Origin of the sequence: Microbacterium sp. Leaf320 (assembly GCF_001423485.1) — a bacterium.
Classification (GTDB): domain Bacteria; phylum Actinomycetota; class Actinomycetes; order Actinomycetales; family Microbacteriaceae; genus Microbacterium.
In genome coordinates this window covers 277831-331855 of the sequence record NZ_LMOD01000003.1, presented here as the reverse complement: position 1 = coordinate 331855, position 54025 = coordinate 277831, and the positions used below count along the sequence as shown (strand labels likewise).

Below are 54025 nucleotides of genomic sequence, written 5' to 3'. Positions count from 1 at the left end.
TGATCAGCGCGCATTCGCGGAGCTCTACGACTCGCTCTCCTCGAGGGTGTTCGGTCTCATCCTCCGTGTGCTCGTCAACCGCTCGCAGAGCGAAGAGGTGCTTCAGGAAGTTTTTCTGGAGATCTGGCAATCCGCTTCCAAGTTCGCTCCGAACAAGGGGCAGGGAAGAACCTGGGTGATGACGATCGCGCACCGTCGTGCGGTCGACCGGGTACGGGCGTCCCAGTCCAGCGCGGACAGAGACGTACGGGCCGGGTTCAGGGATATCGGGGTCGCGCACGACAGTGTCGCGGAAACGGTCGAGCTGGGCATCGAGGGCGAGAAGGTCGTGAATGCTCTCTCGGGTCTTCCCGAGGCACAGCGCGAAGCTCTCGTCCTGGCCTATTACGGCGGATACAGTCAAAATGAAGTCGCGGTGCTCGTGGGGGCACCGCTGGGGACGATCAAGACACGGATGCGAGATGGGCTCTCGCGCCTGAGGACAGCCATGGGGGTGACAGCATGAACGAGCAGGAATTCGCGGAACTCGCGGCGGGAGCAGCACTCGATGCGCTGTCGCCCGATGATCAGCAGCGCTATCACGCGGCGCTCGCCGCGCACCCTGAGTGGCAGCGCATCGCCGATGAGGATGCCGACAGTGCGGCGTTCCTCTCCACCGGTGTCGCTCCGACAGTTCCCTCGCCCGACATCCGCGCAGCCCTCCTCGCACGCATCGCGGTGACGCCGCAGAGCGGCGATGTGATCGTGACGGGTTCGGCGCCGGACGCTCTGCCCGAGTCGGCGCCGGATGCGGAGTCAGCACCGGATGTCGCTCCTGTCATCTCCACGCAGCCCTCATCGATCCGCGGCGAGGCGAGCCCGAAGGCTCCGGCGCACCGCCTGCGGATCCTCTTCGCACTCGCAGCGTGCCTCGCACTGCTCGTCGGTGTCGGCGTCGGTGCTGTGGCCGTCAACGAGTACCTGAATCGTCCCGCGAGCGTGATCGCGCTGCAGGACATCCAGGCCTCCGGCGACGCGCAGCAAGCCAGTGTTCCGCTCGAGGGCGGGGGCACCGCCACCGCGCACTGGTCGGCGTCGCTCGGAAAATCCGTGCTCGTGACCGACGGCGTACCCGCGCTGTCCGAGGGTGAGACGTATGAGCTCTGGTACGTCCGAGGTGAGACTCCGATCCCGGCCGGCGTGTTCGCTGTCGATGACGGAGCGGCGACCGCGGTGCTCGACGGCGAGATGCATGCCGGCGACGTGATCGCCGTCACCGTGGAGAAGGCCGGGGGTTCGCCGTCCGGGCTGCCGACGACCGACCCGGTGGTCGTCATCCCCACCGCCTGACGTCGTCGATCACGCGTACCCTGGACTGATGCCCGAGCAGTTCTCGCGTCCTGTACGCCGACCCACCAGTGCTTTCGACAACATCGTCGGCACTCACGACCCTGCGGAAGAGACGCGAGTCGCACACGCGACAGCAACCGCCCTGCTCGCACGGGTGCGAGCGGATGAGAGCGGTGTGAGCGCGGACCGTCTCGTCGCCTTCACCGCCGAGCACGGTATCGACGAGATCGCCGAGTTGTGGTCCAAGGCGCCCGCGCGGACGCTGCCGGGCGCGCTGTGGCGCCTCTACCTGCTGCAGCTCGCCATCCACAGCGATCCGCAGACGGCGGCGCTGCTCTATGAGCGCGGTCGGGTCGAGTTGAGCTCCGTCGACTCGGTGGTCGCCGGAGCCCCGGTACCGGCGAATCCCGACGAGCTCGTCGCCCTCATCGACACGATCCTCCGTGGCGCGTTCCGTGGCGACTTCGCGGTCGCCCTCGACCGGGCCGCGGCGTTCTGCCGTGTGCAGGCATCGGGTGCCACGCACACCGCGGACGACTACGAGCCGACCGAGCCTTCGCGCGCCAGCGAACTCACGACCAGGGCGCTGCGGCTCAGCAGCTACGCGCAGGACCTGTCGGCGTCGGCGGTGCTGTGGCGAACGGATGCGCTCGCCTGAGCCGGACCGGCCGTGCGGATCCGTTCGCGGACATGAAAAGACCGGGCCGCAAGAACGCCTCTCGGCGGAAGGCCGCTCATAGCGGCAAATTTTGGAGCCCGGGGTTATGCGGCCCGGCCATTCCATTGTAACAAGATCGCACTGCGGCTATTCCCGGGAGTCTAGGCTCGGAGCATGACCCGGCGCTTTGCTCTGATGATCGATCCGGCTGCTGCGGATGCGGACCGCTCCGACTTCGCCGACACCTTCACGCTCGTCGACGCGGCAGCACCCGCACTGAGCGTGGGGGAGCTGAGTACCCAGCGCGGTGACGGCGTCTTCGAATCGATCGGCGTCGTCGACGGGCACGCGCAGGAGGTCATCCCTCATCTCGAGCGGCTGGCGCATTCTGCGCAGCTCTGCGACCTGCCGCTGCCGAACCAGGCCCAGTGGCGACAGGCCATCGAGCAGGCGGCCGGCCACTGCGAACAGGGCGAGTACGTCATCAAGCTCATCCTCAGCAGAGGCGTCGAGCACGGGCCCACCCCGACCGCGTGGGTCACCGCTGCACCGGCATCCGACTTCTCCGAGGTGCGGGAACGGGGGATCCGCGTCGTCACGCTCGACCGCGGATACGATCTCGACGTCGCCGAGAACGCGCCGTGGCTGCTGTTGGGAGCCAAGACCCTTTCGTACGCGGTGAACATGGCCGCGCTGCGCGAAGCACACCGGCGAGGCGCCGACGACGCGATCTTCCTCTCCCGCGACGGCTTCGTGCTCGAGGCGCCGACCGCCTCGCTGATCCTGCGCCTCGGCGACCGATTCGTCACGCCAGCACCGAACGGTGGCATCCTGCACGGCACGACCCAGCTCAGTGTCTACGAATACCTCGCCGGCCGCGGTCTCGAGGTCGAGTACGGGCAGGTCCCGGCATCCGATCTTCCTCGTGCGGATGCCGCCTGGCTGGTTTCGAGCGTCCGGCTCGCCGCTCCGATCACCGCCATCGACGGCGTCGAGCTGCCGGTCGATCACGCCCTCACGGCCGAGCTGAACCGATACCTGCTCTCGCCTCGCGACTGACCTTCGCCCCGCTCGCCCTCGGAAAACGCAGATCATCCGCGTCCTCAGCGGTGTGGCGCCGGACGACATGCCGGGGTGACGGCCATCGCTCTGGGATTCCCCTCTCATCAATGCCCGTCCTGGAGCAGCGCACCCTGGATCGCATCGACAACCGCCTGCCAATCGTGCACGATCATCCCGTAGGTGAAACGTAGGGTCTGATAACCCCGTGCGGCTGCGGCCGCGTCTCGCTGAAGATCCTTCGCCCTCAGATCCTCGCCGTCGTGGTTCGCGCGTCCATCGGCTTCGATGATCAGGCGCGCTCCGACGACGAAGTCCACCTCTCCCACGCCGGCGATCCACACCTGAGGCCGGGCTTCTATGCCGAGCCGGTGCAGCCCGAGACGGAGGAGCGACTCCAGTCCGCTGTCGGCATCCGCTCGTGCGAAGGCGACGAGCCACCTCATCGCGACCGGGAGATGCGCCACGAGCCACGTCAGATCCCCGACTCGAAGCAGCGACTGCCGAAGCGCCGACTCCAATGCCGCGAAGAACGTGTCCTCCGACGCGCACTGTGAGATCTGCAGAAGTACGTTCCGGACCGGCGGTGGCGCGCCGACGGCGACTTTTCCCTCGTCCCAATGGATGTGGCAGTCCTCGCAGGAAGAGCGCGGTGTTCCGGCCGTCCCCATCCAGACATGGCATTTCGGCGGTGTCTCGAGGATCCAGAGACCGTGCAGAAGTCCCGCGGTGCAGCATCCGACCGTGCCGCCGTGCGAGGCTGCGTGGACGATGCGGTCCTGAGTGCCAGCGAGCGCGTACACGCCTTGGCGGGGCCGGACAACCTCCCCCGATCTCACGGCCCTGGTGAGTTCGGACTCGGTCACCCCCAGACGTTTCAGCTCAGCGGTGCGCGCCATGCGGCCGAGTGTGCGGAGGGCGGACTCCGCTCGGGTGAACGTCATCCGAAGACGATGGGTGATCGCCGTCGTCGCCGACCTGAGAAATCCTGTGTTCTCCCATGTTCTGTGGATGGCGCATCCGGGCCTCCAGAAGTGCAGGCCCGGTCATCGACGGGAAAACCCAGACCGTCGGCCTACCGAGCCGCGCGTCGAGGAGTCGACACGCGGTCGTGGGACGCGATGGTCTGGGTTTTCCAGGGAGCAGAAGGAAGGAGGGGGGATGCTTATCCGAAGCGACCCGAGACGTAGTGCTCGGTGGCCTGCACGGACGGGGTGGTGAACATCGTGCGGGTGTCGTCGTACTCGATGAGCTTGCCCGGCTTGCCGGTGCCGGCGATGTTGAAGAACGCCGTCTTGTCGGAGACGCGGCTGGCCTGCTGCATGTTGTGCGTCACGATGACGACCGTGTACTGGGTCTTGATCTCGGCGATGAGCTCCTCGATCGCGAAGGTCGAGATCGGGTCAAGAGCCGAGCAGGGCTCGTCCATCAGGATCACGTCGGGTGAGACGGCGATCGCGCGGGCGATGCACAGACGCTGCTGCTGTCCGCCCGAAAGGCCGGAGCCGGGACGGTCGAGACGGTCCTTGACCTCGTTCCAGAGGTTGGCGCCGCGCAGCGACTTCTCGACCAGGGCGTCCTGATCGCTCTTCGCCATTCGCGTGTTGTTGAGCTTGACGCCCGCGAGCACGTTCTCCTTGATCGACATCGTGGGGAACGGGTTCGGACGCTGGAACACCATTCCGACCTGGCGGCGCACGAGCACGGGGTCGACGCCGGCGCCGTAGAGGTTCTTGCCGTCGATCAGCACCTCGCCCTCGACGCGAGCGCCGGGGATGACCTCGTGCATGCGGTTGAGGGTGCGCAGGAACGTGGACTTGCCGCAGCCGGACGGGCCGATGAATGCCGTGACGGTGTTGGGCTTGATGTCGATGCTGACGCCTTCGACGGCGAGGAAGTCGCTGTAGTAGACGTTGAGGTCGTTGACTTCGATGCTCTTGGACACGAGAGGGATCCTTTGGTTCAGTCGGGTATGACGGCTCAGCGGCCGTTGATCTTGGGGGCGAACACCTTGGCGATGATGCGTGCCACCAGGTTCAGCACCATCACGATGACGATCAGGGTGAGGGCGGCGGCCCATGCCCGGTCGAGGTAGGCATCGACCGGGATGCCGGGGTACTTCGCCTGCATGTACGAGAACACGGGTAGCGTCGCCATCTGGCCGCCGAACATGTTCAGGTTCATGCCCTGGACGACTCCGACGGTGAGCAGCAGCGGCGCGGTCTCGCCGATGACGCGCGAGATGGCCAGCATGATGCTGGTCAGGATTCCGGCGATCGCGGTGGGCAGCACGACCTTGAGGATCGTCAGCCACTTCGGCACACCGAGCGCGTAGGCCGCTTCGCGGAGCTCGTTCGGGACGATGCGCAGCAGCTCTTCGGATCCGCGCACGACGACCGGGATCATCAGCACCGAGAGCGCTAGGGAGCCCATGATGCCCATTCGCGTTCCCGGTCCGACGATGAGCGCGAACACCGAGTAGATGAACAGACCGGCGACGATCGAGGGGATGCCGGTCATGACGTCGACGAGGAACGTGATGCCCCGCGCGAGCTTGCGGCCCTCGCCGTACTCGACGAGATAGATCGAGGTCATCAGGCCGATCGGCACCGAGATGATGGTTGCGCCGAGAGTGATCAGCAGCGTTCCGTAGATGGCGTGGACGGCACCGCCGCCCTCGCCCACGATGTTGCGCATCGAGAAGCTGAAGAACTCGCCGTCGAACCGCATGAGGCCGTTGACGACCACCGTGTAGAGCAGCGAGATGAGGGGGAGGAGCGCGACCACGAAGGCGCCGGACACGAGCGCGGTCATGAGTCGGTCGATCGCGTGGCGGCGGCTCTCGACCACAGTGGAGATCACGAAGATGAGCACCATGTAGAACACGAGGCCGACCACGAGCGTGAGGGCGATGTTGAAGTCGGCCGGGTCGCCGCCGGCGTTCATGAAGGCGAAGATCGTCGCGGAGATGACGAACGCGACCAGCAGCAGCGCCCACGGTGCCCACTTGGGCAGATGGCCCGCCGAAGTGGTGTGCACAGGGGCGACGACCGACGAGGGCGACGGTGAGGGAGTGAGTGTGGCGGTCATGTCAGTTGGCTCCCGAGAACTCGGCGCGGCGCGAGACGATCCAGCGGGCCACGAAGTTGACCGCGAAGGTGACGATGAAGAGGATCAGACCCGCCGCGATGAGCGTGTTGACGCCTTCGTCGTGGGCCTCGGGGAACCGCAGCGCGATGATCGCCGGGATCGTCGTGGGGTTCTCCGGGTTGATCAGGTTGAACGTGATGATGCCGAGAGGCGAGAGCACGAGCGTCACGGCCATGGTCTCGCCGAGCGCGCGGCCGAGGCCGAGCATGGCGCCTGAGACCATTCCACTGCGTGCGAAGGGGAGCACGGCCATCCGCACCATCTCCCAGCGCGTCGCGCCGAGCGCGAGCGCGGCCTCCTCGTGCAGCTTCGGGGTCTGGAGGAACACCTCGCGGCAGATCGCGGTCATGATCGGGAGGATCATCACCGCGAGCACGAGGGATGCCGTGAGGATCGTCTTTCCGGTGCCCGAGGGCGTTCCGCCGAAGATCGGGATCCAGCCGAGGTTGGTGTTGAGCCACTTGTAGAAGGGCACGAGCATCGGTGCGAAGGTGAGGGCACCCCAGAGGCCGAAGACGACCGACGGCACGGCGGCCAGAAGGTCGATGATGTAGCCGAGGAATCCGGCGAGCCGGCGCGGGGCGTAGTGAGAGATGAAGAGCGCGATTCCGATCGCGATCGGTGCGGCGATGACGAGCGCGATGAGGCTCGACCACAGCGTTCCGAAGACGAAGGGCCAGACCCACGAGAGGAACGACTGGCCCTCGAGGATGTGGTTGTTCGAGGTGTCGGCCGACAGAGCCGGGATCGCCTGCACGATGAGGAAGACGGCGACCGCTGCGAGCGTGACGAGGATGATGATTCCCGCTGCCAGAGCGGTGCCCGAGAAGACGAGGTCACCCCGTCGGCGCAGCTTGGGGCGCGTCCCGGTGGAACGGGTGGTATCGGGACCCGTTGAGGTTGTGGTCATCGGAGCGACTCCAGGCTCTGAGGGACTTTCGGGGTTTTCATGCGGGTGCCCCCGGGTGTCGGTCTTGTCCTACGACCGACACCCGGGGGCGTCGGACCGGGGCTCAGCTATGGGCTGAGCCGTCGGTCACTCCGTGACGATCGCGTCGATCGCCGTGTTGATCTGGTCGCGCAGGGTGTCCGAGATCGGCGCGCTGCCGGCGGCCTCGGCTGCGGCATCCTGGCCCTCGGCCGATGCGACGTACTCGAAGTACGCCTTCACGAGGCCTGCGGTCTCGGCGTCGTCGTACTCGACGCAGCCGATGAGGTACGAGACGAGCGCGATCGGGTAAGAACCGGCGGGGGCTGCGGCCGGGTCGACGGCGAACGCGAGGTCGTGGTCCGAGCGACCCTCCTCGAGCGGCGACGCCTCGACGAGCGCTGCGGCGGCCTCGGCGGAGTACGCGACGTACTCGCCCTCGACCTCGACGGCGACCTGACCGAGGTCCGCGGTGCGCGACGCGTCGGCGAAGCCGATGTAGCCGACACCGTTGGTGATCGCGTCGACGACGCCCGAGGTGCCGTCTCCGGCCTCACCGGTCGACAGCGGCCACTCGTCGGCTGCCTCGTAGGTCCAGACGTCCGGAGCGACGGCGCTGAGGTACTTGGTGAAGGTCTCCTGCGTGCCCGACGCGTCCGCGCGGTGCACGGGCACGATCGCCTGGTCGGGCAGATCGACGCCCTCGTTCTGCGAGGCGATGGCGGCGTCGTTCCAGTTGGTGATGGCGCCCGAGAAGATCTTGGCGATGGTCTCGCCATCGAGGTTCAGCTCGTCGATGCCCTCGAGGTTGAAGGCGACGGCGACGGGCGAGATGTAGACGGGGATCTCGACGATCTCGTCGGAGGTGCAGGAGCCGAAGCCGCCGGCGGCGATCTCGTCGGCGTTGAACGCGCGGTCGGATCCGATGAAGTTGGAGGAGCCGGCGATGAAGTTCTCGCGGCCGGTGCCCGAACCCGTCGCGGTGTAGTTCACCGTGGTGTCGGGGTTGGCGGTCTGGAATGCGGCGACCCAGGACTGCTGCGCGGCCTCCTGCGAGGAGGCGCCGGTGGCCTCGATGGTGCCGGAGAGGGTCGACTCGCTCGGCGCGTCGGTGGAGCCCGTGCCGCCTTCGTTCGCGGCACAGCCGGCGAGTGCGAGAGCGGCGACGGCGCCGATGGCGCCGATTCGTGCGATTCGGGAGATCTWCACTGTGGATCCTTCGATCTTGGATGGGTGGGGCCCGGTGCAGGGCACACAGTGACGCTATGTGCGGCGGTTAACGAGACTCTCCCGCGCAGGTGAACGGAAGGTGAACGGCGCGCGTCTCTCTGGGGTGCACCCCAGGCGCGCACTCGTGTCCCGAGGCCGCTCGACGAGCGGTCAGATCTTGGGGACGTGCGTCTCGATCGCGATGATCCCGGAACCCGGGTTCGATGCCGAGACGTGCACGACCGAGAAGGCGGCCGGCTCGAGATCGGCCGCGCTGTTGACGTACGAGCCGCGGATCGTGCCGGTCGCGAGTGCGATCTCGGTGAGGAGGCCCGGCAGCACAGGGCCGTGGCTGCAGATGACGGCCGGCTTGACTGCCCGCACCCGGCGACCGATCACCGAACGCAGGTCGTCGTGTCCGTCCTCCCAGGCATCCTGACTGATCTTCTCGGTCATGACGACCTTGCGACCCAGAGCCTTCGCGAGCGGCTTGACCGTCTGCACGCAGCGCACGGCGTCGCTGGTGATGATCTTGCGTACTCCGAAAGCGCGCAGAGGGCCGACGATCGACTTCGCCTGGTCGCGCCCGCGATCGGTGAGCGGACGTGCGGCATCCGCGCCGTCCCAGTCCGAGCGGGAGAGTGCCTTGGCATGACGCAACGCGATGATCGGGAATGTGCGCAGCACGCCGTCATCGACGAGGTTCGCGAAGAAGTCGAGGATCTCGAGGTCGACCGGGTAGCTCAACCGGGAGCGCGCCTTCTTGACGCTGACCCATTCCAGTGCCGCGATCTCCTTGTTCGGAACGAAGGTCGAGGCGCGGATCGCGTCGACGGTCGCCTCGGCAGCCCAGTAGTGCACGACCTTCTGCTTGCTCGAGGGCAGATGGTAGCGACTCACGCCGACCGGCACGCCGAGCGAGACGCGGATGCCGGTCTCCTCGTGCACCTCGCGTACCGCGGTCTCTGCGAGCATCTCGCCGGGGTCGACCTTGCCCTTCGGAAGGGTGATGTCCTTGTACTTGGTGCGGTGGATCAGCAGGATCCGCAGTTTGCCGTCGATGAGTCGCCAGACGACGGCGCCCGCCGCGTACACCGCTTTGTCCGTCCACTTCGAACTCGTCGCCTGGGCGCTCGACTGACTGATCATCGGACCGCCCGTGCTCGACGGCGTCGCTGGATCGACCCCATCGTCTTGTCCTGCAGGTCGACGAGCGGCTTGCCGTCGGCGTTCTCGGAATGCCGCGTCCAGACGCCGTCCACGCCCAGGTGCCACGAGGTGGTTCCGGGGTCCATGGCGAGATCGAAGAAGTCGAGCAGGTCCTTCATATGGCCTGGGTCCGTCACGCGCACGAGCGCCTCGACGCGGCGGTCGAGGTTGCGGTGCATCATGTCGGCGCTGCCGATGTACACCTGTGCGTCGCCGTCGTTGTGGAACGCGAAGATGCGGGAGTGCTCCAGGTACCGGCCGAGGATGCTGCGGACGGTGATGTTGTCGCTGATTCCCTCGAGGTCGGTGCGGAGGCTGCAGATGCCTCGCACCCACACGTCGACCTTCACACCGGCCGCGCTCGCGCGGTACAGCGCGTCGATGACCTCTTCGTCGACCATCGAGTTGACCTTGATGCGGATGCTGGCGGGCTTGCCGTCCTCGGCGTTGCGCCGCTCGTGGTCGATCTGACGCACCAGCCCCTTGCGCAGGTGCAGGGGAGCGACGAGCAGACGCTTGAACTTCTTCTCGATCGCGTATCCGCTGAGCTCGTTGAACAGACGGGTGAGGTCCTTGCCGACCTGCGCGTCGGTCGTGAACAGTCCGAAGTCCTCGTAGATGCGGCTGGTCTTGGGGTTGTAGTTGCCGGTGCCGATGTGCGAGTAGTGGCGCAGCACGCCGTCTTCCTCTCGGATGACGAGCGCGAGCTTGCAGTGCGTCTTCAGCCCCACGAGGCCGTAGACCACGTGCACGCCGGCCTTCTCGAGCTTGCGCGCCCAGACGATGTTGTTGGCCTCGTCGAAGCGGGCCTTGACCTCGACCAGCGCCAGCACCTGCTTGCCCGCCTCGGCGGCGTTGATCAGCGCCTCCACGATCGGGCTGTCGCCCGAGGTGCGGTAGAGCGTCTGCTTGATCGCGAGCACGTGAGGGTCGCGGGCGGCCTGCTCGAGGAACGAGACGACGCTCGTCGTGAACGACTCGTACGGGTGGTGCACGAGCACGTCCGACTTGCGGATCGCCTTGAAGATGTCGGCGCGCGTGTTGCTGCCCGTGGGCTGGAAGGCGACCGCGGTGGTGGGCAGGTGCGGCGGGTAGCGCAGGTCGGGGCGGTCGATGCGCGAGAGGTCGAACAGGCCTCGCAGATCGAGCGGCCCGGGCAGGCGATAGATCTCCTGGTCCGTGATCTCGAGCTCGCGCACGAGGAGGTCCATCGTGACCTCGTCCATGTCGTCGGTGATCTCGAGCCGGATGGGCGGACCGAAGCGGCGGCGCAGCAGCTCGGCCTCAAGCGCCTGGATGAGGTTCTCGCTCTCGTCCTCCTCGATCTCCACGTCCTCGTTGCGGGTGAGGCGGAAGGCGTGGTGGTCGAGCACCTCCATGCCGGGGAACAGGTCTCCGAGGTGGTTCGCGATGAGCTCCTCGAGCGTGAGGAAGCGCTTGATCTCGCCGCTGCCGGGCACCTCGACGAACCGGGGCAGCATGGGCGGCACCTTGAGGCGGGCGAACTCCTGACGCCCGGTGCGCGCGTTGCGGATGCGGATCGCCAGATTGAGCGAGAGGCCGGAGATGTACGGGAACGGATGCGCGGGGTCGACCGCGAGCGGCATCAGCACCGGGAACACCTGGGCGCCGAAGTACTCGGAGAGCTTGGCGCGCTCGTCATCAGTGAGCGCCGACCACTCGGTGATCTCGATGCCGGACTCTGCGAGCGCCGGACGCACGAGCGACTTCCAGGCGTCGGCGTGACGCAGCTGGAGTGCGTGCGCTTCACGAGCGATGTCGGCGAGGGCGTCGGCGGGGGAGCGGCCGATGTTCGTCGGAACCGCGAGACCTGTCACGATGCGGCGCTTCAGGCCGGCGACGCGCACCATGAAGAACTCATCGAGGTTGCTCGCGAAGATCGCGAGGAAGTTCGCCCTTTCGAGCTCCGGCAGCGACGGGTCTTCGGCGAGCTCGAGCACGCGCTGGTTGAACGCGAGCCAGCTCAGCTCGCGGTCGAGGTAGCGATGGTCGGGGAGGAGCGCATCCGGGGACTCGATGGCATCGAAGTCGTCATCTTCAGCGTCACCGAGACCAGCGTCGGCGAGAGCGGGATCGATCATGGGGTACATCTAAGCACCGTGAGGTGACGCGCGCGTGAACGGGGCGTCGCATCCGTCACCGCGTCGCCGCCACCGTCTCGTCGTCGTACACGTTGAATCGGTAGCCGACGTTGCGCACGGTGCCGATGATCTGCTCCTGGTCGCCGAGCTTCGCGCGCAGGCGACGCACATGCACGTCGACCGTTCGCGTGCCTCCGAAGTAGTCGTATCCCCACACCTCGCTGAGCAGCTGCTCGCGGGTGAACACCCTGGAGGGGTGGGTGGCGAGGAAGTGCAGCAGCTGGAACTCCTTGTACGTGAGATCCAGCGGACGGCCGCGCAGCTTCGCCGAATACGACTGCTCGTCGATCGTGACCCCGGAGGCCTGCACGCGCGAGGGTTCTGCGACCTCGTCACGGCGGGCGAGCGCGAGGCGCACACGGGCATCGGTCTCGGCCGGACCCGCGGTGGAGAGAAGGACGTCGTCGATCCCCCACTCGCCGGAGAGCGCGCTCATGCCGCCCTCCGTGACGACGAGGAGCAGCGGAGCATCCTGTCCTGTGGCGCGCAGCAGGCGGCACAGCGACTTCGCGCCGACGAGGTCCAGACGACCGTCGACGATCACGATGTCGTAGTCGGGGGCGCTCACGAGTTGGGCGGGCTCGGCCGGTATCTGACGCACACGATGGCTGAGAAGCTCGAGCGCGGGCAGGACCTGCTCCGAGACCGGAGCATTGGTCAACACCAGGACCTGGGCCACACGCACTCCTTCCGGACGGCGGGGTACGCCGTGCCGCAATGATACCGGGCGCTGATGGGTGACAATCGTCGTCGGTGAGTCACAATGGACTCATGTCGGAACCTGCCCTCGCACCGCGTAACGCTTTCGTCGGTGTGCTCGTCGTCTGGGCTGTCGCCTTCGTCGCCTCCATCGCGGTGGGGATCTTCGTGCCTGAGGAGTGGCGCGTGCCCTGGCTGCTCGTGGCCTTCGGGGGGATCGTGCTGCTCTCTTTCGCCGTGCAGCTCTGGTACGGACGCACCCAGGGATTCATCTTCCGGGTGGGGGGCAGCACCATCGGCGCGCTGCTGCTGATGGGCGTGATCTCGGTCGGGTTCGGCCTCGCGGCCCTCGTCACCTGATCTCGAGACGCGACACCCGCGCGCACGGAGGGTAATGTGGAGGGCATGGACCTCCTGGCGCTCGAACTCTTCTTCATCGGCCTCCTGGGCCTTGCGAGCCTCGCGATCGTGTTCGTCTCGGTCGTCGTGCTGCGCAACCTCTTCCGCGGCCAGCGCTGAGCGCGCCGTGCTCGAGCTGCCGACCGACCTTCCCGCAGACCTCGCGCCGCTCTCGTGGCTCGTCGGCGTCTGGGAGGGAACCGGCGTCATCGACTATCCGGTCGGTGATGAACGCCTTCAGGGCGAGTTCACGCATCGGGTGAGCTTCAGCCATGACGGCGGCCCGTTCCTGAACTACTCGGCCACCGCGACGTTCACCGGCGACGACCAGGCGGTCTCGATCCCGCTCGTCTCCGAGACCGGGTTCTGGCGGCTCAGCCGTCCGGCGACCGACGCCGATCCCGGCCCGGGCCTGTTGCCGCCTCTCACGGAACCGGTGTCGCGCGGAGTCGACGACGTCGAAGAACTGCGTGCGGCATCGGGTGGATTCCCCATCGAGGTCTCCATCGCTCACGCCGACGGAACACTCGAGCTCTACCTCGGTGAGATCAGCGGTCCGCGTATCGACATCGCCTCCGACGCGATCGTCCGCGGTGCGGGTGCGAAGGAGTACGGCGCGGCGACGCGCATGTACGGACTCGTCGACAACCACCTGCTGTGGGCCTGGGACATCGCAGCCCTCGGCACTCCGATGCGGGCGCACGCGTCTGCGCGATTGGCCAAGGTCTGACATGACCGGTTTCACCGACATCCCCGGCGCTGTGCTCGCTGGCGACGGGATCGCCCACTTCGGCGATGCATTCCGCGAGCAGCGCCGCCTCGCCGCAGGCGGGGCGATCGTGCCCCTCGACGACCGTACGGTCATCGAGGTCGCAGGGCCTGAACGACTGGGCTGGCTGGATTCGATCACCTCGCAGTCCGTGGGTCGACTCGCTCCGGGCGAGAGCACCGAGCTGCTCGTGCTCGACCCGCAGGGCCGTGTCGAGCATGCGGCCGGCGTGCTGGACGACGGATCGTCCACGTGGCTGATCGCGGATGCCGGCGACGCCGAGGCACTCGCGACGTGGCTGACGCGGATGAAGTTCCGCACCCAGGCCACGGTGGACGTGCGTCCTGACCTCGTGCTCCTCGGCTTCGTCGACGGCGGCACGGCCGCTGACCGCGCACTCGCCGCCGCATCCGCTCCCACCGGCGCTCCACTCGTCTGGGTCGACCCGTGGCAGCGCGTGAGCGCGGGAGGTCACCAGTACGCCGAGACTGCCGAGCACCCCGGTGCCGAGCTCGACTGGCGTGTGGCGATCGCGACGAGCGAGGCCGCAGAGGCGCTCGCCGTGACGCTCGCGGCCGACGAGGTCGCCGGCCTGCTCGCGGCCGAGGCGCTGCGAGTCGCAGCCTGGCGGCCGCGGTGGTCGGCCGAGGTCGACGAGCGCTCGCTGCCGCATGAGTCCGACTGGATCCGCACCGCCGTGCACCTGAACAAGGGCTGCTACCGCGGGCAGGAGACGGTCGCGAAGGTCCACAACCTCGGGCACCCGCCGCGTCGGCTCGCGGCACTCCACCTCGACGGGAGCGAGGCCGTGCTGCCCGCCGTCGGTGATGCGGTGCTCGCCGGCGACGACGAAGTCGGTCACATCACGTCGGTCGCCCGCCACCACGAGGACGGACCCATCGCGCTCGCGATCCTGTCTCGCCGCACCCCGGTCGGCGATCTCGTCGTCCGCGCAGAGGGTGCCGACATCGCCGCGACCCAGCAGGTCATCGTGCCCGCGGATGCCGGTGCCACGGCCGATATCCCTCGCCTCACGCGACTGTCACGACGCCCGAGCGCACCGGATCCCCGCCAGGCGAGCTGAGCGCGCGAATCACGCAAGCGGTGCGACGGCCTCCCACGGGAGGGTGAGCTCGCCCAGTCGCCATCGGCTCTTGCCACCGAGCACCGGCCAGCCCTGCTCGCGCAATGCTCCGACGGCTGCGAGGAATCGCTGGGTCGCCCCGAACGTCGACAGGGGTGCGGCTCTGTCCCATTCACGGTCGAGGTCGACGAGCAGCGCGTGCACCCGTTCGCCGGGGACGTTGCGATGGATCAGCGCCTTGGGCAGCCGCTCGGCGACGATGCTCGGATGCTCGAGATCGGCCAGCCGCAGCGAGATCGTGAACCGCTGCGGTGCGCCGGCCGGGTCGACGTCGATCCAGCTCGACACCCGACCGATCTCGTCGCAGGTGCCTTCGACGAGCAGGCCGTCCGCGTCGAGGCGCCCGGCCATCGTGCGCCAGGCTCCCGGCACATCGGCCTCGTCGTACTGGCGGAGCACGTTCATCGCGCGGATCACCGCGGGGCGGCGTCCGGCAGGCAGCGGCACCTCGAACCCTCCGCGAGCGAAGGACACCTGCAGATCGGGGGAGAAGGAGGTGTTCCCCGCCTGCACCTCGCCGAGCTGTCGAGTCGCCGTCGCGACCCTGACAGGGTCGATCTCGAGGCCGCGCACCTCGGCATCCGCCCGCACGCGCTGCAGACGGGTAGCGAGCTCGAACGCGGTCACGCCGCTCGCCCCGTAACCGAGGTCGATGACCAGCGGATCAGCGGCGCGCCGGAAGGCCGTACTCGCCGCGATCCATCTGTCGTTGCGTCGCAACCTGTTCGTCCCGGTGGTGCCGCGGGTCGGCCGACCGAGAGGAGATGACGCCATGCGTCAATCCTCGCAGGGCCGGGGCGTGGACGCGTCGCCCTGCGCCGATAAACTGGGGCGCATGACTGCGAACCGCACCCTGATCCTTCTCCGTCACGGCCGGAGCGAGTGGAACGAACTGAACCTCTTCACCGGCTGGGTGGACGTCCGCCTGAACGAGCAGGGTAAGAACGAGGCCCGCCGAGGCGGCGAGCTGCTGGCCGAGGCCGGCATCCTGCCGGACGTGCTGCACACCTCGTTGCTGAGCCGCGCCATCCAGACCGCCAACATCGCCCTCGATGCCGCAGACCGTCTGTGGATCCCTGTCACGCGTTCGTGGCGTCTGAACGAGCGCCACTATGGCGCCCTGCAGGGCAAGGACAAGGCGCAGACCCTCGAGGAGTTCGGCCCCGAGCAGTTCCAGCTGTGGCGTCGCTCGTTCGACGTGCCGCCGCCCCTGCTCGACGACGAGAGCGAGTTCAGCCAGGTGGGCGACGTCCGCTACGCCGACATCGACGGAGAGGTGCCGCGCACCGAGTCGCTGAAGCTCGTCATCGACCGCCTGCTGCCGTACTGGAACGACGCCATCGTGCCCGACCTCGAAGCCGGCAAGACGGTTCTCGTCACCGCCCACGGCAACTCGCTTCGCGGTCTCGTGAAGCACCTCGAGGGCATCAGCGACGACGACATCGCCGAGCTGAACATCCCCACCGGCATCCCGCTGGTCTACGAGCTCGACGAGAACAACGTCCCCACGGGCCCCGGCCGCTACCTCGACCCCGAGGCCGCCGCCGCCGGTGCCGCAGCGGTCGCCGCACAGGGCAAGAAGTAACACCGCAGACGAAAGGGGGCGGATGCTGTCAGCATCCGCCCCCTTTCATATACCTCGTGCGTCAGGCGTGCCCGAGCTCCTGCTGCTGCTCGATCGCGAGCGCGATGTCCTCTTCTTCGATGCGCCAGTCGCCGGTCGCCAGGTAGATGACCTTCTTCGCGACGGCGACCGCGTGGTCGGCGAAGCGCTCGTGGTAGCGACTGGCGAGCGTGGCATCGACGGTTGCGGTGGCCTCGCCCTTCCAGTTGTCGCTGAGCACCTTCTCGAAGACGCTGGCGTGCAGCTCGTCGATGTCGTCATCGGTGTTGCGGATCGTGTCCGCCAGCTTCAGGTCCTGCGTCCGGAGCAGCTCGGAAAGCGTGCGCGAGATCTCGACGTCCAGCTCGCCCATCTTCGTGAAGGTGCCCTTGAGGCCCTTCGGGATCGCGCGCTCGGGAAAGCGCAGGCGCGCGAGCTGGGCGATGTGCTCGGACATGTCGCCCATGCGCTCGAGCGAGGCGCTGACGCGCAGCGCCGTGACGACGACACGCAGGTCGCGCGCGACCGGCTGCTGACGGGCGAGGATCTCGATGGCCTGCTCGTCGAGGGCCACGGCCAGTGCGTCGATCTTGGCGTCGTCGGCGATGACCTCTTCGGCGAGCTCGACATCGCTGGTCGCGAACGAGCGGGTCGCCTTGTCGATGGAAACCGTGACGAGGTCGGCGATCTCCACGAGCTGGGACTGCAGGTCCTCGAGGGACTGATGGAAGACTTCGCGCATGTCGGCGCAACCTTTCGTTCGGGTCTCGGCTGTGGTGTCAACGCGAGACGGCCGGGCCGTTCGCGCGAGAGGAGAGCTCAGCGCTCCCGCACAGGCCCGAAAGCGATTGTCTGCTCCGAAGGTTAACGAACGGTGCCCAGCACGTGAATAGTACTTCTCGCCTCACCGCCAGCGCGGGTGAACCCGCCGATACGCGGGTGAACGCACTCTACGCTGGGGGTATGACCTTGCCGCAGATCGCGCTGCTCGCGTTGGCCGTCGGCCTCGTGATCGGCGTCGGCCTCTCCCTCCTGGTGGCGTGGGCGTACCGCGCACGGGCGAGGGTCGCCGAGGAGACATCGCTCTCGGTGCCGGAGGGCGTCACCGCGGTGCTCGGCAGCATGGATGACGCGGCCTGCGTGGTCGATTCGTCCGGACTCGTGCTCGCGGTGTCGAAAGCGGCGACGCGCTTCGGCATCGAGGTCGGCGCGCCGCTCGAGAACCCCGAGCTGCGTCAGCTGGTGCGCGGCGGTCGGAACGAGGGCGGCTCCGCCTCCGAGTCCATGCGACTGACGCGCGGTGGCCTCAGCCTCGACCCGCGTCTGGTCTCGGCCCGCGCGAGCGTGATCAGCCCGCGGATGACACTGCTGATCATCCGCGACGTGACCGAGCAGGAGCGCCTGGACCAGATGCGCCGCGACTTCGTGGCGAACACCAGTCATGAGCTCAAGACGCCGGTCGGTGCGGTCACGCTGCTCGCCGAGGCCATCGAATCGGCGGCGGACGACCCCGCGCAGGTGCGTCACTTCGCCGCCAGGATCTCGGCGGAGGCGTCTCGTCTGGGCCAGCTCACCGGTCGCATCATGAGCCTGTCGAGGCTGCAGGCCGAGGATGCGCTGTCTGATGTGCGACCTGTCGCGATCGACGAGGTGCTCGCCACAGCCCTCGAGGCGCACGTCGTGCAGGCGGACTCGGCGGGAGTCGAGATCGCGCGCGGCGGCGACAGGGGAGTGTGGGTGCGTGGCGACTCGCAGATCCTGATCGAGGCGTTCGGCAACCTCATCGCCAACGCGATCGCGTATTCGCCGAAGGGCTCCCGGGTCGGCATCGGTGTGAAGGCCGACGAAGGCGTCGTCGAGATCGCCGTCTCCGATCAGGGCATCGGGATAGCGGAGGGCGACCGCGAGCGCATCTTCGAGCGCTTCTACCGCGCAGATGAGGCTCGATCGCGCCGCACGGGCGGCACAGGCCTCGGTCTCTCGATCGTCAAGCACGCGACGCAGAGACACGGTGGCGAGGTGAGGCTGTGGTCACGCCCCGGTCGCGGATCGACCTTCACCATCAGGCTTCCCAGGATCGATGCTCCCCCGAGGATCGACGCGGACAAGAAGAACAAGAAGAAGCGCGAGCGCAAGGCGGCGAAGGCCGCGACTCGCGTCCGAAACGGAGAGAACGCATGACCCGCATCCTTCTCGTCGAAGACGAGCCCGATCTCGCCGACCCGCTCGCGTATCTGCTGCGACGTGAGGGGTACGAGGTCGAGATCGCCGAGGACGGCCCCGGCGCTCTGACGGCATTCCGCGAGCGCGGCGCCGACGTCGTGCTGCTCGATCTCATGCTGCCGGGGATGCCGGGCACCGAGGTGTGCCGGCAGATCCGCTCCACGTCAGCCGTGCCGATCATCATGGTCACGGCCAAGGACTCGGAGGTGGACATCGTCGTCGGGCTCGAGCTCGGCGCCGACGACTACGTCACCAAGCCCTATTCGTCGCGTGAGCTGCTGGCCCGCATGCGGGCGGTGCTGCGCCGCGTGGTGCAGGCCGAGAACGAACTCGACGAGCGGGTGCTCGACGGCGGACGCGTCTCGCTCGACATCGACCGGCACACCGTCTCGGTCGCCGGCCAGCAGATCAACATGCCGCTGAAGGAGTTCGAGCTCCTCGAGGTGCTGATGCGAAACTCCGGTCGGGTCTTGACCCGTGGCCAGCTCATCGACCGCGTCTGGGGCAGCGACTACTTCGGCGACACCAAGACGCTCGACGTGCACATCAAGCGCATCCGCTCGCGCATCGAGGAGAACCCGGGGGAGCCCGTCATGCTCGTCACCGTGCGCGGACTGGGCTACCGCTTCGAGGGCTGAGCCCGCACACGTCATTCGACGAGACAAGAGGCCGGCATCCCTGGGGGTGCCGGCCTCTTCAGTCACATCGTCGTGCGGATCACTCCTGCGGAGCCGGTGCCGCCGTGTCGGTCGGGACGGGCGTCGGCGTGGGCTCTTCTGCGGCGGGCACGAGATCGGCGTAGTACGGCAGCGCGCCGTCGAGCACGGGGACCTCGGTCTTGGTGCCGGCGCCGTCACCCGACTGGAAGTGGATCTCGATCGTGGCGCCGGGCATCGTGTCGAGACCGTCGATGCGCAGCGGCTCCTCGTCGGCGCCGAAGCTGACGGTCTTGCCCGCCGGGACCGAGACGGTGAACGGGTCGAGGCCCGGGACGGTCATGGTGAGCGTGGCCTTCTCGGTGGTCGGGTTGACGACCGCGCCGATGAAGTTGCCCACCGAGCCGTCTTCGTTCGCGACGATGAAGGCGTTTCGCACGTCGATCGGTCCGTCGGAGTCGGAGACGTTCACGCCGTCCGAAGCCGAGTACTCGATGGTCGTCGCCTGCGGCGAGATGAACGTGCAGCCCGTCGCGCCGAGAAGAACGAGGGCGCTGATGGCGGCAGACGCAACAAGGCGCGATTTCACGGGTCCTCCTGAGGTCCGACGGGATATCCGCATCCCATTCTATGCGCAAGCGAGGGTGCGCCCGAGGACGTGGGGGCGCGAACCTTAGCGCATGTCTGCTGTGGTATCCTTGAGGTTGCCGAAAGGACAAGTTTTTATGCTTTTTGAGGTTGGCGAAACTGTCGTCTATCCGCACCATGGCGCTGCGACCATCATCGAGGTCAAGGAGCGCGTCATCAAGGGTGAGGCGAAGAAATACCTGAAGCTCAACGTCACGCAGGGAGACCTCATCATCGAGGTGCCCGCGGAGAACGTCGATCTCGTCGGGGTCCGCGATGTGATCGGCCGTGAGGGGCTCGACCATGTGTTCGAGGTGCTCCGCGCTCCGTTCACGGAAGAGCCCACGAACTGGTCGCGCCGCTACAAGGCGAACCTCGAGAAGCTCGCCTCCGGCGATGTGATCAAGGTGAGCGAGGTCGTCCGCGACCTGTGGCGTCGTGATCAGGACCGCGGTCTGTCGGCCGGTGAGAAGCGGATGCTGGCGAAGGCTCGTCAGATCCTCATCTCCGAACTGGCTCTCGCAGAGAAGACCGACGAAGACAAGGCGAGCGCGCTGCTCGACGAGGTCCTCGCGTCCTGAGCAGATCGAGACAAGGCGGATGCTTCGGCATCCGCCTTTTTTCGTGCACGCCGGTAACGTGAACTCGGTGAGCATGCTTCCCGTTCCTGACACCGCGATCATCGTCGTCGCCGCCGGCTCCGGCACGCGCCTGGATGCCGGAGCGCCCAAGGCGTTCGTCGGCATCGACAGCCATTCGATCCTCCGCCACGCACTCGACGGCGTCTTCGCCGCGGCACCCGCCCAGGTGATCGTCGTCGCCCCCGCGGGATTCGAAGGCGATGCCGAGACGGAACTGCGCGCCGCAGCGGGCGACCGGATCGATCTCGCCAGAGTCGTCACCGGCGGAGACACGCGCCAACGATCCGTAGCGGCCGGGCTGAAGGCGCTGTGGGGCGACATCACGCGCGTGCTGGTGCACGACGCGGCGCGCGCGCTGACTCCTCCCGAGGTGATCGACGCGGTTGCTGCCGCCATCGCGGGTGAGATCGGAATCCTCCCGACGCTCCCCGTCGTCGATACGTTGAAGCGCGTGGACGGCGATGCCGTCGTCGGACCGATCGACCGCTCCGAGCTCGCTGCTGCACAGACGCCGCAGGGCTTCCCACGTGCGCTGCTCGAGGCCGCGTACGAGGCCGCGCTCTCGTCCGGTGTCGAATACACCGACGATGCCGCGCTCTACGCGGCCGCGGGACACGATGTCCGTCAGATCCCAGGGTCTGCGCGCGGATTCAAGATCACCACCGCAGCCGACCTCGAGCGCGCCCGTCACCTGCTCGCCGCAGACACCGGGGCTTCTGCAGAGGCTCCCGCCGCTGCCCCCGTCCCGTGGAGCGGACCCCGGGTCGGGCTCGGGACGGACGTGCACGCGTTCGGCGGCGATGGTGACCTGTGGCTGGCGGGGCTCGAATGGCCGGGGGAGCCTGCGCTCTCCGGTCACTCCGACGGCGACGCGGTCGCGCATGCGATCGTGGATGCTCTGCTGGGTGCCGCGGGCCTCGGCGATATCGGCGAGCACTTCGGAACAGCCCATCCTGAGTACGCCGGCGCGCACGCCCAGGTCTTCCTCGCGCGCACCAGAGAGCTGCTGGAGGAGGCAGGATTCGCGATCGGGAACGTCTCTGCGCAGTTCCAGGGCAACCGTCCTCGGTTCAGCGCCCGCCGAGCGGAGGCCGAGCGTGTGCTGTCCGCTGCACTGGGCGGGGCGCCCGTGTCGATCACCGCGACGACCACCGACGGACTCGGATTCCCCGGACGCGGTGAGGGAATCGCCGTCACCGCGATCGCGATGGTGCACCCGCGCTGACACGGTGCATCGCGAGTGCGGGAATGCGCCGGCATCCACGCTCGTTGTCGGAGAGCGTCGTGCGGTCTTCGCGCGACGAAGAGGAGGAGGCATCATGAAGGTCCTGATCATCGGAGCCACCGGACAGGTCGGTCGCACAGCCGTAGACGCGCTGGCCGGACACGAGGTCGTCTCGGCGTCGCGCAGCAGTGAGCCGTCGGTCGACGTCACCGACTCGGCATCCATCGAGCGCCTCTTCGCCTCGGTCGGACAGGTCGACGCCGTGATCGTCGCGGTCGGCGAGGTGCCGTTCCGCCCGCTCGGCGAGCTCGGCCGCGGAGACTACGAGTCGGCGTTCCGCGGCAAGGTGCTGTCACAGCTCGACGTCGTGCGCATCGGCACGCCGTACGTGCGCGACGGCGGCTCGATCACCCTGACCTCCGGCATCCTCTCGCGCGAGCCCATCGCCACCGGTGCCGCCGCGTCGCTCGTCAACGGCGCCGTCGAGTCGTTCGTGCTCGCCGCCGCCACCGAGCTGCCCCGCGGCATCCGCATCAACGCCGTGAGCCCGTCGGTGCTCGAGGACGCCCCGTCATATCACTCGTCGTTCCCCGGCTTCGTGCCCGTGTCGTCGCATCGGGTCGGACAGGCATACGTGAAGAGCGTGCTCGGGGTGCAGACGGGGCGGGTCCTCCCGGTCGACTGATCAGTGCGGCCGGAACGGACCCGACACCGCACCCAGTCTTCGGAATCGGCGGCCCGGTAAGCTTGTGCGGTGACTCTCCGCCTCTACGACACCCGCGCACAGCAGCTGCGCGACTTCGTGCCTCTCGATCCCGAGAACATCACGATGTACGTGTGCGGACCCACGGTGCAGTCCGGACCCCACATCGGGCACGTCCGCGCAGCGCTGAGCTTCGATCTGCTTCGCCGCTGGCTGACGCTCCGCTATGGCCGCGTCACGTTCGTGCGCAATGTCACGGACATCGACGACAAGGTGCTCGCGAACGCGACCGACGTCGAGCCATGGTGGGCGCTGGCGTACCGCATGGAGCAGGAGTTCACGGCGGCATATGCCGGCGTCGGCATCCTCCCCCCGACCTACGAGCCCCGAGCTACCGCATCCATCCCGCAGATGCAGGAGATCATCACCACCCTGATCGACCGCGGTCACGCGTATCCGGCGCCCGACGGCTCCGGTGACGTCTACTTCGACGTCCGCTCGTGGCCCGAGTACGGATCGCTCACGAACCAGTCGGTGGATGCCATGGAGGCGGCGGAGGACGCCGACCCCCGTGGCAAGCGCAACCCGCAGGACTTCGCGCTCTGGAAGGGCGCGAAGGCCGACGAGCAGGCGGATGCCGTGTGGCAGTCGCCCTGGGGCGCGGGGCGTCCGGGCTGGCACATCGAGTGCTCCGCGATGTCGAAGCGTTACCTCGGTGCGGAGTTCGACATCCACGGCGGCGGCCTCGATCTGCGCTTCCCGCATCACGAGAACGAGCTCGCCCAGTCGACTGCGGCCGGCGACGGCTTCGCGCGGTACTGGGTGCACAACGGCCTCGTGACCGTGGGCGGGCAGAAGATGTCGAAGTCCCTCGGCAACTTCACGCTCGCGCGCGACGTGCTCGCCGAGCGCGATCCGCTCGTGGTCCGCTATGCCCTCGCCGCCGCGCACTACCGCTCGAGCCTCGATCTCACCGAGTCGTCGTGGGCCGAGGCCGAGGCTGCGCTCGGACGGATCCGCTCGTTCCTGGAACGGGGGGATCGGCTCGCGCCCGCTCGCTGGCAGGAGCACAAGGAAGGGCTGCCCACGCCGTTCTGGGATGCGATGAACGACGACCTCGGGGTGCCGCGCGCGCTCGCCGCGATCCATGACAGCATCCGCTCCGGCAATGCGAGACTGGATGCAGGGCAGTTCGACGAGGCTAGGCAGGACGTCTCCGACGTGCGCGACATGACGGCCGTGCTCGGCATCAACCCGCTCGCACGCGAATGGAGCGACGGGGCCGGCGGTGCGCAGGCGTCCGCCCTCGACGCGCTCGTGCAGACGATGATCACCCAGCGTGCGCAGGCGCGCGCTGACAAGGACTGGGCGGCGGCCGATCGCATCCGTGATGCGATCGCCGCCGCAGGAATCACGCTGGAGGACTCTCCGGCCGGAACTCATTGGAGTATCGATGGCTAAGCCACAGCGCCCCGGCGCGAACAAGGGAAACAAGAAGGGCCCCACGAAGGGCACCGGCGGAATGGGGCGCAAGTCGCTCGAGGGTCGCGGACCGACCCCGAAGGCCGAGGATCGCGCCTGGCACCCCGCCGGCAAGCGCAAGGCTGCGGCAGAGCGCTATGCGGCATCGGGTGGAAAGGGCAAGCCGGGGCAGCGTCAGACGTCCGGCGGCAACCCGAACCGCTCGGCGCGCTCGAAGGACAACACCACCGAGGTCGAGGTCGTCACCGGCCGCAACTCGGTGCTCGAGGCCCTGCGCGCGAAGATCCCCGCGTCGGCGTTCTACATCGCGCAGCGCGTCGAGATGGACGACCGTGTCAAGGAGATGCTGTCGATCGCCACGAACCGCGGCATCCCGGTGCTCGAGGTGACGCGTCAGGAGCTCGACCGCATGGCCGGCTTCGACGGCGTGCACCAGGGCGTGGCCGTCAAGGTGCCGCCGTACGAGTACGCACACCCGCAGGACCTGCTCGAGGCCGTCATCGACAAGGGCGAGGTCCCGCTGTTCGTCGCTCTCGACGGCATCACCGACCCCCGCAATCTCGGCGCGATCATCCGCTCGACCGGAGCCTTCGGCGGCCACGGCATCATCCTGCCGCAGCGCCGCTCGGCCGGAGTGAACTCCGCGGCGTGGAAGACCAGCGCCGGTGCCGCCGCGCGCGTTCCGGTCGCCCTGGCGACCAACCTCACGACGCAGCTCAAGGAGTTCAAGAAGCAGGGCGTCTTCGTGCTCGGCCTCGACGGCGACGGCGACGTGCTGCTGCCCGAGCTGCAGCTCGCCGATCGCCCCGTCGTGATCGTCACCGGATCCGAGGGCAAGGGTCTCTCGCGCCTGGTCGCCGAGACGTGCGACCAGATCGTCTCGATCCCGATCTCGGCCGTGACCGAGTCGCTCAACGCCGGCATCGCGACGTCCGTCGCGCTCTACCAGGTGTCATCGATCCGCAACGCGAAGAAGTAGGGAGAAGCACATGGCTCGCATCGTCGTCCTCGGAGGAACCGGCTACGCCGGACGCCACATCGTCTCGGAGGCGGTGAGCCGCGGCCACGAGGTCGTCTCGGTGTCGCGCTCCGAGCCGTCGAACCCGGTCGAGGGTGCGCGGAATGTGCAGGGGTCCGTGCTCGACCTCGCGAGCCTGGGCAACGTCTTCGACGGTGCGGATGCCGTCGTGTCGGCACTGTCTCCCCGTGGCGACATGGAGAACTCGGTGCTCGACGCGCTCGGCGGCCTCGTCGAGAAGCTGAGCGGCACGAACACCCGCATCGGCGTGGTCGGCGGAGCCGGCGGCAGCCTCGTCGCTCCCGGCGGCCCTCGGCTCTTCGACCTCGACTTCCCCGAGGAGTACAAGCACGAGGCGCAGGTCGGCATCGACTCTCTCGCGCTGCTCGAGTCGACCGACGAGTCGCTCGACTGGTTCTTCATCCACCCTGCCGAGGTCTTCGGACCCTGGGCCGAGGGCGAGCGCACCGGTCACTACCGAGACGGCGGCGACGTGCTCGTGCGGGATGCTGACGGCAAGTCGTTCATCTCGGGTGCCGACTTCGCGATCGCCGTGGTCGACGAGGTCGAGCGCGGCGCGCACCGTCGCGGGCGTTTCACCGTCGGGTACTGAACCGCGGAGAACACGATCAGACGAGGTCGCGCCAGTCGATCTCGTCGTCGTCATCGGTGACGGGATTCGAGCCCGTCATCACCGGCAGGCTCATGGTCTCGGTGGGCGGACCCATGATGGTCGCCTCGTCGCGCCGGTGCCGTAGCACCTCGTTGATGTAGCTCGTCAGCACTTCCGCAAGAGGCACGGAGCGTCCCTGTGCCTGCGACAGGTACCAGCGGTGCTCGAGCACCTGGTGGAACACCTCGGCGGGTTCGAGCTTGGCGCGCAGCTCCCACGGGATCGCTCGCACGACGGGCTCGAACACGCGGGTCAGCCACTCGTGCGCGTACATCTCCTCGTCGGCCCACTGCTTGGTCGATCGGGCGCGGAACTCATCGAGGTCGTTGAGCAGGCGTCGCGCCTGGTTCTCCTCGACATCGAGTCCGGTCAGGCGGATGAGCCGGCGCTGGTGGTGCCCGGCATCCACGACCTTCGGCTGGATCTCGACGACCGTGCCATCGGCAGTCGTCGACATCGACATCTCGTCGATGTCGAATCCGAGCGCGTTGAGACGCTCGACGCGCTCGGTGATGCGCCAGGTCTCCGCCGACGCGAAGGACTCCTGCACCGTGAGCTCCGCCCACAGCGAGCGATAGGACGAGACGATGCCGTCGGCGATCGCGATCGCGTCGACGCCGTGCTCGAGTCGGCCGCCCGCGGCGAGGTCCATGACCTCGCCGGCGATGTTTGTGCGGGCGAGGTCGAGGTCGTAGGCGCGCTGGCCGTCGGTCAGACCCTCCTCGTGCAGCTCGCCGGTCTCGGCGTCGACGAGGTATGCGGCGTAGGCACCGGCGTCGCGCCGGAAGAGGGTGTTCGAGAGCGACACGTCGCCCCAGTAGAAGCCGACGTTGTGCAGGCGTACGAGCAGCACCGCGAGGGCGTCGACGAGGCGTGTGGCGGTGTCGGGGCGCAGGACTCGGGTGAAGAGGGCGCGGTACGGCATCGAGAACCGCAGATGCGACGTCACGAGCGCGGCGGGAAGCGGTTCACCCGCGGCATCCGTTCGTCCTGCGATCACCGCGACACGGTCGACGCAGGGGATGTCGAGGCGTGCGAGGTTGCCGAGCATCTCGTACTCGCGCTTCGCCATCTCATCGGTCGTCTCCTTGACGGCGACGACGCGGCCGGAGAGATCGGCGAACCGCACGAGGTGGCGGGAGAGGCCCTTCGGCAGCGACACGATCTGCTCGGACGGCCACTTGGCCAGTGTCGTCGACCAGGGGAGGGCGAGCAGCCCCGGGTCGATCGAGCTCGCGGTGATCCGCAGCGCATCCTGCATGGCTCTCCAGACGGTATGTGGGAAAAGCAGAAGCGGCGCGGGTGACCGAAGTCAGCCCGCGCCGCGTCTGTGGATCCGATCAGGCGGAGACGATCGGCTTGTCGTTCAGGCGCACACCCGACTCGATGTCGAACGCGTGCACGTGGCCCGCGTTCGCAGCCAGGGTGACGGTCTCGCCTGCGTTGGGGTGGCTGCGACCGTCGACACGTGCGACCAGGTCGGCGCGCTTGCCGTTGATCTCGGTGTGACCGTAGAGGTAGCCGTCGGCGCCGAGCTCTTCGACGAGGTCGACGACGACCGAGAGGCCCTTGCCGTCGGCGGGGCCGACGGTGATGTCCTCGGGGCGCACACCCACGGTGACCTGCGAGCCATTGGCACGGCCCACGGTGTCGCGGTCGAGCGGGACGACCTCGGTGCCGAAGCGCACGCCGCCGTCAGCCAGGTCTGCGCTGAACAGGTTCATGGCGGGGGAGCCGATGAAGCCGGCGACGAACACGTTCTCGGGCTTCTCGTACAGGTCGCGCGGCGAGCCGACCTGCTGGAGCAGACCGTCCTTGAGGACAGCGATGCGGTCACCCATGGTGAGGGCCTCGGTCTGGTCGTGCGTGACGTAGACCGTCGTGACGCCCAGGCGACGCTGCAGCGATGCGATCTGCGTACGCGTCTGGACGCGGAGCTTGGCGTCGAGGTTCGACAGCGGCTCGTCCATGAGGAAGACCTGGGGCTGACGGACGATCGCGCGGCCCATCGCGACACGCTGACGCTGACCGCCCGAGAGGGCCTTCGGCTTGCGGGTCAGGTACTCCTCGAGGTCGAGCAGCTTGGCGGCCTCGAGAACGCGGCTGGCGCGCTCTTCCTTGCCGACGCCGGCGATCTTGAGCGCGAAGCCCATGTTCTCGGCGACCGTCATGTGCGGGTACAGCGCGTAGTTCTGGAACACCATCGCGATGTCGCGGTCCTTCGGCGGCACGTCGGTGACGTCGCGGTCACCGATGAGGATGCGGCCGGCGTTGACCTCTTCGAGGCCGGCGAGCATACGCAGCGAGGTGGACTTTCCGCAGCCGGAAGGGCCGACGAGAACGAGGAATTCGCCATCAGCGACCTCGAGGTTGAGCTTGTCGACAGCCGGGCGGGTTCCGCCGGGGTAGAGGCGGGTGGCCTCGTCGAAAGTCACAGATGCCATTGTGTTTCTCCTTCACCGGCAGGTACGTGCCGGACGATCCGTAGTGATAGAGCGGCGGAGCGATCCGCCGTGACCCCTCATCGGGTCGGGATCAGTATGGCAGAAACCCGTCTATCTGGGTATTTCTCAGCCTGGCTCGTTAACATCGTTCTCGGCCGCTTAACGTGGCGTTCGCCACCCGAGTGGCGTCCGGGGCCACCCTGCCCCCCTGAGACTGTCTAGAGGAACGATGTCGAGCGACGAGACGCCGAACGTCCCCACCCCTCGCAATTCGCGTGAGGTCGTGCGGGAGAAGGCACAGAAGGTGCATGCCCAGCAGTCGAGGGCGCGCGTGATGCGACGGATCATCCTCGGTGCCATCGCCGTGGTCGCCGTGGGCGCCATCGGCACGGCCATCACTCTCGCCGTCTCGGCGCAGGTGTCGAAGCCGCAGCTCACTCCCGGCGGCATGGACGATGACGGCATCCTCGTCTCCGACATCAGCGCCACTGCTGCGTCCGATGAGGGCGTGGCAGCGCCGAGCCCCGACGAGACCGAGGCCGGAGGCGAGGCGACGCCGACCCCGGCGCCCACCACTTCGAGCACGGTCGACATCCACATCTACGTCGACTACCTGTCGCCGGACGCCGGTGAGTTCGAGCGCGCGAACGCCCGCCAGCTCGTGAACTGGATCACCGAGGGCGCGGCGACCGTCACGTACCACCCGGTCGCACTGCTCACCGCCAGCTCGAACGGCACCAAGTACTCGCTGCGCTCCGCCGCGGCGGCGGCGTGCGTCGCGACCCACTCGCCGGCGCAGTTCTACGCCTTCAACCACGACCTGCTCGACGACCAGCCCGAGGTGAACACCGACGGCTTCTCCGACGCGCAGCTCGCCGACATCGCCGGTGCCGTGGGCTCGGACAATGTCAAGAGCGTGCGATCCTGCATCGAGGACCAGGACTACGTGACCTGGGCGAAGGATGCCACCTCGCGCGCCCTCGAGGGTCCGCTCGTCGGCTCGGACGATCTCGTGCTGACCGCAGCGCCCATGATCGTCGTCAACGGCGAGGCCTACGTCGGTGCGCTCGACGACCCGAGCGAGTTCTCGCAGTTCGTGCTGACCGTCGCGAGCGACGCGTACTACGCCACCGAGTCGCCCAGCCCGACGCCGACTCCCACCCCGACCACCACGCCGTAGTTCTCGGCACCAGCCGCCCCTCGCTAAGCTGGGTGGCACCCGCCGACTTGGCGCAATTGGTAGCGCACCGTACTTGTAATACGGGGGTTGCAGGTTCGAGTCCTGTAGTCGGCACAGTGCATGAAGGCCCGCGTCCCCAGGATCTGTTCCGGGGACGCGGGCCTTCGTCGTTCTCCGACCGCTCGTCTCGGCTCTCTGAACGACATTCGGCGTCATACGCGAAATAGTGCGCGGGCCTCAGGGGTTGTCCCGAGTATGACTCGTATCGGAAACAGTGACCTCGACGTCCTCCCCCTCTCGCTCGGTGGCAACGTGTTCGGCTGGACGGCCGACCGCGACGCATCGTTCGCCGTGCTCGACGCTTTCGTCGACGGGGGAGGCGACTTCATCGACACCGCCGACTCGTACAGTGCCTGGGTGCCGGGCAACTCGGGCGGCGAGAGCGAGACGATCATCGGCGAGTGGCTGGCCTCGCGCAAGCCCCAGGGCGTGGTCGTCGCCACCAAGGTGAGCCAGCACCCCGAGTTCAAGGGACTCGCGGCCTCGAACGTCCGCAAGGCCGCAGAAGCATCGCTGGGCCGCCTCGGGGTCGACACGATCGACCTCTACTACGCGCACTTCGACGACGAGACCGTGCCGCTGGAGGAGACCGTCGGGGCCTTCGGCCAGCTCGTCGCCGACGGCCTGGTGCGCAACGTCGCCGTCTCGAACTACAGCGCCGACCGCATCCGCGAATGGGTCGAGATCGCCCGCCGCACCGGCGTCGCCCTGCCCGTCGCCGTGCAGCCGCACTACAACCTCGTGCACCGCAACGACGTCGAGGAGACGATCATCCCGGTGGCCGAGGAGTTCGGTCTCGGACTCGTGCCGTACTACTCGCTCGCGAGCGGATTCCTGACAGGAAAGTATCGCTCGGCCGACACTGAGGGGCAGACCTCGCCCCGTGCTTCGGGTGCAGCGAAGTACGCCACCGAAGCGGGTCTGCGCATCATCGACACGCTCGAACAGATCGGCGACGCGCACGGCGCCTCGATCGCCGCGACCTCGCTCGCATGGCTGCGCGCCCAGCCGACCGTGGCCGCTCCTATCGCCAGCGCCCGCAGTGTCGAGCAGGTGCCGGATCTCCTCGCCGGCGCGCGTCTCGAGCTGACGGCCGAGGAGGTCGACGCGCTCGACCGCGTGTCGGAGTGGACTCCGGCGAAGGCCTGACAGACCTCGCGCCCTGCCCGCCGGCCTACGCGTCGGAGGGCAGGGCGTCGTCGTCGATGAGTCCGAGCCGATGGGCCAGGATCACCAGATGGATGCGGTCACGGGCGCCGAGTTTCGCGAGGACGCGCCCCACGTGCGTCTTCACCGTCGACTCACTCACGAACAGCGTCTGCGCGATCTCGGCATTCGACTGCCCGCGCGCGATCTCGAGGAACACGTCGCGCTCCCGGTCGGTGAGGTCGGTCGTAGGATCGTCGATCGTGACGACCGGCTGCGCGGGAGAGGCACCGAGTCCCGGCGCCACGTGTTCGAGCAGCATCCGCGTCACCCTCGGCGCGAGCGCCGCGTCTCCTCGGTGGATGGCGCGGATGGCCGAGATCATCTCGTGCCGTTGCGCATCTTTCAGCAGGAATCCGCTGGCACCCGCGCGGATCGCACCGAATGCGTACTCGTCGAGATCGAACGTGGTCAGCACCAGAACACGGGTCTCGGGGTGCGCGCGGACGATCGCCTCGGTCGCAGCGATGCCGTCGAGTCCGGGCATCCGGATGTCCATCAGCACGAGATCGGGCTGCAGCGCCGCAGCCTGAGCGATGGCCGCGTGGCCGTCCTCCGCCTCGCCGACCACCACCATGTCGGCCTCGGCTTCGAGCACCATCCGGAACCCGAGTCGGATGAGCTGCTGGTCGTCGACGAGCAGGATCGAGATCGAGTCGGTCATGGTCTGTCCTCCAGGTCAGGGGCGGTGAGTTCGCTCGGATCAGGCGTCGTCGGGAGCTCGGCGCGCAGCATCCATCTGCCGCCCTCGAGCGGTTCTGAGACGACGGTTCCGCCGGCGTGCGCGGCGCGCTCGGCGAGACCTCGCAGTCCGAATCCCGACGTGCCGACCGGGCCCGTGGCGCCGTCGTTGACGATCTCGGCCGTCACCGCATCCGCCGTGTAGACGAGGCGGACGGCGATCGCCGTCGCACCCGGTGCATGCCGCATCGCGTTGGTGACGCCCTCCTGCACGATGCGTCCGACCGCGTGGGCCACGGCCGGGGAGAGGTCGGCGCCACCTGAGACCGAGAGCGTCACGGGGTAACCTGCCCGCTGCGCGTGCGCGACGGTCTCCTGCGGAGGCGTCGGCGCCAGGGGCGCGAGCGGCAGCGGGGAGTCGTCGGCTCGCAGGACGCCGAGCATCGCGCGCATCTCGGAAAGGGCGCTGCGCGCCGTCTCGGCTGAAGCCGTGGCCGCTGCCCGCGCCTGTTCGGGATCGGATGTGGCGGAGGCTCCCTCGGACAGCGCGACGATGACCGTCAGTGAGTGGGAGACGATGTCGTGCATCTCGCGGGCGATTCGGGCGCGCTCTGCCGCGGCCGCGAGCTGCGCCTGCTGGTCGCGCTCGACGAGCAACTGCCGGGACCGGTCGATCACGGCGTCGAGGTAGCGTTTGCGGCCGCCCACGTTGACGCCGATGAGGGTGCCGATCAACCCGAGCACGAACGACATGATGACGGCGTTCGCGGCGATCTGCAGAGTGATGACGCCCGAGAGCGTGAGCAGCCCACCGAAGGCGGCGAGCGAGGCCAGCCCGATGCCGAAGCCCGTCCACGCGGCCCGCGACGAGCGGTACACAGCGAGCGAGTAGCAGGTCACCAGCAGCAGCGGCGACCCGATCGGCTGCAGTGCGAAGAGGAATCCGGCCTCGAGCGCGAAGGAGGCGACGAACGGTACGACCGGACGTCGGCGCCGCCACAGCAGCGTCGCGCAGGCGGCGACGACCGATGCGGGAACCAGGATGGCCACCCCGATCGCGAGTGGCATCGGCAGATCGTTCGTGATGACGCCGGCGGGTACCAGCGAGAGCAGCAGGCACACCAGTGCGATCAGGACGTCGGCGACCACCGGATGCCGTGCCCAGAAGCGTCTCAGCACCCCGGGCGGACGCGGCAGCCGCAGCGCCTCGTCCTCCCGGACCGAGGTGCTGCGGCTGCGCGTTCTGCTCACCGGCCGACTCTACGCGGCTGCATCGCGGATCATCGTGGTCACGCGTCGCGCGTGCGGAGCACGGCCCACGCGGCGAGCATCCCCGCGGCGACCCAGCCGGCCAGCGTCACGTACGCGACCGGGCCCTCGAGAGCAGCGCCCTCGGGCAGGATCGCGCTCTGCGCTGCGGCCACGGGCAGGTAGTTCGCGGCATCCATCACCCATGCCCAGCCCTCGCCGGCGATCGCGAAGAAGCTCGCGACGATCGGCAGCACGAACAGGAGTCCCACCGTCGCGGCGATCGCTCCGGCACCCGAGCGCAGGATGAAGCCAAACGCGACGCCGATCAGGGCGAAGACCGCCATGGCGAGCGATGAGACGACGATCGGCAGGATCGACATCGACGGGTCGCTCCAGTCGATGCTCTGATCACGCGGGGCGACGATCGCGGAGACCGCGACGGCCGCGGCGGTGAAGATCACGAGCGACGACACGAACAGGAAGAGGCCGATCACGGTCGCCTTGGCGGCGAGCACGGATCCGCGCTTCGGGTTGGCCGCCAGCGTCGACCGGATCATCCCGGTCGAGTACTCGCCGGTCACCGAGATCGCACCGAGGATGCCGGCGAGCAGCATCGTGAACTGGATCGGCATCACGACGGCCTGGATGGGCTCGAAGCCCGGCACGTCGACCGCCTGTGCGATGAGCACGGCGATGCCGACGGTGAGGATCGCGGCGATGCCGATCGACCACCAGGTCGAGCGCAATGTCGAGAGCTTGATCCACTCGCCGCGGACCGCCCGGACGAACGTGAGGCGTCGGCCGGTGTCGACCTGCGCGCGGGTGAGGGGAGGAGCCTGGACGGTCATGAGATCTCCTTCGTCCGGTACTCGACCGAGTCGCCGGTGAGCGCGAGGTACGCGTCTTCGAGCGACCCTGTGGTCGGGGTGAGTTCGTGCAGGGGGATGCCGCGATCCGCGGCGAGGTCGCCGATGCGCGACGCGGGCAGACCGACGATGTCGAGAAGATCGGGCGCGGAGCTCACGATCTCGACAGACGGTCCTCCGACGGCGGCCGCCAGATCGGCGGCACGGGGGGTGCGCACGCGCACGGTGTTGGTGGTCCATGCGCGCACCAACTCCTGCAGCGGAGCATCGGCGAGCACCTGGCCGCGGCCCATCACGATCACGTGATCGGCGGTCTGCGCCATCTCGCTCATCAGGTGGCTGGACAGCAGGACCGTCCGCCCCTCGGATGCCGCATGGCGCACGAACTGGCGAACCCAGCGCACTCCCTCGGGGTCGAGTCCGTTCACCGGCTCATCGAGGATCAGGGTGTGCGGGTCGCCGAGCAGAGCGGAGGCGATTCCGAGTCGCTGTCCCATGCCGAGCGAGAACTTGCCCGCGCGCTTGCGGGCGACGGGGCCGATGCCGGCGAGGTCGATGACCTCGTCGACGCGGGAGGCGGGGATGCCGTGGGTCGCCGCCATCGCACGGAGGTGGTTGCGCGCGGTGCGGCCGGTGTGAACCGCCTTCGCGTCGAGGAGCACGCCGACCTCGGTGAGCGGTGCGCGGAGCTTCCGGTACTCCCGTCCGCCGACGGTCGCCGTGCCGGAGGTGGGCCGGTCGAGGCCGACGATCATGCGCATCGTCGTGGACTTGCCCGCGCCGTTCGGCCCGAGGAATCCCGTGACCGTGCCGGGCTTGACCGTGAACGACACGTCCTGGACGGCTGTCTTGTCTCCGAATCTCTTCGTGAGGCCTTCTGCTGTGATCATGTCTTCGACGCTACAGACGGTGCCCGGGCCCGCGCGTCCTCCCGGGGTACCGTTCCGCCGGTGTGAGGGGTCATCCTCAAGACGGATGCCCGGTGCCCCGCGGTGCCGGCGGGCGGCCGATCCCGGCGACGACCTACGGAGCGGGGCGTCCGAACAGATTCGGATCGACCGGGCGCTGCGCCTTCGGGAGCTTCTCGACGACCAAACGGTACGACTCGGTGACAAGCTCGGTCACGAGGTCTTCCTCGAGAGAAGGCCCGGGCATCAGCGTGATCCAGTGCTTCTTGTTCATGTGATAGCCGGGCACGATGTCGGCGAACGTCTCGCGCAGTGCCACGGCGTCGTCAGGGTGCGACTTGAGCGTGATCCTCCCGGTGTCGTCGAGGGGAACCAACAGGAACACCCGCCCTCGCACCTTGTACACGTCCCACTCGGGGCCGAACGGGTTCTCCCGCTCTGCGCCGGGCAGCTCTTCGGCGCGCTCTGTGGCGGCAGCGTTCAGCTGAGTCGAGTCCATGGTGATCAGAACAGCCGATCCGCGCCCTTGTCATCCGCACGAGGGGCGGCCTGCACGCGCTCGTCGAGCGTCGCGGCGGCGAGCAACGCTTCGTCGATGATCTCCTTCGTCGGCTCGGCGGTGAGCCAGTCCTCGCTCAGCGAGGCAGGGATCAGCAGCGGCATCCGATCGTGGATGCCGGCGAGGTGCGGAGGGGCCGGGCGCATCACGATCGAGTAGCAGGTGTAGGACTCGCCATCGGCTGTGCGCCCGCGTTGGGTGACGGCGGCCATGCCGAAGAGCGCTCCGTCGTCGACGAGGAACTCGTGCCACACGCGCTCGGGCTTCTTCATCTCATACCAGCTGGTCGCGGGGACGAGTGCCCTGGTCTTCAACCCGCCGGGCCTGTCCTGCAGGCGCTCGGACCGGGTGTTGATCGACGGGAACTTCGAGGGCTCTCCGCCGATCAGGAATCCCCACCACGCGGGCTCCAACGTCGGAGAGGTCTCGGGCTGCACCACGATCGGATTGAGGTTGCGGAGGTTCTTGCCGGTCGGACGCACGGTCTCGCGGGCGTTCTCCTGCGCCCACCCCCGGAGCCCCTCGAGCACCGCCTCGTCGGCCGCAGCGAGGAGCTCGGTGTCGGTGAACCGCGGATCCAGACCATAACTCGCGCACATGCCGCCAGGGTACGCCCGGCCGCCGACATCCGCCTGCTCGGCTAGGGTCGACAGGTGTCCCAGACCCGCCGACTCTCTCCGCCCGTGGCGCTCGGAGGGGCGGTGGCGATCGGCGTCATGACCGCCATCCAGGCGCGTATCAACGGTGTGCTCGGCGTCAAGGTCGACAACGGGATCGTCGCGGGCCTCATCTCCTTCGCGGTCGGGCTCGCCGCCCTGATCGTCGTGATCCTCTGCATCCCCTCGGCGAGGCGCGGAGTCGGGCGGCTGCGCGACGGCATCCGCGATCGCACGATCCCGTTCTGGATGCTCCTCGGCGGCGCGTGCGGAGCCCTCACCGTCTCGACCCAGGGCGTCACGGCCGGCGTGCTCGGGGTCTCGCTGTTCACGGTCGGCGTCGTCGCGGGGCAGACCCTGCACGGCCTCGTTCTCGATCGCATCGGCTTCGGACCGGCCGGCGTCGTCGCCGTGACCCCCGGCCGCGTGCTCGGCGGAGCGCTCGCGCTTGCCGCGGTGGGTATCTCGCTCAGCGGAGATGTGCTCGCCACGGCGCCGTTGTGGATGCTCCTCCTGCCGTTCGCCGCGGGCGTCGGCATCGCGTGGCAGGCAGCGACCAACGGCCGCCTTGCCCAGCGGGTGCAGTCGCCCCTCTCGGCCACGCTCATGAGCTTCATCGCCGGGACGATCGCGCTGCTCGTCGCGGCGGGCATCAGCATTGCGGTGCGAGGCCTGCCCGAGGCGCCGCCGGCCGAGCCGTGGCTCTACCTCGGCGGATTCCTCGGCTCGGCGTACATCCTGCTCGGAGCCTTCATCGTGGCGCACACGGGTGTGCTGCTGATGGGGCTCGGGTCGGTGCTGGGGCAGCTCGCGACGTCGGTGATCATCGACATGCTGTGGCCTGCGGACGCGGGACCTGCCCCCTGGCAGATCGTCGGGATGGTGGTCGTCGCCGTGGCATCCGTCATCGTCGCCCTGCCGCGTCGCCGACGGAGCTGACTACTTCTTCTTGGGCTGCGGCATCCGCGTCACCAGGGCGCGAGCATCGACGGGCTTGCGTCGCCCCGGCTTCTTGCCCGTCGGCTTGCCGCCGACGTAGAGCCACCCGAGCAGCTCCTCGTTCTTGCCGATGCCGTGCGCCTTGGCGACGGCCTTCGAGCGCGTGTACCGTCCGGTGCGCCACAGCACGCCCCAGCCTGCCTCGTCGAGAAGCAGACTGAGCATGTGCGCGACGCCGGAGGCGACAGCCTCCTGCTCCCACCGGGGCACCTTCTCGCTCTTGCGGTAGCTGGCGACCACGGCGATCAGAAGAGGTGCACGGAGGGGCTTGGACGAGGGTGACTTGTCTCCCTCCGCCTTCGCGATCGCCGCGCCCAGCACCTCACGGTCCGAACCTCGCAGCTCGATCAGCCGCCACGGACGCAGCGACGAGTGGTCGGCGACGCGTCCCGCCGCGGCGACGAGCTTCAGCAGCTCATCGCGCGACGGCGCCTCGTCGGTGACCTTCGACCAGGACTGTCGTGCGCGGACGACCTCGAGGGCGTTCACGACTCTTCGGGCGTGAAGTTCAGTGCGATGGAGTTCATGCAGTAGCGGTCGCCGGTGGGCGTGCCGAAGCCGTCGGGGAAGACGTGGCCCAGGTGCGAGCCGCAGTTCGCGCAGCGCACCTCGGTGCGCACCATGCCGAGGGTCGTGTCCTCGATGAGCTGCACCGCGTCGGGGCGGATCGACTCGTAGAAGCTCGGCCATCCGCATCCGGAGTCGAACTTGGTGCCGCTCTTGAACAGCTCGGCGCCGCATGCGCCACATGTGTAGAGGCCCGCGCGGCCCTCGTCGAGCAGCTCGCCCGTCCATGCACGCTCGGTCGCGGCTTCGCGCAGCACGGCGTACTGCTCTTCGCCGAGCTCCTCGCGCCACTCTTCTTCGGTCTTGTCCACGCTGTACGACATCGGTCCTCCTGGGGGTCTGCTCCATTCTCTCGCGTTCGAGACCCCTCGGCGCCACGAGACAATGGATGCATGACGGATGCCGTGCAGCAGCGCTACGCGCGCTTCGCCGAGCAGGAGGCGCCAGGGCGCAGCGATCTGTATGTCGAATGGGCAGAGGGTGTCGCGGGCGACTCTGAGGTGCAGGGGATCCTCGCGCGGATCCCGGAGAACCGACGGCAGCCTCCGCTCGTGTTCGCGGTGACGCGGATGCTGGGCGCGGGCCTGGTCGGATACGGCGCCTGGCGGTCGTTCGTCGTCGCACGCGCCGACGAGATCGTCGCCGAGTGCACCGGGCGGCGACTGCAGACGAACGAGCCCCTGCGCCTGGCCCCGCTGCTTCCCGTGCTGTCGGAGATCGACGGCCCGATCGCGCTGCTCGAGGTCGGCGCCTCCGCGGGACTCTGTCTGTACCCCGACCGGTACTCGTACCGCATCGTCGGTGCCGACGGGCGGCTGCGGTCGGCGCTCGACCCCGCCGACGGCTTGTCGACCGTGATGCTCGAGAGCCGTGTCGAGGGAGACCTTCCCCCCATGCGGATGCCGGAGGTGGTGTGGCGTGCCGGCATCGACCTCGCGCCTCTCGACGCCCGTGACGACCGCGATCGGCGCTGGCTGCAGGGACTCGTGTGGCCGGGGGAGCACGGGCGGGAGCAGCGGGTGACCGCGGCGCTCGACATCGCGACGACCGACCCGCCCCACCTCGTCGCCGGAGACGCGATCGACCGGATCGACGCGCTCGCCGCCGAGGCGCCGCGCGGCGCCACGCTCGTCGTGACGACTCCCGGCGTGCTCGTGCACATCCCCAGGGAAGCACGTGAGGCCCTCGTCGATCGCATCCGCGGGCTCGACGCGCGCTGGCTGACCATCGACCCTCCCGCGCTCCTCGACGTGTGGGATCCTCCGGTGGCCGCCGAGGGGTGGCCCGGTTTCGTCGTGGCGCTCGACGGGGAGGTGCGTGCGGCGGCGGACCCACTCGGCCGATGGTGGGAGTGGCGCGCAGGGATCGACGCGCCGGCGACCTAATCTGATCTCATGCTGGGAGAGCTGAGCGAGCGGGATCGTGCGATCCTCGCGCTGGAGACCGCGTGGCCGCGGCACGGCGGCGCGAAAGAGGAGACCATCCGCGCCCAACTGGGTATGAGCTCGGCCCGCTACTACCAGCTCCTCGGGCGTCTGCTCGAATCCGAGGCGGCACTGGAATACGATCCCATGCTGGTGCGCCGGCTCCGCCGCATCCGCGACGCGCGATCGTTCCAGCGGGCGTCGCGAACCCCCGGTTTCGTCGGCTGACGGAGCTTCCCGCCACGCGCTGAGGCGCCACGATGCGGATACACGGGTCGGTGCCGTTAGCATCGAGGAGTGTCAAAGCCCAGCCGAGATCGATTCGACGACGTCCCCCGATCGTCCGGACGCGTCGGAGCGCACCGCGCCGAAGCCCCCGGGATGAACGGCTGGGTCGTCCTGCTCTGGTCCTTCGTGGCCGCACTGGTGCTGATCATCGGCGGCATCTTCGGCTCGCTGGTGGTGATGGGGCGGATCAGCCTCTTCCCCGAGGCCGTCCCGACCGCGACGCCCACGCCGGTGGAGACCGGTGTCGTCGACGTCACGTACTCGGTGATGATCCTGAACGCCTCGCCCGACGCGGGGCTGGACGAGCAGATGCGCGATGTCCTGATCAACAACGGATGGGCGGCCGACGTCGTCTTCGCCAGCGACAGCGCGAGCCAGGACTTCTCGACCACGACCGTGTACTACATCGCAGACGAGGATGAGCTGGCGGCCATCGGACTCGCGAATCTGATCGGCGGGGCGGCGGTCGAGCAGAGCGACTTCTACGCCGATCTGAACGACACCGGGGCGAAGCAGCTCACGGTCGTCATCGGACTCGACCGATCGACGAGCGCACCGGAGACTCCGGCGGAGACGCCAGCCCCGTAGACCGCCGCGCAGTCCCTCCGCACAGCTTGCACTCGAAGGGGTCGAGTGCCAGAATGGCGTTAGCACTCTCTTACTCTGAGTGCTAAACCCAACGTCTACGTCCAGGAGGGACGACAAAACTCATGGCAAAGATCATCGCTTTCGATGAGGAGGCCCGCCGCGGCCTCGAGCGCGGCCTCAACATTCTCGCCGACGCCGTCAAGGTGACGCTCGGCCCGCGCGGTCGCAACGTCGTGCTGGAGAAGAAGTGGGGCGCTCCCACGATCACGAACGACGGCGTGTCCATCGCCAAGGAGATCGAACTCGACGACCCGTACGAGAAGATCGGTGCGGAACTCGTCAAGGAGGTCGCCAAGAAGACCGACGACGTCGCCGGTGACGGAACCACCACCGCCACGGTGCTCGCTCAGGCACTCGTCCGCGAGGGCCTGCGCAACGTCGCAGCCGGCGCAGACCCCATCTCGCTCAAGCGCGGCATCGAGAAGGCCGTCGCAGCGATCACCGAGGAGCTCCTCGCCAGCGCGAAGGAGATCGACTCCAAGGAGCAGATCGCCGCGACCGCGTCGATCTCCGCCGCTGACCCCGCGATCGGCGAGCTCATCGCCGAGGCGATCGACAAGGTCGGCAAGGAAGGCGTCGTCACCGTCGAGGAGTCGCAGACCTTCGGCACCGAGCTCGAGCTCACCGAGGGCATGCGCTTCGACAAGGGCTACCTGAACCCGTACTTCGTGACGGACCCGGAGCGCCAGGAGGCTGTCTTCGAGGACGCCTACATCCTCATCGCGAACCAGAAGATCTCGAACATCAAGGACCTTCTGCCCATCGTCGACAAGGTGATCCAGGACGGCAAGGAGCTCGTCATCATCGCCGAGGACGTCGAGGGCGAGGCTCTCGCCACTCTCGTGCTCAACAAGCTCAAGGGCATCTTCAAGTCGGTCGCCGTCAAGGCTCCCGGCTTCGGAGACCGTCGCAAGGCGCAGCTGCAGGACATCGCGATCCTCACCGGTGGTCAGGTCATCACCGAAGAGGTCGGTCTCAAGCTCGAGAACGCCACGCTCGACCTGCTGGGTCGTGCGCGCAAGGTCATCGTCACCAAGGACGAGACCACGATCGTCGAGGGCGCCGGTGAGGCCGACCAGATCGAGGGTCGCGTCACGCAGATCCGTCGTGAGATCGAGAACACCGACAGCGACTACGACCGCGAGAAGCTCCAGGAGCGTCTCGCAAAGCTCGCCGGCGGCGTCGCCGTCATCAAGGCGGGAGCGGCGACCGAGGTCGAGCTCAAGGAGCGCAAGCACCGCATCGAGGACGCCGTCCGCAACGCGAAGGCAGCCGTCGAGGAGGGCATCGTCCCCGGTGGTGGCGTCGCGCTGATCCAGTCGGGCACGAAGGCCCTCGACGCTCTGTCGCTCTCGGGCGACGAGGCGACCGGTGCGAACATCGTTCGCGTCGCGATCGAGGCTCCGCTCAAGCAGATCGCCCTCAACGCCGGTCTCGAGCCGGGTGTCGTCGCGAACAAGGTCTCCGAGCTCCCCTCGGGCCAGGGCCTCAACGCGGCAACGGGCGAGTACGTCGACATGTTCGCTGCAGGAATCATCGACCCGGCGAAGGTGACCCGCTCGGCGCTGCAGAACGCAGCCTCGATCGCGGCTCTCTTCCTCACCACCGAGGTCGTCGTGGCTGACAAGCCCGAGAAGGCTGCAGCTCCGATGGGTGACCCGTCGGGTGGCATGGACTTCTGATCCATCAGCACTGACAGAAACGCCCCGACCTCTCGGTCGGGGCGTTTCTGCGTTCACGGGCGAATGGGCGACAGGTTCAGCGGAACAGGCTCGCCGAGTACTGGTCGGCGTCCGCATACTGGGTCGCCGCACTCCCGAGCGAGTGCCCGATCGACTCGAGCACCTGCTCGACATGCAGCTGCGCTCCGCGCCACTCTTCGGCGCACGACTGGAACGCGGTCGATGCGGTGCCGACCCAGGACCCCTGCAGTTGGTTGAGCTGCGACATGAGGGTCGCGGACTCGGTCTGCAGGCGCCCCATGGTTGCGAGCGCTGCCGCCTGAGCGGCACCTACGGCTTCGGTGTCTACGGTGATGACGGACATGGAACTCCTCTCGGTTGGTGCTCCGACCATAGGAGAGGGCGGATGCTGACATCCCGGCGCATCCGTACGTCGACCGCTCGGTGTGCAGAACCCGCGAAAGCACGCTCTCGTGCAGTGGCGGTCAGAGGCCGGACGTCGGCGATCAGAGGCCAGAGGCCGGCGGCCAGAGGCCAGGGGTCAGAGATCCAGAGGCTCGAGCGGCTGGGTGTCCTCGAGCAGATGCGCCGGGGTCGCGCGCGACGGCGCGAGGGGGAATGTCACCGTGAAGGTCGCGCCGCCACCCGGCGTCTCGGACACTGCGACGCTGCCGTGCAGCGCTTTGACGATCGACGACACGATCGCGAGTCCGAGGCCGGAACCGCCCGTCTCACGCGCGCGTGAGGTGTCGGCTCGCCAGAACCGCTCGAAGATCTGCTCGCGAATCTGTGGCGGGATGCCTTCGCCGTGATCGACGATCGAGATGCTCCCCGTCCCTCGGACACGGTCTGCATCGACGATGAGCTCGATCGGACTCTCCTCGGGGGAGAACCGGCGAGCGTTGCCCAGCAGGTTCGTGACCACCTGTCGCACCTTGTTCTCTTCGCCGAGGACGATCGGCGGGGTGCGCACCGGGATGTCCGCGGCTTCGGTGAAGTCGATGGCGGGCACCTCCGCCGACGAGTTGCGAGGGCGCCTGCGCAGCCGCGCGAGCGTGCCGCGGGAGAGCCCCCTCGGTGCCGGGATCTGTGGGGCCGGAGCGACGGGGTTCGAGCGCGTGGTCACATCGATCAGCGGTGCCTCGACGGTGCGGTCGATCACGGACACGGTGCGAGCCGGTGCGGCCGCGCGCAGATCGAGGGCGGCGTCACGGGCGATCGGGCGGAGGTCGAGAGCTTCGATCTCGGGCTCGCGCTCCTCGTCCAGCCGGGCGAGCGCGAGGAGGTCCTCGACCAGCACGCCCATCCGGATCGCCTCCTTCTCGATGCGCTCCATGGCTCGAGCGGTGTCTTCCTCGCCCTTGATCGCGCCCATCCGATAGAGCTCGGCGTAGCCGCGGACGCTGACGAGCGGTGTGCGCAGCTCGTGACTGGCATCGCCGATGAAGCGCCGCATGTGCTGCACGGTGCGGTCGCGCTGCGCGAGCGAACCGTCGACGCGATCCAGCATGGTGTTGATCGCGCTGTTCAGTCGGCCGACCTCGGTCGTGGGCTCGAGATCCGTCAGACGCTGGGTGAAGTCGCCGGCGGCGATCGACATGGCGGTGGATTCGACCTGTCCGAGCCTGCGGAAGGTGAGGGTGACGAGTCCTCGAGTCAGCAGGGCGGCGAGGAGGATCGTGACGAGCGCGACCGTGATGTAGATCCCGAAGTACTGGCCGATGATGCGATCCGCGTATTCCAGCGGCATCGCGACGATCTGGATCCGCAACGATCCGTCGCCCTCGCCCGGTACTCGTGCCACAGCCGCGCGGAAGCTCGTGCCCTTCGTGCCGTCGAGCGTGAACGGGGTGTCCTCGTTGTTCTGCACCGCGAGCGGGGAGTACGTCGAGGGGAACAGGGGTGCCCCGTTGGCGGAGTTTCCCGTGGTCGTCTGGAGCACGCCCTCCGCGTCGTAGATCGCGACGAAGAAATCTCTGGGCGAGTCGGTGGGAGTGTAGACGGTCTTGCCGTCCTCCACCGTCACCTCGAAGTACCGATCGGCGAGATCGGCCGACACCAGGGCGGGCAGCTGGGAGTCGATGTTGTCGATCAGCGAGTTGCGAAGGATGGGCACTGTGCCGAGCCCAGCAGCCAGCAGCCCGAGGGCGAGAACGGCGACGGTGACACCGGTCACCTTCGCGCGCAGGCTGATCGATCGCCACCAGCGGGTGATCGCGTCAGGCTTGTGCGCCATGCGGACCTCCCGGGATACGGATGCTGTGCGGCGTCAGCGGACGTCGGTGAGCCGGACTACTTGCCGACCTTGAGCATGTAGCCGAAGCCGCGCTTCGTCTGGATCACGGACTCTTCAGTGTGCGGGTCGATCTTGCGGCGGAGGTACGAGATGTAGCTCTCGACGATGCCGGCGTCGCCGTTGAAGTCGTACTCCCAGACGTGGTCGAGGATCTGCGCTTTCGACAGCACCCGGTTCGGGTTGAGCATCAGGTAGCGCAGCAGCTTGAACTCGGTCGGGCTCAGCTCGATCGATTCCTTGCCGACGTGCACGTCGTGGGTGTCCTGGTCCATCGACAGCTCACCGGCGCGGATGATCGACTCCTCGTCGGCCTGCATCGTGCGCCGCAGGATCGCCTGGGCGCGCGCGACGATCTCGTCGAGGCTGAACGGCTTGGTGACGTAGTCGTCGCCGCCCGCGTTGAGACCCTCGATCTTGTCGTCGGTGCCGTCCTTCGCCGTCAGGAACAGGATCGGAGCGGTGAACCCGGCGCCGCGCAGGCGCTTGGTCACGCTGAAGCCGTTCATGTCGGGGAGCATGACATCGAGGATGATGAGGTCCGGTTCTTCCTCCAGCACGGCCGAGATGGTGGCGGCGCCGTTGGCGACCGTCTTCACCTGGAACCCGGCGAAGCTGAGACCTGTGGAGAGCAGGTCGCGGATGTTGGGTTCGTCGTCGACGACCAGGATGCGCGCATCAGTCATGACCCCATTATGGTGACTTCGGCCATGGGGATGCTGATTATCCTTCGGAGCGGCGGTTTCGCCCACCGCGTACCCGGCTGCCCGAAGCCCCGGCCGAGCGCTCAGGCAGCGATCGCGTCGGCATCCATGATCGTGTAGCTGTACCCCTGCTCGGCGAGGAACCGTTGGCGGTTCTGCGCGTAGTCCTGGTCGATCGTGTCGCGCGCGACCAGCGTGTAGAAGCTCGCGGTGCGGCCCGACTGCTTGGGGCGGAGGAGCCGGCCGAGTCGCTGCGCCTCCTCCTGGCGTGAGCCGAACGAGCCGGATACCTGGATCGCGACGGATGCCTCGGGGAGGTCGATCGAGAAGTTCGCGACCTTCGACACGACGAGCAGCGAGATCTCTCCCTCGCGGAAGGCGCGGTAGAGCTCTTCGCGCTCGTCGATGGGCGTGGCGCCGGTGATCTGCGGCGCGTTCAGCGACTGCGACAGCGAGTCGAGCTGGTCGAGGTACTGTCCGATCACGAGGATCCGCTCGTCCTTGTGCTTCGCGATGAGCTCGCGCACGGCGTCGATCTTCGCCGGGGCGGAGGCTGCGAGCCGGTAGCGCTCGTCGTCGGTCGCCGCGGCGTACTCGAGCCGGTCATCCGGCGGCAGGTCGACCCGAACCTCGTAGCAGACGGCGGGGGAGATGAAGCCCTGAGCCTCGATCTGCTTCCAGGGCGCATCGAAGCGCTTGGGGCCGATGAGGCTGAACACGTCGCCCTCGCGGCCGTCCTCGCGGACGAGCGTGGCGGTGAGGCCGATCCGGCGCCGCGCCTGCAGGTCGGCGGTCAACTTGAAGACGGGAGCGGGGAGGAGGTGCACCTCGTCGTAGACGATGAGACCCCAGTCGAGAGCATCCAGGAGAGCCAGGTGCGCGTACTCGCCCTTTCGCTTCGCCGTGAGGATCTGGTAGGTCGCGATCGTGACCGGCTTGACCTCCTTGGCCTGACCGGAATACTCACCGATCTCCTCGGGGGTGAGGCTCGTCCGCTTGAGCAGCTCGTCGCGCCACTGGCGTGCGGAGACGGTGTTGGTCACGAGGATCAGAGTGGTCGTCTTCGTAGCCGCCATGGCGCCGGCGCCCACGATCGTCTTGCCTGCGCCGCAGGGCAGCACCACGACGCCGGATCCGTCCTTGGAGAACGCGTCGACGGCATCCTGCTGGTAGGGGCGGATCGCCCACCCGTCCTCGGCCAGCTCGATCTCGTGCGGGGTGCCGGGCGTGTACCCGGCGAGGTCCTCGGCGGGCCAGCCGATCTTGAGCAGCTCCTGCTTGATCTGACCGCGCGCCCAGGCGTCGACGACGAACGTGTCGGGGGCCGGGTGGCCGATCAGCAGCGGCTGGATGCGCTTGTTGTTCGCGACCTGGGCGAGCACAGCCGGATCGGTCGAGCGCAGGATCAGGGTGCCCTCGTCGTCGCGCTCGATCACGAGGCGTCCGTAGCGGTTGACGGTCTCGCGCAGGTCCACGGCGACCGACGGGGGCACGGGGAATCGCGACCAGCGGTCGAGCGTCTCGAGCATGTCCTCGGCGGTGTGCCCGGCGGCGCGCGCGTTCCACAGGCCGAGGCGGGTGATTCGGTAGGTGTGGATGTGCTCGGGCGCGCGCTCGAGCTCGGCGAAGATCGCCAACTCGTGGCGGGCGCTCTCGGCATCCGCGTGGGCGACTTCGAGCAGCACGGTGCGATCGCTCTGGACGATCAGGGGGCCATCAGACATAGCTGTCCAGTTTACTGCGCGATCACGGTGGCGGCGCGGATGCTCGACACCGGAAGCGTGCGCTCGACGTCTGCCGCGCGATCTCGTCCGCGCAGGCGTCCGCCGCCGAGCCCTGTCGCCTCGAGGATCAGCTCCCGTGTCGATCCGTCGGGCATTCCCACGCTGACGCGAAGCACCGCTTTCGCCCGCACCGCGGCCTCGAGCTCGCGATCGAGCCAGGCAGCATCCGCATCCGGACCCTGATGCGAGCGGAGGGCGGCGATGAGAGGCGCGTAATCGGCGGCGCTCTCGGGCGCTGCGTGGACCACCGGGTTGCGCTCGCCGGCGATCGCGGTGCCGTCCTCGGCCACGAGCGTCGCGGGATAGCGCGCATCCGTCAGTGCCCAGTACACGGTGTCGCGTCCGACCCTCGTCGAGAGCGCGGCGACGTGCTTCGTCAGCGCGAGCGACCGCAGGCCCTGGTCGACCGCCATCGCCTCGATCAGATGCGGGTCGCTGCTCTCGATGCGGGTGCGTCCGGTCTCGGAGTCGGTGGACACCCGGACAAGGCCATGTCTCTGGGAGGTCTGCGAGACGAGGTACCGCAGCGGCTGGGGGATACCGGTGAGCGACAGCGACTCGAGGAACGCGAGGATCGATTCTTCGCTCTCGCCGGCGACGAGAGCATGGGCGATCGACTCGGGAGTGAAACGGTAGGTGGATGCCTGCGCCGCCGATTCACGGGCGGCGATCGTGCGCAGACGCACGTCGAGTGCAGGGGCGAGCGGGCCGGGGGAGATCGCGCTCAGATCGTTCTGCAGGAAGATCCGATCGACCTCGCTCGGCAGCAGGTTCGTGAGTGGGGCGGACTCGATGCTCCCGCCCTGCCGCAGCGACGCGGCCCATACGGGTTCGCTGCCGTCGTCGGTGATCAGACCGAGCAGCCGCGCGCGCTCGAGAAGCACCTCGCCGTGTTCGGCCCAGGTCGGATCCCAGGGATGTGCCTGCGACCAGGTGGTCGTGGGGAGCCATCCGCCGTCGTCCGTGCGCACTCCGCGGGGAAGAGCGTCGCGGAACCCGGTCACCAGAGTGCTCCATCGATCGGCCACGGACGACCTCAGCCACTCCTCTGCGCGTCCGGTCGTGCGCAGACGCCTGCCGTCGGGCGCGACCAGATCGGAGTCATCGGCGATGGCGATGAGGGCATCGACGGATTCAGCCGCGACACCGGATTCAGCCAGCAGACGCTTCTCGCCGGCGCTGACAGTGCCCCCGGTGAGCAGAGCGAAGGGCTTCTCCCGTGCGAGGAGCAGCAGATCGGCGATCGCAGCCACGGTCGTGAACGCGCGCTCTGCAGCGTGAGCCGTGTCGGCCTCGCTCGCCGCCTGTGGCGGGGAGACATCGAACGGCGTCGGTGCGGCGCGGTCGGCGAGCGCCGCGATCACGGGAGGGAAGGGTGAGCCGTCAGGCCCAAGAAGCGCGAGGCTCTCGAGAGTCGCACGCTTCGGCGTCCCCTCGGCGGAGGGCTCGACAACGGCGGCGATCAGCGCCGTCGCCTCGTCGTGCGTGAGAGCGGGAAGGATGCGGGCGAGAGACCCCGGGTCGAGCAGCGCCTCGGCCGCGTCGAAGAAATCCTGCCACCCGGCATCCGGTCGCACTCGCCGAGCCGAGAAGAGCGAGGCCAGCTGCTCGTCGCTCGCCGCAGACAGCCATTCGGCCAGCGGTCGGGCGTGTGTGCTCATGCCGGATCTCTCAGGGCCGCGATGCCGCGCGCCCCTTGCGGATGAAGCTCATGATCAGGAGTGCGATGATCATCGCGAATGCCACGGGAAGGCCCCAATAGGGGATGGCGGCGATGAACGGCCAGACGCCCGCACCGAAGTCCTCCTGCTCCATGCCGACGGCGGTGCCGATGATGATCGCGAAGAAGCAGATGATGGATGCCGCGGCGAGTCCGAGTGCCGAGAACGCCAGAATGCGATCGATACGGCGAACGGGAACCTCAGGTTCGGGACTCTTGGTACTCATCGCCCTCAGCCTACTCGCTGCGACGCCCCGCGGTTCCGCACGCCGACCTACGGATTACCCGGGCGTCGACCGGTAGGCTGGATCGGACGCACGGACGTGCGTCCGATCCAGCTCCACACCGACTCAGCGAGGTTTCTCCCATGCCCACCGGCAAGGTCAGGTTCTACGACGAAGACAAGGGTTTCGGCTTCATCGCCACAGATGACGGCCAGGACGTCTTCCTGCACGCCTCAGCCATGCCCGCAGGCGCAGCTGTGAAGGCGGGTGCGCGCGTGGAGTTCGGTGTCGCCGACGGCAAGCGCGGCCTGCAGGCCCTCTCGGTGCGCGTGCTCGATGCGCCCCCGAGCCTCGCGAAGGCGAAGCGCAAGCCCGCTGACGACATGGCGATCATCGTCGAGGACCTCGTGAAGCTCCTCGACGGCATGGGCGGCGACCTCCGTCGCGGCCGATACCCCTCTTCCGCTCAGGGCCGCAAGATCGCGGCAGTACTGCGCAAGGTAGCTGATGACCTCGAAGCCTGAAGTCGATCAGCGTCTGATCGACGCCCATGATCTCGCGCTCGCCGCGTTGCACGAGATCACTCCGGCGTCGACCGTCGGCCCCGCTGCCGACTACCTTCCTGAGGAGGACGGTTCGGTGTCGCTGCGCTTCGAGGTCCGCCTCCCCGGGTACCCGGGCTGGTTCTGGACCGTCACGGTCGCCCGCGTCGACGACGAGGAGCCGACGGTTCTCGAGATCGAGCTGCTTCCCGGCGACGGTGCGCTGCTCGCTCCCGAGTGGGTGCCGTGGGCCGAGCGTCTCGCCGAGTACCGCGCTCACCAGGTGGAGCTCGCCGAGCAGGCCGCCGCGGCTGCCGCTGACGACGCGGTCGTGGGTGATGCCGACGACGCGGAGTCCGACGAGGACGACGAGCTCGACGAGGACCTCGAAGAGGACGAGGATCTCGACGACGACGACGATGATGATGACGACGACGAGCTCGACGAGGAGGACCTCGCCGCGGAGCCGCGCGTGCTGCATGCCGGCGACCTCGACGGAGTCGACATCGACGAGCTCGACGACTCCGTCGTCGACGACGCGGACGACGAGGACTCCGACGACGATTCCGAGGACGAGGATGAGGACGAGGATGAGGACGCGGATGACGAGTCCGATACCGACGACGACTCCGACGACGAGGAATGACTCGCGATCGACAGAGGTGAGAAACAGAAGAGGGGCCGCGTGAGAACGCGGCCCCTCTTCTGTTGACGTCCCGGTGTCAGGAGCCGGTGTTCGCGAGTACGTAGTCGAGCGCACGCGTCAGCTGGCGGACGTCCTCGGGCTCGATGGAGACGAACGTCGCGACGCGCAGTTGGTTGCGGCCGAGCTTGCGATAGGGCTCGGTGTCGACGATGCCGTTGGCGCGCAGGGTCTTGGCGACGGCTGCGGCGTCGACGCTGTCGTCGAAATCGATCGTGACGACGACGGGGGAGCGGTGCGCGGCATCCGTCACGAACGGGGTGGCGACGGCGGACGCCGCGGCCCAGTCGTAGAGGATGCCGGAGGACTCCGCCGTGCGAGCGCCCGCCCATGCGAGGCCGCCGTTCGACAGGATCCAGCTCAGCTGGCTGTTGAGCAGGTGGAGGGTCGTGAGAGCCGGAGTGTTCAGCGTCTGGTTGAGACGCGAGTTGTCGACGGCGTTCTTCAGGCTGAGGAACTCGGGGATGTACCGGTCGGAGGCGGCGATGCGCTCGATGCGGTCGATCGCGGCGGGCGACACGGCCGCGAACCAGAGGCCCCCGTCGGATCCGAGGTTCTTCTGGGGTGCGAAGTAGTAGACGTCGGCCTGCGCGGCGTCGAAGTCGATGCCGCCTGCGGCGCTGGTCGCGTCGATGACCGTCAGCGCGCCATCGGCGACGACGCGCTCGATGGGAGCCGCGACTCCGGTGGAGGTCTCGTTGTGCGGCCAGGCGTAGACGTCGACGCCGTCGACGATCTCGGCCGCGGTGCGGGAGCCCGGCTCGGACTTGCGCACGTCGGGTGCCTCGAGCCACGGAGCGGCGGCAGCGGCGGCGAACTTGCCGCCGAACTCGCCGAACACGAGGTTCTGGCTGCGCCGTTCGATCAGCCCGAATGCCGCGGCATCCCAGAACGCCGTGGATCCGCCGTTGCCGACGATGATCTCGTAGCCCTCGGGAAGGCGGAAGAGGGCGGCCAGCTGCTCGCGGACGCTGCCGACCAGGTTCTTGACCGGAGCCTGTCGGTGCGATGTGCCGAGCAGAGTCGGCCCTGCGGCGAGCAGCGCATCGAGATGCTCGGTGCGCACCTTCGAGGGACCGCAGCCGAAGCGGCCGTCAGCGGGCAGGAGGTCACGGGGAATCTCGATCGCCATGCGTCGATTCTACGGCGTGACCCTCCGGTCGCTTCACCGCGTGACGCCCTGATGTCCGCGCGGGAATGTAGGCTTGCCTAAGAAGACCCGGAGGGCCACATGACGGACTTGATCGACACCACGGAGATGTACCTCCGCACCATCCTCGAACTCGAGGAGGAGAACATCGTGCCGCTGCGTGCACGCATCTCCGAGCGCCTCGGCCACTCGGGTCCCACGGTCTCGCAGACCGTCGGGCGCATGGAGCGGGACGGTCTCGTCGTCGTCTCCGAAGACCGCACGCTCGAGCTGACCGACGCCGGTCGACGTAAGGCCGTCGACGTCATGCGCAAGCACCGACTCGCCGAGCGCCTGCTGTCCGACGTCATCGGTCTCGACTGGGCGTACGTGCACGAAGAGGCCTGCCGCTGGGAGCACGTCATGAGCGAGCAGGTCGAGCGTCGACTCGTCGAACTGCTCGGCCACCCGACCGAGTCGCCTTACGGCAACCCGATCCCCGGCCTCGACCAGCTGGGCGACACCCCTGCGCGTACCTTCGACGAGGGCGTCATCGGTCTCGTGCAGAAGCTGAATGCCGCCGGCGCTCCGATCGAGGGCACCGTCCGCCGCCTCGCCGAGCCCGCTCAGGTCGACCCGGAGCTGCTCGAACAGCTTCGCGACGCTGGAGTCGTGCCCGGCGCCAAGGGCGACTACCGCTTCAACGAGGGCTACGTGCTGATCCAGATGGAGGGCAAGGAAGACGGGCTCGAACTTCCCGTCGAACTCGCGTCCCACATCTTCCTCGTGGGCGAGCCCGCCTGAATCCGAGCCGGGCTTCGAGGCGAGATCGACCCTGAGAACCGCGTGATTCCGCCTCTCCGAGGATTGCCAGGTTCACAGGGTGACAGGATCGTTATCTTCCGGTAACCTCGGACAGGTCGTCGAAGAAGCCCGCTGACGACACCCGAGAGGATTCGCCTTCCAGGCTCGTCGCCCTCCCGGTCAGACCGCACAACGTACCCGAGCTACATGGTGCCCCGAGAGCAGAGTGCCGACGAGCCAGCGCTACCCGAGCGTGCAGGCGCAGGAGGATCAGGTTTTGGCAAAAGACATCGAATCGCCCGCGAAGACAACTGAAGATCGAACAGTCGCCCGCCGCTCCCGCGGCAGGGTCGACGCACGCAAGGTCGTGAAGCCCCTGCGTTCGGTCGCCATCTTCGGGGCCGTCGGTGCTCTCGTCGCCGCCGTCGCTCTTCCTGCATACGCCGCGACGAAGCCCTCTGAGGCGACCGCGACCGTACAGCAGCTCGCAGCAGTCGACGCACAGTCGCTCGTCGTCGCCTCCGATGCGACGGCCGCATCGCTCAGCCGTGGCACGTTCACCGCCACGACCCCTGACGAGATCGAGAAGAAGAAGGCGGAAGAGGCCGCAGCCGCGCGTGCTGCCGCAGCCGCCTCCGTCACGACGGCATCGTCCAGCAACTTCAACATCGGCAACTACGCTCTCGTCTCGCCCGGCTCGGGCGAGGTGCGTTACCCGCTTCCGCAGGGGTCATACAGCGTCAGCCGCACGGTCGGCGGAGCCCACCAGGGTGCCGACATGCTGGCCCCGGCCGGAACCCCGATCTATGCGGCAGCCGCGGGTGTCGTCCGCGCCTCCGCCGAGAGCATCGGCGGGTACGGCGTGTGCGTCATGCTCGACAGCGTCGTCGGTGGTCAGCGCGTGCAGACCACCTACGGTCACATGATCTACGGTTCGCGTCAGGTCCAGGCCGGCGAGACCGTCGCCGCAGGCCAGCTCATCGGCTTCGTCGGCAGCACCGGACGCTCGACCGCGAACCACCTCCACTTCGAGGTGCACGTCAACGGCGGGCTCATGGAGCCGATCGCCTGGCTCGCCGCCAACGCCGGCTGAGCACAGTCACCCGACGCACACTCCTGTTCGGACACGCCTTCGGGCGTTCATCCGCCGTTTGGCCTTCGCGCGCTCCTGATGGGTTAGCCTGAACCCGTTGTCGCATAGTCGGGAGAAGCTGATGGAGCGAATACCGAACATCCGAACCATGGATGCCCTCGGTCGTCACGTCCTTCTGCATCGTCCGCAGGGACGCCACGGTCTTGCCGTGCGCATGAGGCGCTGTCTGTAGACAGCGCCTTTTTTGCATCCCCGCGAACGCTTCCGCCCTGTGCGGCTTCGTGTGAGTCGAGAGTGCCGGGAAGCCGTCCCGGCGGATCGAGAGGATGACGATGCGCACACTTGTACTGAACGCAGGATACGAACCGCTCGCGATCGTGTCGTTCAAGAGAGCCCTGGTCCTGGTCATGAACGACAAGGCGACCGTGGTCGAACACATCGAGGATGACCCCGTCTGGGGCAGCCACGGAGTCTACGATCGCCCCGCCGTCATCGTCCTCTCGCGCTACGTGCGTATTCCGATCAGCCGGCGGGTGCCTGTGACCCGGCGGGGAGTCCTGCGTCGCGACAACCATCGCTGCGGATACTGCGGCAAAGCGGCCTCGACCATCGACCATGTGATGCCCCGTTCACGCGGGGGAGCGGACTCCTGGGAGAACCTGGTCGCCTGCTGCCTGCGCTGCAACAACACCAAGAGCGACCGCACGCCGCAGGAGATGCGGTGGGAGCTCCGGTTCGCTCCCCGTCCGCCGCACGGCACGGCATGGACCGTCCGTGGCATCGAACGCAGCGACCCCCGGTGGGAGCCGTACCTGGCACTCGCTGCATGAGCAGGAGGCGAGGCTTCCTCTAGAATGGAAGCCTCGCCCCCGTAGCTCAGCAGGATAGAGCAGCCCTCTCCTAAAGGGCAGGTCGCTGGTTCGAATCCAGTCGAGGGCACCCTTCCCCGATGAGTGTCATCTGCCCGTTCCGGGATGCCGCCCGCATCACGGCATCGAAGGTCGAGTCCAGCACCGACGTCGCTCGCCCCGCTGCCCACGCGGTGCCGTGGACGTCGCGATACTCGAGCAGAGTGAGAGCATCCGCCGTGCTCCCTCCTCCGATGCTCGTCTGGTGCAGGGACAGGACGTCGACGGAGAAGCCGGACTCGGCGAGAACCGACACGAGGCCTTCCACGGGGCCGGAGTCTGTGACACGGTGGGTGCGCGTGTCCGAACCCGCCCGCAGGGTGACGAGCATCTCGGAGCCGTCCACCCGGTAATGCGCCAGAGCCGGCATGTCTCTCGGGGGAGCAGCCAGATAGGTGCGCTCGAACAGGCTCCACAGGTCGGTCGCCGTCAGCTCGTCGCCGACGCTGTCCGCATGAGCCTGCACCGTCCTCGCGAACTCGATCTGGAGCCGTCGAGGCAGCTCGACCCCGAACTCCCTCTCGAGCAGGTAGGCGATGCCGCCCTTGCCCGACTGCGAGTTCACCCTGATGACCGCGTCGTAGTCGCGTCCGATGTCGGCAGGGTCGATCGGCAGGTACGGCACGAGCCACCGCTGTTCGCGTGCGTCCGCACCCAGCGCCAGCGAGCGCACCACGAACGTGTCGAGCACTCCCGGGAGAGACCACGCTGGCCGCACAGCTGGGGGTAGGCCGGTCGACTGTCCGTGAAGCCATCCGTCAGCTGGCGGGCCGCGGGGTCCTCGCGACACGGCAGGGGTCGGGAGTGTTCGTGACGGCGCTCGAGGCGCCGGAGGATTGGGACGCTGTGCTCCGGCGAGCCGACATCGTCGCCGTCATCGAGGCGCGCACAGCGATCGAGACGGAGGCTGCCGCGCTCGCCGCGACTCGTCGCACGGCGACAGACCTCCGTGCGATCCGCCGCGCGCTCGACGGTCGCAGAGCCCACGCGTCAGGCGTCGAGGCGCATGTCGATGCGGACACTGCCTTCCACCGCAGCATCGTCGTCGCAGCCCACAACCCGATACTGCTCGAGCTGTTCGACGGGTTCACTCCGCGCCTGCGTCAGGCGATGGTCGAGATGCTTCGCCTCCGCCG

At 68.1% G+C, this 54025-nt stretch carries 58 protein-coding genes, 2 tRNA genes and 1 pseudogene (2 of these 61 running past the window's edge); 32 read left to right on the top strand and 29 right to left on the bottom strand.

All coding sequences use genetic code 11. From position 1 onward, the window contains the following. From sigK to ASF63_RS11490, 4 genes are all read left to right on the top strand, one after another. Positions 1-505, top strand: partial view of an ECF RNA polymerase sigma factor SigK gene (gene sigK, locus ASF63_RS11505; RefSeq protein WP_200934014.1) — the 3' portion only. Its footprint begins 95 nt before the window's first position; the window shows 505 of its 600 coding nt (coding positions 96-600); its start codon lies off the left edge, out of view; the stop codon is at positions 503-505. Beyond that, positions 502-1329: an anti-sigma factor domain-containing protein gene (locus tag ASF63_RS11500; RefSeq protein ID WP_056513867.1), complete on the top strand. Its 828-nt coding sequence runs from the start codon at positions 502-504 to the stop codon at positions 1327-1329. The genes sigK and ASF63_RS11500 overlap by 4 nt, the downstream gene beginning before the upstream one ends. A 28-nt stretch (positions 1330-1357) precedes the next feature. Next, complete coding sequence (locus ASF63_RS11495; RefSeq protein WP_056513863.1) at positions 1358-1987, top strand: hypothetical protein; 630 nt, start codon at positions 1358-1360, stop codon at positions 1985-1987. 174 nt (positions 1988-2161) lie between these two features. Then, positions 2162-3046: an aminodeoxychorismate lyase gene (locus ASF63_RS11490; protein ID WP_056513860.1), complete on the top strand. Its 885-nt coding sequence runs from the start codon at positions 2162-2164 to the stop codon at positions 3044-3046. A gap of 107 nt (positions 3047-3153) precedes the next feature. Here the strand turns inward: ASF63_RS11490 and ASF63_RS11485 are convergent, their stop codons facing one another. The 8 genes from ASF63_RS11485 to ASF63_RS11450 all read right to left on the bottom strand — a co-directional run bounded on the left by ASF63_RS11485 (position 3154) and on the right by ASF63_RS11450 (position 12383). Next, a complete protein-coding gene (locus ASF63_RS11485; protein ID WP_056513857.1) occupies positions 3154-3990 on the bottom strand; it encodes a type IV toxin-antitoxin system AbiEi family antitoxin domain-containing protein in 837 nt (278 codons plus the stop codon). Between the two features lie 221 nt (positions 3991-4211). Further along, complete coding sequence (gene pstB, locus ASF63_RS11480) at positions 4212-4991, bottom strand: phosphate ABC transporter ATP-binding protein PstB (RefSeq protein WP_056513856.1); 780 nt, start codon at positions 4989-4991, stop codon at positions 4212-4214. 35 nt (positions 4992-5026) lie between these two features. Further along, positions 5027-6136 carry a phosphate ABC transporter permease PstA gene (gene pstA / locus ASF63_RS11475; RefSeq protein WP_056513853.1) on the bottom strand — a complete coding sequence of 370 codons (1110 nt, stop codon included), beginning with the start codon at positions 6134-6136 and terminating at the stop codon, positions 5027-5029. 1 nt (position 6137) lies between these two features. Next, on the bottom strand, positions 6138-7106 hold the full coding sequence (gene pstC, locus ASF63_RS11470) for a phosphate ABC transporter permease subunit PstC (RefSeq protein WP_056513850.1): 969 nt from the start codon (positions 7104-7106) through the stop codon (positions 6138-6140). A gap of 126 nt (positions 7107-7232) precedes the next feature. Further along, a complete protein-coding gene (gene pstS / locus ASF63_RS11465) occupies positions 7233-8333 on the bottom strand; it encodes a phosphate ABC transporter substrate-binding protein PstS (RefSeq protein WP_056513847.1) in 1101 nt (366 codons plus the stop codon). 171 nt (positions 8334-8504) lie between these two features. Further along, positions 8505-9482: an NUDIX hydrolase gene (locus ASF63_RS11460; RefSeq protein WP_056513841.1), complete on the bottom strand. Its 978-nt coding sequence runs from the start codon at positions 9480-9482 to the stop codon at positions 8505-8507. Further along, positions 9479-11644: an RNA degradosome polyphosphate kinase gene (locus tag ASF63_RS11455; RefSeq protein WP_056513839.1), complete on the bottom strand. Its 2166-nt coding sequence runs from the start codon at positions 11642-11644 to the stop codon at positions 9479-9481. The genes ASF63_RS11460 and ASF63_RS11455 overlap by 4 nt, the downstream gene beginning before the upstream one ends. Positions 11645-11699: 55 nt before the next feature. Next, positions 11700-12383 (bottom strand): winged-helix domain-containing protein, encoded by a 684-nt coding sequence (locus ASF63_RS11450; protein WP_056513834.1) that lies wholly within the window; start codon positions 12381-12383, stop codon positions 11700-11702. Positions 12384-12475: 92 nt separating this feature from the next. Here ASF63_RS11450 and ASF63_RS11445 point away from each other — a divergent pair, with 92 nt between their 5' ends. The 3 genes from ASF63_RS11445 (at position 12476) to ASF63_RS11435 (ending at position 14655) form a co-directional block, all read left to right on the top strand. Beyond that, entirely contained in the window at positions 12476-12763 is a 288-nt protein-coding gene (locus ASF63_RS11445) for a hypothetical protein (RefSeq protein ID WP_056513831.1), read from the top strand. A 166-nt stretch (positions 12764-12929) separates the two neighbouring features. Next, entirely contained in the window at positions 12930-13532 is a 603-nt protein-coding gene (locus tag ASF63_RS11440; protein WP_056513828.1) for an FABP family protein, read from the top strand. Between the two features lies 1 nt (position 13533). After that, positions 13534-14655 (top strand): YgfZ/GcvT domain-containing protein, encoded by a 1122-nt coding sequence (locus ASF63_RS11435; RefSeq protein WP_056513825.1) that lies wholly within the window; start codon positions 13534-13536, stop codon positions 14653-14655. Positions 14656-14664: 9 nt separating this feature from the next. On the opposite strand, the gene ASF63_RS11430 is transcribed toward ASF63_RS11435, so the two are convergent. After that, on the bottom strand, positions 14665-15489 hold the full coding sequence (locus ASF63_RS11430) for a hypothetical protein (RefSeq protein ID WP_056513823.1): 825 nt from the start codon (positions 15487-15489) through the stop codon (positions 14665-14667). Positions 15490-15550: 61 nt separating this feature from the next. Here ASF63_RS11430 and ASF63_RS11425 point away from each other — a divergent pair, with 61 nt between their 5' ends. Then, entirely contained in the window at positions 15551-16300 is a 750-nt protein-coding gene (locus ASF63_RS11425; RefSeq protein ID WP_056513819.1) for a phosphoglyceromutase, read from the top strand. 61 nt (positions 16301-16361) lie between these two features. On the opposite strand, the gene phoU is transcribed toward ASF63_RS11425, so the two are convergent. Then, positions 16362-17060: a phosphate signaling complex protein PhoU gene (phoU, locus tag ASF63_RS11420; protein ID WP_056513816.1), complete on the bottom strand. Its 699-nt coding sequence runs from the start codon at positions 17058-17060 to the stop codon at positions 16362-16364. Between the two features lie 221 nt (positions 17061-17281). Between phoU and ASF63_RS11415 the strand changes: the two genes are divergently transcribed. Further along, positions 17282-18499, top strand: a complete 1218-nt coding sequence (locus ASF63_RS11415) for a sensor histidine kinase (protein WP_056513812.1) — start codon at positions 17282-17284, stop codon at positions 18497-18499. Continuing rightward, positions 18496-19179, top strand: coding sequence for a response regulator transcription factor (locus tag ASF63_RS11410; protein WP_056312600.1), 684 nt, complete (start codon positions 18496-18498; stop codon positions 19177-19179). The genes ASF63_RS11415 and ASF63_RS11410 overlap by 4 nt, the downstream gene beginning before the upstream one ends. A 79-nt stretch (positions 19180-19258) precedes the next feature. Here ASF63_RS11410 and ASF63_RS11405 read toward each other — a convergent pair whose 3' ends face one another. Next, complete coding sequence (locus tag ASF63_RS11405) at positions 19259-19786, bottom strand: hypothetical protein (protein ID WP_056513809.1); 528 nt, start codon at positions 19784-19786, stop codon at positions 19259-19261. 136 nt (positions 19787-19922) lie between these two features. Between ASF63_RS11405 and ASF63_RS11400 the strand changes: the two genes are divergently transcribed. The 6 genes from ASF63_RS11400 to ASF63_RS11375 all read left to right on the top strand — a co-directional run bounded on the left by ASF63_RS11400 (position 19923) and on the right by ASF63_RS11375 (position 25506). Next, a complete protein-coding gene (locus ASF63_RS11400; protein WP_056513806.1) occupies positions 19923-20405 on the top strand; it encodes a CarD family transcriptional regulator in 483 nt (160 codons plus the stop codon). 73 nt (positions 20406-20478) lie between these two features. Beyond that, on the top strand, positions 20479-21690 hold the full coding sequence (gene ispD, locus ASF63_RS11395) for a 2-C-methyl-D-erythritol 4-phosphate cytidylyltransferase (protein ID WP_414843729.1): 1212 nt from the start codon (positions 20479-20481) through the stop codon (positions 21688-21690). A gap of 94 nt (positions 21691-21784) precedes the next feature. Then, positions 21785-22375, top strand: coding sequence for a short chain dehydrogenase (locus ASF63_RS11390; RefSeq protein ID WP_056513803.1), 591 nt, complete (start codon positions 21785-21787; stop codon positions 22373-22375). 69 nt (positions 22376-22444) lie between these two features. Then, positions 22445-23854 (top strand): cysteine--tRNA ligase, encoded by a 1410-nt coding sequence (cysS, locus tag ASF63_RS11385; RefSeq protein WP_056513801.1) that lies wholly within the window; start codon positions 22445-22447, stop codon positions 23852-23854. Next, a complete protein-coding gene (gene rlmB / locus ASF63_RS11380; RefSeq protein WP_056312591.1) occupies positions 23847-24854 on the top strand; it encodes a 23S rRNA (guanosine(2251)-2'-O)-methyltransferase RlmB in 1008 nt (335 codons plus the stop codon). Before cysS ends, rlmB begins: the two co-directional genes overlap by 8 nt. 10 nt (positions 24855-24864) lie before the next feature. Next, positions 24865-25506: an NAD(P)-dependent oxidoreductase gene (locus ASF63_RS11375; RefSeq protein WP_056513797.1), complete on the top strand. Its 642-nt coding sequence runs from the start codon at positions 24865-24867 to the stop codon at positions 25504-25506. 16 nt (positions 25507-25522) lie between these two features. On the opposite strand, the gene ASF63_RS11370 is transcribed toward ASF63_RS11375, so the two are convergent. Beyond that, positions 25523-26827, bottom strand: a complete 1305-nt coding sequence (locus tag ASF63_RS11370) for a DUF4032 domain-containing protein (RefSeq protein ID WP_056513796.1) — start codon at positions 26825-26827, stop codon at positions 25523-25525. Between the two features lie 79 nt (positions 26828-26906). Beyond that, positions 26907-28010, bottom strand: coding sequence for an ABC transporter ATP-binding protein (locus tag ASF63_RS11365; RefSeq protein ID WP_053097292.1), 1104 nt, complete (start codon positions 28008-28010; stop codon positions 26907-26909). A gap of 229 nt (positions 28011-28239) precedes the next feature. Here ASF63_RS11365 and ASF63_RS11360 point away from each other — a divergent pair, with 229 nt between their 5' ends. The 3 genes from ASF63_RS11360 (at position 28240) to ASF63_RS11350 (ending at position 30399) form a co-directional block, all read left to right on the top strand. Further along, a complete protein-coding gene (locus ASF63_RS11360; protein ID WP_056513795.1) occupies positions 28240-29190 on the top strand; it encodes a DsbA family protein in 951 nt (316 codons plus the stop codon). 41 nt (positions 29191-29231) lie between these two features. Further along, positions 29232-29304: transfer RNA gene (locus tag ASF63_RS11355), tRNA-Thr, on the top strand. A 141-nt stretch (positions 29305-29445) separates the two neighbouring features. Beyond that, a complete protein-coding gene (locus ASF63_RS11350; protein ID WP_056513792.1) occupies positions 29446-30399 on the top strand; it encodes an aldo/keto reductase in 954 nt (317 codons plus the stop codon). 25 nt (positions 30400-30424) lie between these two features. On the opposite strand, the gene ASF63_RS11345 is transcribed toward ASF63_RS11350, so the two are convergent. The 6 genes from ASF63_RS11345 to ASF63_RS11320 form a co-directional block, all read right to left on the bottom strand. Next, positions 30425-31120, bottom strand: a complete 696-nt coding sequence (locus tag ASF63_RS11345) for a response regulator transcription factor (protein WP_056513789.1) — start codon at positions 31118-31120, stop codon at positions 30425-30427. Further along, positions 31117-32388, bottom strand: a complete 1272-nt coding sequence (locus ASF63_RS11340) for a sensor histidine kinase (RefSeq protein WP_056513785.1) — start codon at positions 32386-32388, stop codon at positions 31117-31119. The genes ASF63_RS11345 and ASF63_RS11340 overlap by 4 nt, the downstream gene beginning before the upstream one ends. Positions 32389-32426: 38 nt before the next feature. Beyond that, the gene (locus ASF63_RS11335) at positions 32427-33236 is read right to left on the bottom strand and encodes an ABC transporter permease subunit (RefSeq protein WP_056513783.1); all 810 of its coding nucleotides are present in this window, start codon (positions 33234-33236) and stop codon (positions 32427-32429) included. After that, the gene (locus ASF63_RS11330) at positions 33233-34144 is read right to left on the bottom strand and encodes an ABC transporter ATP-binding protein (protein ID WP_056513779.1); all 912 of its coding nucleotides are present in this window, start codon (positions 34142-34144) and stop codon (positions 33233-33235) included. The genes ASF63_RS11335 and ASF63_RS11330 overlap by 4 nt, the downstream gene beginning before the upstream one ends. 133 nt (positions 34145-34277) lie before the next feature. Next, positions 34278-34661, bottom strand: coding sequence for an MmcQ/YjbR family DNA-binding protein (locus ASF63_RS11325; protein WP_056513775.1), 384 nt, complete (start codon positions 34659-34661; stop codon positions 34278-34280). A 5-nt stretch (positions 34662-34666) separates the two neighbouring features. Further along, positions 34667-35320, bottom strand: a complete 654-nt coding sequence (locus ASF63_RS11320; RefSeq protein WP_056513771.1) for an SOS response-associated peptidase family protein — start codon at positions 35318-35320, stop codon at positions 34667-34669. 84 nt (positions 35321-35404) lie between these two features. On the opposite strand from ASF63_RS11320, the gene ASF63_RS11315 reads away from it, so the two are divergent. Next, positions 35405-36316, top strand: coding sequence for a DMT family transporter (locus ASF63_RS11315; protein WP_056513768.1), 912 nt, complete (start codon positions 35405-35407; stop codon positions 36314-36316). Here the strand turns inward: ASF63_RS11315 and ASF63_RS11310 are convergent, their stop codons facing one another. After that, a complete protein-coding gene (locus ASF63_RS11310) occupies positions 36317-36865 on the bottom strand; it encodes a nitroreductase family protein (RefSeq protein ID WP_056513766.1) in 549 nt (182 codons plus the stop codon). After that, positions 36862-37266 carry a peptide-methionine (R)-S-oxide reductase MsrB gene (gene msrB / locus ASF63_RS11305; protein ID WP_056279902.1) on the bottom strand — a complete coding sequence of 135 codons (405 nt, stop codon included), beginning with the start codon at positions 37264-37266 and terminating at the stop codon, positions 36862-36864. Before msrB ends, ASF63_RS11310 begins: the two co-directional genes overlap by 4 nt. 69 nt (positions 37267-37335) lie before the next feature. Here msrB and ASF63_RS11300 point away from each other — a divergent pair, with 69 nt between their 5' ends. The 4 genes from ASF63_RS11300 to groL all read left to right on the top strand — a co-directional run bounded on the left by ASF63_RS11300 (position 37336) and on the right by groL (position 40985). Further along, the gene (locus ASF63_RS11300; RefSeq protein WP_056513762.1) at positions 37336-38328 is read left to right on the top strand and encodes a DUF2332 domain-containing protein; all 993 of its coding nucleotides are present in this window, start codon (positions 37336-37338) and stop codon (positions 38326-38328) included. A gap of 9 nt (positions 38329-38337) precedes the next feature. Beyond that, positions 38338-38595 (top strand): DUF3263 domain-containing protein, encoded by a 258-nt coding sequence (locus ASF63_RS11295; RefSeq protein ID WP_056513759.1) that lies wholly within the window; start codon positions 38338-38340, stop codon positions 38593-38595. 69 nt (positions 38596-38664) lie between these two features. Next, the gene (locus ASF63_RS11290; RefSeq protein ID WP_235560776.1) at positions 38665-39243 is read left to right on the top strand and encodes a LytR C-terminal domain-containing protein; all 579 of its coding nucleotides are present in this window, start codon (positions 38665-38667) and stop codon (positions 39241-39243) included. Positions 39244-39365: 122 nt separating this feature from the next. Continuing rightward, positions 39366-40985 (top strand): chaperonin GroEL, encoded by a 1620-nt coding sequence (groL, locus tag ASF63_RS11285; RefSeq protein WP_056513751.1) that lies wholly within the window; start codon positions 39366-39368, stop codon positions 40983-40985. 76 nt (positions 40986-41061) lie between these two features. Here the strand turns inward: groL and ASF63_RS11280 are convergent, their stop codons facing one another. The 6 genes from ASF63_RS11280 to ASF63_RS11255 form a co-directional block, all read right to left on the bottom strand. Then, positions 41062-41349, bottom strand: coding sequence for a WXG100 family type VII secretion target (locus ASF63_RS11280; RefSeq protein WP_056312559.1), 288 nt, complete (start codon positions 41347-41349; stop codon positions 41062-41064). A 177-nt stretch (positions 41350-41526) separates the two neighbouring features. Next, positions 41527-43221 (bottom strand): sensor histidine kinase, encoded by a 1695-nt coding sequence (locus ASF63_RS11275; protein WP_082478078.1) that lies wholly within the window; start codon positions 43219-43221, stop codon positions 41527-41529. 56 nt (positions 43222-43277) lie between these two features. Continuing rightward, the gene (locus tag ASF63_RS11270) at positions 43278-43964 is read right to left on the bottom strand and encodes a response regulator transcription factor (RefSeq protein WP_042539813.1); all 687 of its coding nucleotides are present in this window, start codon (positions 43962-43964) and stop codon (positions 43278-43280) included. 101 nt (positions 43965-44065) lie between these two features. After that, complete coding sequence (locus ASF63_RS11265) at positions 44066-45706, bottom strand: DNA repair helicase XPB (RefSeq protein WP_056513749.1); 1641 nt, start codon at positions 45704-45706, stop codon at positions 44066-44068. Positions 45707-45717: 11 nt separating this feature from the next. Beyond that, positions 45718-47427 carry a helicase-associated domain-containing protein gene (locus ASF63_RS11260; RefSeq protein ID WP_056513746.1) on the bottom strand — a complete coding sequence of 570 codons (1710 nt, stop codon included), beginning with the start codon at positions 47425-47427 and terminating at the stop codon, positions 45718-45720. Positions 47428-47437: 10 nt separating this feature from the next. After that, positions 47438-47713: a hypothetical protein gene (locus ASF63_RS11255; protein WP_056312553.1), complete on the bottom strand. Its 276-nt coding sequence runs from the start codon at positions 47711-47713 to the stop codon at positions 47438-47440. Positions 47714-47853: 140 nt separating this feature from the next. On the opposite strand from ASF63_RS11255, the gene ASF63_RS11250 reads away from it, so the two are divergent. Together ASF63_RS11250 and ASF63_RS11245 are read left to right on the top strand one after the other, a co-directional pair. Next, positions 47854-48234 (top strand): cold-shock protein, encoded by a 381-nt coding sequence (locus ASF63_RS11250; RefSeq protein WP_056312551.1) that lies wholly within the window; start codon positions 47854-47856, stop codon positions 48232-48234. Continuing rightward, complete coding sequence (locus ASF63_RS11245; protein WP_056513743.1) at positions 48218-48898, top strand: DUF3027 domain-containing protein; 681 nt, start codon at positions 48218-48220, stop codon at positions 48896-48898. Before ASF63_RS11250 ends, ASF63_RS11245 begins: the two co-directional genes overlap by 17 nt. Before the next feature lie 76 nt (positions 48899-48974). Here ASF63_RS11245 and serC read toward each other — a convergent pair whose 3' ends face one another. Then, complete coding sequence (serC, locus tag ASF63_RS11240) at positions 48975-50087, bottom strand: phosphoserine transaminase (RefSeq protein WP_056513740.1); 1113 nt, start codon at positions 50085-50087, stop codon at positions 48975-48977. Positions 50088-50186: 99 nt separating this feature from the next. On the opposite strand from serC, the gene ASF63_RS11235 reads away from it, so the two are divergent. From ASF63_RS11235 to ASF63_RS11220, 4 genes are all read left to right on the top strand, one after another. Beyond that, positions 50187-50888 (top strand): metal-dependent transcriptional regulator, encoded by a 702-nt coding sequence (locus ASF63_RS11235; RefSeq protein ID WP_056312544.1) that lies wholly within the window; start codon positions 50187-50189, stop codon positions 50886-50888. Positions 50889-51165: 277 nt separating this feature from the next. After that, positions 51166-51981: a M23 family metallopeptidase gene (locus tag ASF63_RS11230; protein WP_082478153.1), complete on the top strand. Its 816-nt coding sequence runs from the start codon at positions 51166-51168 to the stop codon at positions 51979-51981. 332 nt (positions 51982-52313) lie between these two features. Continuing rightward, complete coding sequence (locus ASF63_RS11225) at positions 52314-52811, top strand: HNH endonuclease (protein ID WP_056514881.1); 498 nt, start codon at positions 52314-52316, stop codon at positions 52809-52811. Between the two features lie 35 nt (positions 52812-52846). Continuing rightward, positions 52847-52920: transfer RNA gene (locus ASF63_RS11220), tRNA-Arg, on the top strand. Here ASF63_RS11220 and ASF63_RS19645 read toward each other — a convergent pair. Beyond that, positions 52882-53562: an alpha-isopropylmalate synthase regulatory domain-containing protein gene (locus ASF63_RS19645; RefSeq protein WP_414843728.1), complete on the bottom strand. Its 681-nt coding sequence runs from the start codon at positions 53560-53562 to the stop codon at positions 52882-52884. The genes ASF63_RS11220 and ASF63_RS19645 overlap by 39 nt on opposite strands. Between ASF63_RS19645 and ASF63_RS19590 the strand changes: the two are divergent. Both ASF63_RS19590 and ASF63_RS11210 read left to right on the top strand, forming a co-directional pair. Next, positions 53532-53690: pseudogene (locus ASF63_RS19590) on the top strand (GntR family transcriptional regulator); the annotation flags it as partial. The gene ASF63_RS19645 and the pseudogene ASF63_RS19590 overlap by 31 nt on opposite strands. A gap of 9 nt (positions 53691-53699) precedes the next feature. Continuing rightward, a protein-coding gene (locus tag ASF63_RS11210) for an FCD domain-containing protein (RefSeq protein WP_321163161.1) crosses the window boundary here: on the top strand, positions 53700-54025 show its 5' portion. 130 nt of this gene lie beyond the right edge of the window; the window shows 326 of its 456 coding nt (coding positions 1-326); it begins with the start codon at positions 53700-53702; its stop codon lies beyond the right edge, outside the window.

What these genes read in the sequence shown, in the direction of transcription:
- serC (WP_056513740.1), bottom strand. Translation starts at nt 50,087, where the DNA reads ATGGCGATCGAGATTCCCCGTGACCTCCTGCCCGCTGACGGCCGCTTC.
- ASF63_RS11325 (WP_056513775.1), bottom strand. Translation starts at nt 34,661, where the DNA reads ATGGACTCGACTCAGCTGAACGCTGCCGCCACAGAGCGCGCCGAAGAG.
- ASF63_RS11245 (WP_056513743.1), top strand. Translation starts at nt 48,218, where the DNA reads ATGACCTCGAAGCCTGAAGTCGATCAGCGTCTGATCGACGCCCATGAT.
- ASF63_RS11335 (WP_056513783.1), bottom strand. Translation starts at nt 33,236, where the DNA reads ATGACCGTCCAGGCTCCTCCCCTCACCCGCGCGCAGGTCGACACCGGC.
- ASF63_RS11495 (WP_056513863.1), top strand. Translation starts at nt 1,358, where the DNA reads ATGCCCGAGCAGTTCTCGCGTCCTGTACGCCGACCCACCAGTGCTTTC.
- ASF63_RS11235 (WP_056312544.1), top strand. Translation starts at nt 50,187, where the DNA reads ATGACGGACTTGATCGACACCACGGAGATGTACCTCCGCACCATCCTC.
- ASF63_RS11275 (WP_082478078.1), bottom strand. Translation starts at nt 43,221, where the DNA reads ATGGCGCACAAGCCTGACGCGATCACCCGCTGGTGGCGATCGATCAGC.
- ASF63_RS11460 (WP_056513841.1), bottom strand. Translation starts at nt 9,482, where the DNA reads ATGATCAGTCAGTCGAGCGCCCAGGCGACGAGTTCGAAGTGGACGGAC.
- ASF63_RS11260 (WP_056513746.1), bottom strand. Translation starts at nt 47,427, where the DNA reads ATGAGCACACACGCCCGACCGCTGGCCGAATGGCTGTCTGCGGCGAGC.
- ASF63_RS11295 (WP_056513759.1), top strand. Translation starts at nt 38,338, where the DNA reads ATGCTGGGAGAGCTGAGCGAGCGGGATCGTGCGATCCTCGCGCTGGAG.
- ASF63_RS11455 (WP_056513839.1), bottom strand. Translation starts at nt 11,644, where the DNA reads ATGATCGATCCCGCTCTCGCCGACGCTGGTCTCGGTGACGCTGAAGAT.
- pstA (WP_056513853.1), bottom strand. Translation starts at nt 6,136, where the DNA reads ATGACCGCCACACTCACTCCCTCACCGTCGCCCTCGTCGGTCGTCGCC.
- ASF63_RS11490 (WP_056513860.1), top strand. Translation starts at nt 2,162, where the DNA reads ATGACCCGGCGCTTTGCTCTGATGATCGATCCGGCTGCTGCGGATGCG.
- ASF63_RS11250 (WP_056312551.1), top strand. Translation starts at nt 47,854, where the DNA reads ATGCCCACCGGCAAGGTCAGGTTCTACGACGAAGACAAGGGTTTCGGC.
- ASF63_RS11255 (WP_056312553.1), bottom strand. Translation starts at nt 47,713, where the DNA reads ATGAGTACCAAGAGTCCCGAACCTGAGGTTCCCGTTCGCCGTATCGAT.
- ASF63_RS11430 (WP_056513823.1), bottom strand. Translation starts at nt 15,489, where the DNA reads ATGGCGTCATCTCCTCTCGGTCGGCCGACCCGCGGCACCACCGGGACG.
- ASF63_RS11375 (WP_056513797.1), top strand. Translation starts at nt 24,865, where the DNA reads ATGGCTCGCATCGTCGTCCTCGGAGGAACCGGCTACGCCGGACGCCAC.
- pstC (WP_056513850.1), bottom strand. Translation starts at nt 7,106, where the DNA reads ATGACCACAACCTCAACGGGTCCCGATACCACCCGTTCCACCGGGACG.
- ASF63_RS11485 (WP_056513857.1), bottom strand. Translation starts at nt 3,990, where the DNA reads ATGACGTTCACCCGAGCGGAGTCCGCCCTCCGCACACTCGGCCGCATG.
- phoU (WP_056513816.1), bottom strand. Translation starts at nt 17,060, where the DNA reads ATGCGCGAAGTCTTCCATCAGTCCCTCGAGGACCTGCAGTCCCAGCTC.
- ASF63_RS11390 (WP_056513803.1), top strand. Translation starts at nt 21,785, where the DNA reads ATGAAGGTCCTGATCATCGGAGCCACCGGACAGGTCGGTCGCACAGCC.
- msrB (WP_056279902.1), bottom strand. Translation starts at nt 37,266, where the DNA reads ATGTCGTACAGCGTGGACAAGACCGAAGAAGAGTGGCGCGAGGAGCTC.
- ASF63_RS11435 (WP_056513825.1), top strand. Translation starts at nt 13,534, where the DNA reads ATGACCGGTTTCACCGACATCCCCGGCGCTGTGCTCGCTGGCGACGGG.
- ASF63_RS11365 (WP_053097292.1), bottom strand. Translation starts at nt 28,010, where the DNA reads ATGGCATCTGTGACTTTCGACGAGGCCACCCGCCTCTACCCCGGCGGA.
- ASF63_RS11300 (WP_056513762.1), top strand. Translation starts at nt 37,336, where the DNA reads ATGACGGATGCCGTGCAGCAGCGCTACGCGCGCTTCGCCGAGCAGGAG.
- ASF63_RS11345 (WP_056513789.1), bottom strand. Translation starts at nt 31,120, where the DNA reads ATGACCGACTCGATCTCGATCCTGCTCGTCGACGACCAGCAGCTCATC.
- ASF63_RS11410 (WP_056312600.1), top strand. Translation starts at nt 18,496, where the DNA reads ATGACCCGCATCCTTCTCGTCGAAGACGAGCCCGATCTCGCCGACCCG.
- ASF63_RS11400 (WP_056513806.1), top strand. Translation starts at nt 19,923, where the DNA reads ATGCTTTTTGAGGTTGGCGAAACTGTCGTCTATCCGCACCATGGCGCT.
- ASF63_RS11445 (WP_056513831.1), top strand. Translation starts at nt 12,476, where the DNA reads ATGTCGGAACCTGCCCTCGCACCGCGTAACGCTTTCGTCGGTGTGCTC.
- groL (WP_056513751.1), top strand. Translation starts at nt 39,366, where the DNA reads ATGGCAAAGATCATCGCTTTCGATGAGGAGGCCCGCCGCGGCCTCGAG.
- ASF63_RS11320 (WP_056513771.1), bottom strand. Translation starts at nt 35,320, where the DNA reads ATGTGCGCGAGTTATGGTCTGGATCCGCGGTTCACCGACACCGAGCTC.
- ASF63_RS11330 (WP_056513779.1), bottom strand. Translation starts at nt 34,144, where the DNA reads ATGATCACAGCAGAAGGCCTCACGAAGAGATTCGGAGACAAGACAGCC.
- ASF63_RS11425 (WP_056513819.1), top strand. Translation starts at nt 15,551, where the DNA reads ATGACTGCGAACCGCACCCTGATCCTTCTCCGTCACGGCCGGAGCGAG.
- ASF63_RS11500 (WP_056513867.1), top strand. Translation starts at nt 502, where the DNA reads ATGAACGAGCAGGAATTCGCGGAACTCGCGGCGGGAGCAGCACTCGAT.
- ASF63_RS11350 (WP_056513792.1), top strand. Translation starts at nt 29,446, where the DNA reads ATGACTCGTATCGGAAACAGTGACCTCGACGTCCTCCCCCTCTCGCTC.
- ASF63_RS11265 (WP_056513749.1), bottom strand. Translation starts at nt 45,706, where the DNA reads ATGTCTGATGGCCCCCTGATCGTCCAGAGCGATCGCACCGTGCTGCTC.
- ASF63_RS11225 (WP_056514881.1), top strand. Translation starts at nt 52,314, where the DNA reads ATGCGCACACTTGTACTGAACGCAGGATACGAACCGCTCGCGATCGTG.
- ASF63_RS11360 (WP_056513795.1), top strand. Translation starts at nt 28,240, where the DNA reads ATGTCGAGCGACGAGACGCCGAACGTCCCCACCCCTCGCAATTCGCGT.
- ASF63_RS11370 (WP_056513796.1), bottom strand. Translation starts at nt 26,827, where the DNA reads ATGCAGGATGCGCTGCGGATCACCGCGAGCTCGATCGACCCGGGGCTG.
- ispD (WP_414843729.1), top strand. Translation starts at nt 20,479, where the DNA reads ATGCTTCCCGTTCCTGACACCGCGATCATCGTCGTCGCCGCCGGCTCC.
- rlmB (WP_056312591.1), top strand. Translation starts at nt 23,847, where the DNA reads ATGGCTAAGCCACAGCGCCCCGGCGCGAACAAGGGAAACAAGAAGGGC.
- ASF63_RS11415 (WP_056513812.1), top strand. Translation starts at nt 17,282, where the DNA reads ATGACCTTGCCGCAGATCGCGCTGCTCGCGTTGGCCGTCGGCCTCGTG.
- ASF63_RS11280 (WP_056312559.1), bottom strand. Translation starts at nt 41,349, where the DNA reads ATGTCCGTCATCACCGTAGACACCGAAGCCGTAGGTGCCGCTCAGGCG.
- ASF63_RS11270 (WP_042539813.1), bottom strand. Translation starts at nt 43,964, where the DNA reads ATGACTGATGCGCGCATCCTGGTCGTCGACGACGAACCCAACATCCGC.